Source organism: Vogesella margarita, assembly GCF_028548475.1.
GTDB classification, from domain to species: Bacteria; Pseudomonadota; Gammaproteobacteria; order Burkholderiales; family Chromobacteriaceae; genus Vogesella; species Vogesella margarita.
On sequence record NZ_JAQQLE010000010.1, the window covers coordinates 1 to 57671 of the forward strand.

Annotated in this window: 44 protein-coding genes and 1 riboswitch (1 of these 45 running past the window's edge); of the genes, 25 read left to right on the forward strand and 19 right to left on the reverse strand. The window is 65.8% G+C overall.

The annotated features are described in order from the left end of the window. Positions 1-257: 257 nt before the first annotated feature. From PQU96_RS11270 to PQU96_RS11295, 6 genes are all read right to left on the reverse strand, one after another. Entirely contained in the window at positions 258-2561 is a 2304-nt protein-coding gene (locus tag PQU96_RS11270) for a Tex family protein (RefSeq protein ID WP_272772431.1), read from the reverse strand. A gap of 58 nt (positions 2562-2619) precedes the next feature. Next, positions 2620-2976: a SpoIIAA family protein gene (locus PQU96_RS11275; protein ID WP_272772432.1), complete on the reverse strand. Its 357-nt coding sequence runs from the start codon at positions 2974-2976 to the stop codon at positions 2620-2622. Between the two features lie 49 nt (positions 2977-3025). Continuing rightward, the gene (locus PQU96_RS11280; RefSeq protein WP_272772434.1) at positions 3026-3856 is read right to left on the reverse strand and encodes a DMT family transporter; all 831 of its coding nucleotides are present in this window, start codon (positions 3854-3856) and stop codon (positions 3026-3028) included. Beyond that, complete coding sequence (locus PQU96_RS11285; RefSeq protein ID WP_272772435.1) at positions 3857-4696, reverse strand: DMT family transporter; 840 nt, start codon at positions 4694-4696, stop codon at positions 3857-3859. Further along, positions 4693-5217: a hypothetical protein gene (locus PQU96_RS11290; RefSeq protein WP_272772436.1), complete on the reverse strand. Its 525-nt coding sequence runs from the start codon at positions 5215-5217 to the stop codon at positions 4693-4695. Before PQU96_RS11290 ends, PQU96_RS11285 begins: the two co-directional genes overlap by 4 nt. Positions 5218-5285: 68 nt before the next feature. Beyond that, entirely contained in the window at positions 5286-6395 is a 1110-nt protein-coding gene (locus tag PQU96_RS11295; RefSeq protein WP_272772437.1) for an aromatic ring-hydroxylating oxygenase subunit alpha, read from the reverse strand. A 491-nt stretch (positions 6396-6886) separates the two neighbouring features. Here PQU96_RS11295 and PQU96_RS11300 point away from each other — a divergent pair, with 491 nt between their 5' ends. The 3 genes from PQU96_RS11300 (at position 6887) to PQU96_RS11310 (ending at position 11891) form a co-directional block, all read left to right on the forward strand. Next, the gene (locus PQU96_RS11300; RefSeq protein WP_272772439.1) at positions 6887-8080 is read left to right on the forward strand and encodes an acetate kinase; all 1194 of its coding nucleotides are present in this window, start codon (positions 6887-6889) and stop codon (positions 8078-8080) included. Positions 8081-8090: 10 nt separating this feature from the next. Further along, positions 8091-10178, forward strand: a complete 2088-nt coding sequence (pta, locus tag PQU96_RS11305; protein ID WP_272772441.1) for a phosphate acetyltransferase — start codon at positions 8091-8093, stop codon at positions 10176-10178. Positions 10179-10412: 234 nt separating this feature from the next. Further along, the gene (locus PQU96_RS11310; protein WP_272772443.1) at positions 10413-11891 is read left to right on the forward strand and encodes a methyl-accepting chemotaxis protein; all 1479 of its coding nucleotides are present in this window, start codon (positions 10413-10415) and stop codon (positions 11889-11891) included. A 225-nt stretch (positions 11892-12116) separates the two neighbouring features. Here PQU96_RS11310 and PQU96_RS11315 read toward each other — a convergent pair whose 3' ends face one another. Beyond that, positions 12117-12911 carry a Cof-type HAD-IIB family hydrolase gene (locus tag PQU96_RS11315; protein ID WP_272772444.1) on the reverse strand — a complete coding sequence of 265 codons (795 nt, stop codon included), beginning with the start codon at positions 12909-12911 and terminating at the stop codon, positions 12117-12119. A gap of 166 nt (positions 12912-13077) precedes the next feature. Here PQU96_RS11315 and PQU96_RS11320 point away from each other — a divergent pair, with 166 nt between their 5' ends. The 4 genes from PQU96_RS11320 to PQU96_RS11335 all read left to right on the forward strand — a co-directional run bounded on the left by PQU96_RS11320 (position 13078) and on the right by PQU96_RS11335 (position 19789). After that, positions 13078-13875 (forward strand): DeoR/GlpR family DNA-binding transcription regulator, encoded by a 798-nt coding sequence (locus PQU96_RS11320; protein WP_272772445.1) that lies wholly within the window; start codon positions 13078-13080, stop codon positions 13873-13875. A 69-nt stretch (positions 13876-13944) separates the two neighbouring features. Further along, a complete protein-coding gene (locus PQU96_RS11325; RefSeq protein WP_272772446.1) occupies positions 13945-14313 on the forward strand; it encodes a glutaredoxin family protein in 369 nt (122 codons plus the stop codon). A gap of 247 nt (positions 14314-14560) precedes the next feature. After that, positions 14561-18517 carry an ATP-dependent RNA helicase HrpA gene (gene hrpA / locus PQU96_RS11330; protein ID WP_272772448.1) on the forward strand — a complete coding sequence of 1319 codons (3957 nt, stop codon included), beginning with the start codon at positions 14561-14563 and terminating at the stop codon, positions 18515-18517. 96 nt (positions 18518-18613) lie between these two features. Further along, the gene (locus PQU96_RS11335; protein ID WP_272772449.1) at positions 18614-19789 is read left to right on the forward strand and encodes an HD-GYP domain-containing protein; all 1176 of its coding nucleotides are present in this window, start codon (positions 18614-18616) and stop codon (positions 19787-19789) included. 131 nt (positions 19790-19920) lie between these two features. Here PQU96_RS11335 and ppk2 read toward each other — a convergent pair whose 3' ends face one another. After that, entirely contained in the window at positions 19921-20769 is an 849-nt protein-coding gene (ppk2, locus tag PQU96_RS11340; RefSeq protein ID WP_272772600.1) for a polyphosphate kinase 2, read from the reverse strand. A gap of 357 nt (positions 20770-21126) precedes the next feature. Between ppk2 and PQU96_RS11345 the strand changes: the two genes are divergently transcribed. Both PQU96_RS11345 and ushA read left to right on the forward strand, forming a co-directional pair. Then, positions 21127-22812, forward strand: coding sequence for a glutamine--tRNA ligase/YqeY domain fusion protein (locus PQU96_RS11345; RefSeq protein ID WP_272772451.1), 1686 nt, complete (start codon positions 21127-21129; stop codon positions 22810-22812). Positions 22813-22926: 114 nt separating this feature from the next. Continuing rightward, positions 22927-24561, forward strand: a complete 1635-nt coding sequence (gene ushA / locus PQU96_RS11350) for a bifunctional UDP-sugar hydrolase/5'-nucleotidase UshA (protein WP_272772452.1) — start codon at positions 22927-22929, stop codon at positions 24559-24561. Positions 24562-24797: 236 nt separating this feature from the next. Here ushA and clpB read toward each other — a convergent pair whose 3' ends face one another. Beyond that, positions 24798-27374, reverse strand: a complete 2577-nt coding sequence (gene clpB / locus PQU96_RS11355) for an ATP-dependent chaperone ClpB (RefSeq protein WP_272772453.1) — start codon at positions 27372-27374, stop codon at positions 24798-24800. Between the two features lie 250 nt (positions 27375-27624). Next, a complete protein-coding gene (locus PQU96_RS11360) occupies positions 27625-29658 on the reverse strand; it encodes a methyl-accepting chemotaxis protein (protein ID WP_272772454.1) in 2034 nt (677 codons plus the stop codon). A 271-nt stretch (positions 29659-29929) separates the two neighbouring features. Here PQU96_RS11360 and rsxA point away from each other — a divergent pair, with 271 nt between their 5' ends. The 9 genes from rsxA to dbpA all read left to right on the forward strand — a co-directional run bounded on the left by rsxA (position 29930) and on the right by dbpA (position 38962). Continuing rightward, complete coding sequence (gene rsxA, locus PQU96_RS11365) at positions 29930-30511, forward strand: electron transport complex subunit RsxA (RefSeq protein ID WP_229799544.1); 582 nt, start codon at positions 29930-29932, stop codon at positions 30509-30511. Continuing rightward, entirely contained in the window at positions 30508-31083 is a 576-nt protein-coding gene (gene rsxB / locus PQU96_RS11370; RefSeq protein WP_272772456.1) for an electron transport complex subunit RsxB, read from the forward strand. The genes rsxA and rsxB overlap by 4 nt, the downstream gene beginning before the upstream one ends. After that, on the forward strand, positions 31080-32882 hold the full coding sequence (gene rsxC / locus PQU96_RS11375) for an electron transport complex subunit RsxC (RefSeq protein ID WP_272772457.1): 1803 nt from the start codon (positions 31080-31082) through the stop codon (positions 32880-32882). The genes rsxB and rsxC overlap by 4 nt, the downstream gene beginning before the upstream one ends. Continuing rightward, positions 32879-33880, forward strand: a complete 1002-nt coding sequence (locus tag PQU96_RS11380; protein ID WP_272772458.1) for an RnfABCDGE type electron transport complex subunit D — start codon at positions 32879-32881, stop codon at positions 33878-33880. Before rsxC ends, PQU96_RS11380 begins: the two co-directional genes overlap by 4 nt. Continuing rightward, positions 33880-34509, forward strand: coding sequence for an RnfABCDGE type electron transport complex subunit G (locus tag PQU96_RS11385; protein ID WP_272772460.1), 630 nt, complete (start codon positions 33880-33882; stop codon positions 34507-34509). The genes PQU96_RS11380 and PQU96_RS11385 overlap by 1 nt, the downstream gene beginning before the upstream one ends. After that, complete coding sequence (locus PQU96_RS11390) at positions 34506-35228, forward strand: electron transport complex subunit E (protein ID WP_272772462.1); 723 nt, start codon at positions 34506-34508, stop codon at positions 35226-35228. Before PQU96_RS11385 ends, PQU96_RS11390 begins: the two co-directional genes overlap by 4 nt. Then, the gene (gene nth / locus PQU96_RS11395) at positions 35225-35857 is read left to right on the forward strand and encodes an endonuclease III (RefSeq protein ID WP_272772464.1); all 633 of its coding nucleotides are present in this window, start codon (positions 35225-35227) and stop codon (positions 35855-35857) included. The genes PQU96_RS11390 and nth overlap by 4 nt, the downstream gene beginning before the upstream one ends. Before the next feature lie 71 nt (positions 35858-35928). Next, the gene (locus tag PQU96_RS11400) at positions 35929-37404 is read left to right on the forward strand and encodes a DegQ family serine endoprotease (RefSeq protein WP_272772466.1); all 1476 of its coding nucleotides are present in this window, start codon (positions 35929-35931) and stop codon (positions 37402-37404) included. A gap of 175 nt (positions 37405-37579) precedes the next feature. Then, complete coding sequence (gene dbpA / locus PQU96_RS11405; RefSeq protein ID WP_272772467.1) at positions 37580-38962, forward strand: ATP-dependent RNA helicase DbpA; 1383 nt, start codon at positions 37580-37582, stop codon at positions 38960-38962. Between the two features lie 65 nt (positions 38963-39027). Here dbpA and PQU96_RS11410 read toward each other — a convergent pair whose 3' ends face one another. After that, entirely contained in the window at positions 39028-40617 is a 1590-nt protein-coding gene (locus PQU96_RS11410) for a response regulator (protein ID WP_272772470.1), read from the reverse strand. Between the two features lie 242 nt (positions 40618-40859). Continuing rightward, a complete protein-coding gene (locus tag PQU96_RS11415) occupies positions 40860-41756 on the reverse strand; it encodes a LysR family transcriptional regulator (RefSeq protein WP_272772471.1) in 897 nt (298 codons plus the stop codon). A 96-nt stretch (positions 41757-41852) separates the two neighbouring features. Between PQU96_RS11415 and PQU96_RS11420 the strand changes: the two genes are divergently transcribed. Next, the gene (locus tag PQU96_RS11420) at positions 41853-43106 is read left to right on the forward strand and encodes an MFS transporter (RefSeq protein WP_272772472.1); all 1254 of its coding nucleotides are present in this window, start codon (positions 41853-41855) and stop codon (positions 43104-43106) included. A 3-nt stretch (positions 43107-43109) separates the two neighbouring features. On the opposite strand, the gene PQU96_RS11425 is transcribed toward PQU96_RS11420, so the two are convergent. Next, positions 43110-43745 carry a YitT family protein gene (locus tag PQU96_RS11425; RefSeq protein ID WP_272772474.1) on the reverse strand — a complete coding sequence of 212 codons (636 nt, stop codon included), beginning with the start codon at positions 43743-43745 and terminating at the stop codon, positions 43110-43112. 153 nt (positions 43746-43898) lie between these two features. After that, the gene (locus PQU96_RS11430; protein WP_272772476.1) at positions 43899-44780 is read right to left on the reverse strand and encodes a LysR family transcriptional regulator; all 882 of its coding nucleotides are present in this window, start codon (positions 44778-44780) and stop codon (positions 43899-43901) included. Positions 44781-44896: 116 nt separating this feature from the next. Between PQU96_RS11430 and PQU96_RS11435 the strand changes: the two genes are divergently transcribed. Next, positions 44897-45499 (forward strand): LysE family translocator, encoded by a 603-nt coding sequence (locus tag PQU96_RS11435; RefSeq protein ID WP_272772478.1) that lies wholly within the window; start codon positions 44897-44899, stop codon positions 45497-45499. Positions 45500-45554: 55 nt separating this feature from the next. Here PQU96_RS11435 and mmuM read toward each other — a convergent pair whose 3' ends face one another. From mmuM to PQU96_RS11450, 3 genes are all read right to left on the reverse strand, one after another. After that, a complete protein-coding gene (gene mmuM, locus PQU96_RS11440) occupies positions 45555-46493 on the reverse strand; it encodes a homocysteine S-methyltransferase (RefSeq protein WP_272772479.1) in 939 nt (312 codons plus the stop codon). Positions 46494-46556: 63 nt separating this feature from the next. Continuing rightward, the gene (locus PQU96_RS11445; protein WP_272772480.1) at positions 46557-48428 is read right to left on the reverse strand and encodes a methyl-accepting chemotaxis protein; all 1872 of its coding nucleotides are present in this window, start codon (positions 48426-48428) and stop codon (positions 46557-46559) included. A gap of 205 nt (positions 48429-48633) precedes the next feature. Next, entirely contained in the window at positions 48634-49530 is an 897-nt protein-coding gene (locus PQU96_RS11450; protein WP_272772481.1) for a LysR family transcriptional regulator, read from the reverse strand. 115 nt (positions 49531-49645) lie between these two features. Between PQU96_RS11450 and PQU96_RS11455 the strand changes: the two genes are divergently transcribed. The 3 genes from PQU96_RS11455 to PQU96_RS11465 all read left to right on the forward strand — a co-directional run bounded on the left by PQU96_RS11455 (position 49646) and on the right by PQU96_RS11465 (position 53551). Further along, positions 49646-50290: an NAD(P)-dependent oxidoreductase gene (locus tag PQU96_RS11455; protein WP_272772482.1), complete on the forward strand. Its 645-nt coding sequence runs from the start codon at positions 49646-49648 to the stop codon at positions 50288-50290. Between the two features lie 181 nt (positions 50291-50471). Beyond that, positions 50472-50561: riboswitch (glycine riboswitch) on the forward strand. Between the two features lie 249 nt (positions 50562-50810). Then, positions 50811-52064, forward strand: a complete 1254-nt coding sequence (gene glyA / locus PQU96_RS11460; protein ID WP_272772483.1) for a serine hydroxymethyltransferase — start codon at positions 50811-50813, stop codon at positions 52062-52064. Positions 52065-52150: 86 nt separating this feature from the next. Then, complete coding sequence (locus PQU96_RS11465; protein WP_272772484.1) at positions 52151-53551, forward strand: L-serine ammonia-lyase; 1401 nt, start codon at positions 52151-52153, stop codon at positions 53549-53551. Between the two features lie 96 nt (positions 53552-53647). Here the strand turns inward: PQU96_RS11465 and PQU96_RS11470 are convergent, their stop codons facing one another. Next, positions 53648-54889 (reverse strand): NAD(P)/FAD-dependent oxidoreductase, encoded by a 1242-nt coding sequence (locus PQU96_RS11470; RefSeq protein WP_272772485.1) that lies wholly within the window; start codon positions 54887-54889, stop codon positions 53648-53650. Positions 54890-54993: 104 nt separating this feature from the next. Continuing rightward, complete coding sequence (locus tag PQU96_RS11475; protein ID WP_272772486.1) at positions 54994-55773, reverse strand: transporter substrate-binding domain-containing protein; 780 nt, start codon at positions 55771-55773, stop codon at positions 54994-54996. Between the two features lie 417 nt (positions 55774-56190). Here PQU96_RS11475 and PQU96_RS11480 point away from each other — a divergent pair, with 417 nt between their 5' ends. Together PQU96_RS11480 and PQU96_RS11485 are read left to right on the forward strand one after the other, a co-directional pair. Next, complete coding sequence (locus PQU96_RS11480; RefSeq protein WP_272772488.1) at positions 56191-57159, forward strand: ornithine cyclodeaminase family protein; 969 nt, start codon at positions 56191-56193, stop codon at positions 57157-57159. 113 nt (positions 57160-57272) lie between these two features. Further along, a protein-coding gene (locus PQU96_RS11485) for a helix-turn-helix transcriptional regulator (RefSeq protein ID WP_272772489.1) crosses the window boundary here: on the forward strand, positions 57273-57671 show its 5' portion. 228 nt of this gene lie beyond the right edge of the window; only the first 399 of its 627 coding nucleotides appear in the window; it begins with the start codon at positions 57273-57275; its stop codon lies off the right edge, out of view.

Below are 57671 nucleotides of genomic sequence, written 5' to 3' on the forward strand. Positions count from 1 at the left end.
ACTTACACCTATCGGTTATTCGTTTTGTTAAAGAGCAGTGCTGCGTCGCGTTTCGTTTGCGGCGTCAGCTGAGGAGGCGAACTATAGCGAAGCACGCCCCCTCCGTCAACACCCCGCCATGCACTTTGTGACACAAAATCGGCAAGTCGTTGATTTCACAACCACCCTGCCGTGAAGAAAAATGAAAAAGGTTGGCCGCAATGCTTGCGGCCAACCTTTAGCGATTCCGACAAACCGGAAAACCGGCTTAATCCGGCTTATTTACCGCGCAATTTGGCAAAAGCGGCGGCCATGGCGCCACCGGCATTGTCCTGCGCCGCCGGCTTGGCACCCTGACGACGATTAGTGTCACCACGACCGGCACCACTGCGCACCGCGGTACCGACTTCGTCGTCCAGGCGCATTGTCAGCGCGATCCGCTTGCGCGGCACTTCTACCTCTAGCACCTTGACCTTGACCACATCGCCGGCCTTGACCACCTTGCGCGGGTCGTCGATGAACTTGCTGGACAGCGCCGAGATATGCACCAGACCATCCTGGTGCACGCCGATGTCGACGAAGGCGCCGAAGTTGGCAACGTTGGTGACCACGCCTTCCAGCACCATACCCGGCTGCAGATCCTTGATGTCTTCCACCCCGTCCTGGAAGGTGGCGGTCTTGAATTCCGGACGCGGATCGCGCCCCGGCTTATCCAGCTCCTTCAGGATGTCCATCACCGTCGGCAGGCCGAAGCGCTCGTCGGTGTAGTCGCTGGCACGCAAACTCTTGATGAACACCGAGTCGCCGACAATCTGCTTCACCGCGCGACCGGTCTTGCTGACGATCTGCTCCACCACCGGATAGGCTTCCGGGTGCACGGACGATGCATCCAGCGGGTTGTCGCCATTGCTGATGCGCAGGAAGCCGGCCGCCTGCTCGAAGGTTTTTTCGCCGAGGCGGCTGACCTTGAGCAGCTCGCGACGGGTCTTGAACGCGCCGTTGGCGTCGCGATGGGCAACGATGTTGGCCGCCAGCGTACTGTTGAGGCCGGAGATGCGTGCCAGCAGCGGCACCGACGCCATGTTGACGTCGACACCAACCGCATTCACGCAGTCTTCCACCACCGCGTCCAAGCTCTTCGCCAGCTGGCTCTGGTTGACGTCGTGCTGGTACTGGCCGACACCGATGGACTTCGGATCGATCTTCACCAGTTCGGCCAGCGGGTCCTGCAGGCGGCGGGCGATCGACACCGCGCCACGCAGGGACACATCCAGCTCCGGGAACTCCCTGGCCGCCAGTTCGGAGGCGGAGTACACCGAGGCACCGGCCTCGCTGACCACGATCTTGGTCAGGTTCAGCTGCGGGAAAGCCTTGATTACGTCCTGCGCCAGCTTGTCGGTTTCGCGACTGGCAGTGCCGTTGCCGATGGCAATCAGGTCGACCTTGTGGCGGGTGCATAGTGCCGCCAGGGTGGCGATGGAACGATCCCAGTCGCGACGCGGCTCGTGCGGGTAGATGGTGCTGGTATCCAGCAGCTTGCCGGTGTTGTCCACCACCGCCACTTTCACGCCGGTACGCAGGCCGGGGTCGAGGCCGATGGTGGCGCGCGGGCCTGCCGGTGCCGCCAGCAGCAGGTCGTGCAGGTTGGCCGCAAACACCTTGATTGCCTCGGCGTCGGCGGCGTCCTTCAGCTTCGATACCAGCTCCAGCTCCAGCGACAGGAATATCTTGGCGCGCCAGCACAGGCGCACGCCGTCCAGCAACCACTTGTCGGCGGCGCGGCCGGCATCCTTGATGCCGAACTGCGCGGCGATCAATTCCTCGTAGGCCGAGCGCTGCGTGATCGGGGTCTCGTCCGGCTGGTATTTCAGCGCCACCGACAGGATGCCCTCGTTGCGACCGCGCAAGAGCGCCAGCGCGCGGTGCGATGGCGTGGTTTTCAGCGGCTCGCGATGCGCGAAGTAATCGGCAAACTTGGCGCCTTCCTGTTCCTTGCCGGCGATCACCACCGCCGCCAGCTCGCCCTCGTTCCACAGCTTGTCGCGCAACCGGCCCAGCAGCGCGGCGTCCTCGGCAAAGCGCTCGATCAGGATGGCGCGGGCGCCGTCCAGCGCCGCCTTGGCATCGGCCACACCCTTGTCGGCATCAACATAGCCTGCGGCCAACGCTTCCGGCACTTGCGTCGGGTCGGCGAGCAGGCTGTCGGCCAGTGGCTCCAGCCCGGCCTCGCGCGCGATCTGCGCCTTGGTGCGGCGCTTGGGCTTGTACGGCAGGTACAGGTCTTCCAGCAGGGTCTTGTTGTCGGCGGCGTACAGCGCGGACTCAAGTTGCGAGGTGAGTTTGTCCTGCTCGGCGATGCTTTTCAGGATGGTAGCGCGGCGGTCGTCCAGCTCGCGCAGGTAGGTGAGGCGTTCGGCCAGCTGGCGCAGCTGGGTGTCGTCCAGGCCGCCGGTGACTTCCTTGCGGTAACGGGCGATGAAGGGCACGGTGGCGCCTTCGTCGATGAGGTTGATGGTGGCGGTGACTTGCGCCTCGCGGACGGCGAGTTCCGTCGCGAGGCGGCTGGCGATACTTTTCAACATGCGGCGTTGTTCTTGTCGGAAAACAGAAGCCGCTACTGTAACGGCATACGCCGGAAAATCAAGCGGTGGCCGGATTGTTCAGCCAGTCCTGCGCGTCTTCCACCGTATTGAAGTACTCGGCGGGAACGCGGGTGAGCAGGCCGGACAGGTGCGCCGCCAGGCGAATCCAGGTGTCGTCGGCCACCACGGCAAAACGACCGAATTCGTTCTCGTGGGCGCGCATGAAGCGGACTTCCTCCATCGCCATGTCCAGCGTGAAGTCCTTGATGCCGGACAGGTCCAGCAGCACATCCGGCTTGCCGTGCTCGCCGCTGCGCTTGAGCAGCGCCTCCTCGAACAGCTTGAAATCCCCGAGCGTGAATTCGTTGTAGAGGGCAACGTCCAGACCGTAATCTTGTTCGCGGATGGAAATCATGGTGTAGCTCCTGGCTGAAAAGGGATTAATGGGACTGGCATTCCGAATATTAGCGCCTGCCGGCCAGAATGCCGCTGACAATGATCAAGGCCATCGCCAGCAACTCGCCGGCGCCCAGCCGCTGCTGCCACACCAGCGCCCCGAACAGCGCGGAAAAAACCACCGTCAGGTAGGACAGGTTGGCGACTAGCAGCTTGCGGCCAACCTTGTAGGCGCGGGTCATCGCCAGCTGCGCCACGGTGGCCGTAGCGCCAAGACCCAGCACCCACGGCAGGTTGTCTGCGGTCAGCGGCTGCCACGGCCGGCCCAGCAGCAACAGGCCGCCACCGAGCGTCGAAATCAGCGCAAAGTAGAACACCGTGCGCCACTCCGCCTCGCCCGCCTGCCCCAGTTCGCGCACGTGCAGGTAGGACCAGCCGGCAAGCAGCCCGGAACCCAGCCCCAGCAGCCCGGCCTGCCACGCGGCACCGTCAAAGGTTGGCCGCAACAGCAGCGTCACCCCGACAAAGCCGAGCAGCAGCGCCAGCAGCGCGTGCCGCGACAGTCTTTCTTTCAGCAGCAGCACCGACAGCAACGCCAGGAACATCGGCGAGGTGTAGTTGAGCGTTACCGCCGTCGACAACGGCAGATGGCCGATGGCATAGAAGTAGGCCAGCAGCGAGGTGTAGCCGATCAGACCGCGCTTGAGGTGGCGCCCCAGCTGCGGCGTGGCGAAGCGCTGGCGCCGCAGCAGCGCCACGCCGCCCAGCAGCAGCACCGCGAACAGCGTGCGCCAGAACACCAGCGCCACCGTGTCCAGTGTCGCCGCGCCGAGCTTAACGAACACCCCCATCAGGCCAAAGCTGACCGCAGCCAGCACCATCCACAAGGCGCCGGCCATCTAGCGCCTCGCCGCCAGGATGCCGCTGCCGATGATCAGCGTCATGCCCAGCCAGGACAGCAGGGGCAGCTGCTGCTGGTGCAGGAACAAGCCCATCAGCGCCGAGAACGCCACCGTCAGATAGGCCAGGCTGGACACCACGAACTTGCGTCCTTCCTTGTAGGCCCGCGTCATCGCCAGCTGGCCGGCCAGCCCCATCAGGCCGACGGCAAGCATTTGCGCCAGCTGCACCCCGTTCAGCGCATGGAAGCCGCCATTGAACAGCACCACCAGCAGGCCGAACAGCGACGACAAAAAGAACAGCCAGAACACGGTGACCGACGGCCGTTCGCCCAGTTCGCCCAGCTCGCGCACATGAAACAGCGCCAGCCCGGCGCCAAGGCCGGAACCCAGCCCCATCAGCCCGGCGAACCACTGCCCGGCGTCAAAGGTTGGCCGCAACATGCAGGCGATGCCGACAAAGCCCAGCGACAGCGCGAACCACACCGCCGGCGGCAGCCGTTCGCGGCGCAGCAGCACGCAGCACAGGGCAAAGGACAGCGAAGAGGTGTAATTGAGGGTGACCGCCGCCGCCAGCGGCAGCCGGCTCAGCGCGTAGAACAGCATCGCCATCGACAGGTAGCCGATCAGGCTGCGCCGCACATGGGCGCCCCAGTGCGGGCTGCGCAAGGATTCGCCGCTCCGCCACATCAGCGGCAGCAGCACCAGCAGACCGATGAAGGTGCGATAGAACAGCACCTCGGACGCCGGCAGCGCGCTCGACCCCTGCGCCGCGAACAGGCTCATCAGCGCGAAGCACAACGCCGCTACCACCATCCAGCCGGAACCGAGACGACTCATGCGCCTGCCTCCGTCTTTTTCGCCACCGCGAGGCCGAGGCAGATGTCGGCGAACACGCGCCGGTAACGCGCGTACTCCGCGGCATTCGCACTGCAGTGCGCCTTGATGTAGCGGCCATCGCCCTGCTGCTGCCACACCACCAGCTGCTGGCTGACGATCCACAGCCCGCTCTGCACGTACAGGCCTTCGCGATAGGACAGCACCAGCCGGCCGCGCTGACGGTCGAGGCGCACCACCCGCGCCGGCTCGCGCGTGTCGTCGGCGCGGCGATAGCGTGCCGCCAGCCGGCTCAGCGGATCCTTGCCGCGCAACGGCTGGCGGCTGACCTGCACCTGCACGCCGCCGCGCTCGCGGTCTTCCTGCCGCGGCGGCACGATGCGCAGCATCTCGTCGCTGTGCGGCCGCACCTGCCACGCCGCCGGCATGTTGATGGTGACACCCAGGTAGGGATTGCGATAGGTCGCCGCCATGGCCAACCCGGAGAACAACACGGAAAACAGTACGCTCAATACAAATGGCATGATGGCCCGACAGACAAAAAAAGGCGCGGAAATCCGCGCCCTTTTATTGTGCCGCACAAAACACGGTCTTAGCCAGCCAGATGTTCACCCATCTGCCGACGGTAGAACTCGTGGAAGTGCTGCATGCCGTCTTCGGTCGGCGACTGGTACGGCCCGACTTCGCTCTCGCCGCGCAGCCACAGCGCCTTGCGGCCCTCGTGCATGCGCAGGCAGATCTCGTCGTCCTCGACCGCGGTTTCCATATAAGCCGCCTGCTCCGCCTCGATGAATTCCGGCTCGAACCACAGGATGTCTTCCGGGTAGTAGAACTCGGTGATCACCGTGCACTTTTCCGGGCCGCGCGGGATTACCACGCTGATCACCAGCACGTGTGGATACCACTCCACCATGATGTTCGGGTAGTAGGTCAGCCAGATGGCGCCGAATTCCGGCTGCTGGTCGGCGTAGCGCTTGAGCACCTCGTCGTGCCACTTGCCGTACACCTTGCTGCCGGAGCGGGCCAGAGCGTTCTTCACGCCCACGGTCTGCACGTGGTAGTGGTCGCCCCACTCCCACTTCAGATCGCCGCAATCGACGAAGTTGCCGAGGCCCGGATGGAACGGGTCGACGTGATAGTCCTCGGAATAGACTTCGATGAAGGTCTTCCAGTTGAAGTCGTACTCGGTGGTCAGCGACTTGTGATAACCGTAGTTCTCGAAAGTCATGTGTTTGGCGACGCCGAGCTTTTCCAGGTCGCGGCCAACGTTGCGCTTGGCATCAAACAGCAGGCCCTGCCAGCGGGTCAGCTCGGTCTGGTTCAGGTTCAGGCACGGCGTTTCCGGGAAGTGCGGCGCACCGATCAGCTGGCCGCCGTTGCCATAGGTCCAGCCGTGCAGATTGCACACCATGTGGTTGCCGGTGCCGCGCCCCTTGTAGATCAGCGCCTGGCGGTGGCGGCAGACGTTGGAGATCAGCTTGATGTCGCCGTCGACATTTTTCAGCATCTTGCCGTGGCCGAGCCAGTCCAGCGTGTGATAATCGCCGGCATTCGGCACCATCAGCTCGTGGCCGTAATACTGCGGGGCGTTGGCGAACAGGACTTGTTGTTCCAGCGCGTAGTACGCCGGATCGAAATAGGTAAAGACAGGCAACTGCGCAGCAGAAGCTTTCAGCAACTGGGACGAAGCCAGATCAGACATTATTCCCACACCTCCGTGGAAGAAGATATAAGACCAGCCGAATCTCGCTCTTAACGAGTTTACGGAGTGCTATAAAAAACACTTGCCAGAACACGGACTTCCGTGATCCACCCAAGCGGTCAGGGGCGGGATTGTCGGCTAAATCCCCCCCCGGGGCAAGCACTTTTTGGTCGCACAATTGCGCTGGATCAGGCTTTTTGCAAAAGAAAGCCGCACTTCCGGCATCTGATCAAATTACGTGCCAAAACCCTTTTCTATTCATTGTCTTGTCAAACAGCACGCGCACAATCAGCACGCAAGCGGCATGCTCCTGACTCGGGGAATCCCTGATGGTGCGCCGCATCAAAATAGCGGATAATTGCCTGTTGCCTATCGGAGTCCGCTCCGGCCTGCCTATCGCAGGCGGAGATGACCCGGCACCCGATTCAATAAAAAAGAACGCAACACCGGCAGAGGCTTCCATCAGACGTCTTCATGCTAACGGACCCGACATGACCCATCACACACTTGTCATCAACTGCGGCAGCTCTTCGCTGAAATTTGCGCTGATCGACGCTGCCAGCCAGCAAACGACCGTGACCGGTATCGCCGAAAAACTCGGCCTCGCCGACGCCTGCATCAACTTCAAGCAGGACGGCAAGAAAGTTGAACTGACCCTGGCGCAAGGCGATCACGCCGGCGCCATGAAAGCGATCCTGTCCTACTTCGACGAGCGCGAACTGACCGGCAGCGTGATCGCCATCGGCCACCGCGTGGTGCACGGCGGCGAGACCTTCAAGCAGTCCACCCTGATCGACGACAGCGTGATCGCCGCCATCGAGGACTGCGCCCGCCTCGCGCCGCTGCACAACCCGGCGCACCTCCTGGGCATCCGCACCGCCATGGAATGCTTCCCCGGCCTGCCACAAGTGGCCGTCTTCGACACCGCCTTCCACCAGAGCATGCCCGAACAGGCCTACCTGTACGCGGTGCCGATGGCGCTGTACCGCGAACACGGCGTGCGCCGCTACGGCTTCCACGGCACCAGCCACCGCTACGTCACCGCCGAAGCGGCGGCGATGCTGGGCAAGCCGCTGGCGGAATCCGCCTTCGTCTGCGCTCACCTCGGCAACGGCGCCTCGGTGGCCGCGGTGCTGAACGGCAGGAGCGTCGACACCAGCATGGGCCTGACCCCGCTGGAAGGCCTGGTGATGGGCACCCGCTCCGGCGACATCGACCCGGGCATCTTCGGCTACCTGGCCGCCGAGCTGAACACCGACGTCCAGGGCGTGTCCGACATCCTGAACAAGCAGTCCGGCCTGCTCGGCCTGTCCGAGCTGTCCAGCGACTGCCGCGAGCTGGAAGACGCCGCCGCCACCGGCCACACCGGCGCGCAGATCGCGCTGGAAGTGTTCACCTACCGTCTCGCCAAGCAGATTGCCGCGATGACGGTGGCGCTGGGCCGGCTGGATGCGCTGCTGTTCACTGGCGGCATCGGCGAAAATTCGCCGATGCTGCGCGCCAAGGTGATCAGGCTGCTCGGCTTCCTCGGCCTCGAGCTCGACCCTGCGGCCAACGATGCCGCCTTCCGCGGCAAGGCTGGCCGCATCACCCGCGACGGCAGCACCCCGGCACTGGTCATCAACACCAATGAAGAGCTGATGATCGCGCTGGATACCGCCGCGCTGTGCGAGCCGGCGGTCTGAGGAGGATGCGATGCATACTTTTCTGATTGCCCCGATCGGCGTTGACGCCGGCCTGACCTCGGTCTCGCTGGGCCTGATCCGCGCGCTGGAACAGGACGGCCTCAAGGTCGGCTTCGTGAAACCGATCGCCCAAGGCAGCGACACCAGCGAGCCGGAACGCTCCACCCACTTCGCCCGCGAGCTGTGCCGCCTCAACGCGCCGGAGCCGCTGCCGATGGACCACGCCGAGCACCTACTGAGCCAGGGCCAGCTCGACCAGCTGATGGAAGAGGTGGTGCACCTGTTCCAGCGCGCCTCCGCCGGCGTCGACGTGGTCATCGTCGAAGGCCTGGTGCAGGACCAGCAACGGGTATTCACCACCTACATCAACAGCAAGATCGCGCGCACGCTGCAGGCGGAAGTGATCCTGGTCGGCGCCGCCGACCAGCTGCCCAGCCACACGCTGGCGGAACAGCTGGAGATCACCATCCAGGCCTTCGGCGGCCAGCCGCGACAGGTGGCAGGCTACATCCTCAACCGCCTGCGCCCCGGGCAGGACCCGGCCACGTTGGCCGCAGAGATCACCGAATCCAGCCGCCTGATCCAGAGCCGGCGCATCGCCTGCCTTGGCGGCATCCCGTTCGAGCCGGAGCTGCTGGCACCGCGCACGCTGGACGTGGCCAACTACCTGAAAGCCAAGCTGCTGCACGCCGGCCAGCTGACGCGCCGCCGCGTGCGCAGTATTTCGGTGATGGCGCGCTCGGTGCCGCACATCGTCGAGCTGCTCAAGCCCGGCGCGCTGATCATCACTCCCGGCGACCGCGAGGACATCGTGCTCGCCACCGCGATGGCGACCATGAACGGCGTGCCGCTGGCCGGCCTGTTGCTGACCTGCGACGCCGAGCCGGACCCGCGCGTGGCGCAGCTATGCCACAAGGCATTCACCAGCGGCCTGCCGGTGCTGTCCATCGACACCAACACCCTGGAAACCGCGACCCTGATCTCGACCATGAGCCGCCAAGTGCCGGCCGACGACATGGAACGCATGGAGCGGGTGGTCGATTTCGTCGCCGAGCGCATCAGCACCAGCCAGCTGCGCCAGCGCATCGGCGAACACCACGAGAAGCGGCTGTCGCCGCCGGCCTTCCGCTACCAGCTGATGGAAAAGGCACGCCGTGCCGCCAAGCGCATCGTGCTGCCGGAAGGCAACGAGCCGCGCACGGTGCGCGCCGCCGCCATCTGCCACGAGAAGGGCATCGCACGCTGCGTGCTGCTGGGCGAACGCCAGGAGATCCTGCAGGTGGCCGAGGCGCAGGGCATCACCCTGCCCGCCGGCATCGAGATCGTCGACCCCAACGAGGTGCGCGCACGTTACGTACCGCCGATGGTGGAACTGCGCAAGAGCAAGGGCCTGAACGCGCCGATGGCCGAACAGCAGCTAGAAGACAATGTGGTGATGGGCACCATGATGCTGGCGCTGAACGAGGTCGACGGCCTGGTGTCCGGAGCGGTGCACACCACCGCCAACACCATCCGCCCGGCGCTGCAGCTGATCAAGACCGCGCCGGAGGCCAAGCTGGTTTCCAGCGTGTTCTTCATGCTGATGCCGGACCAGGTCTACGTGTACGGCGACTGCGCGGTGAACCCGGACCCGAGCGCGGAAGAGCTGGCCGATATCGCGATCCAGAGCGCGGACTCCGCCGCCGCCTTCGGCATTCCGCCACGGGTGGCGATGATCTCCTACTCCACCGGCTCCTCTGGCAGCGGCGACGACGTGGAAAAAGTGCGCGAGGCCACCCGCATCGCGCGCGCGAAGCGCCCGGACCTGCTGATCGACGGCCCGATGCAGTACGACGCGGCATCGGTAGAGTCGGTCGGCCGCCAGAAGGCACCGGACAGCCCGGTGGCCGGTCGCGCCACCGTGTTCGTGTTCCCGGACCTCAACACCGGCAACACCACCTACAAGGCGGTGCAGCGCTCCGCCGGCGTGGTGTCGGTGGGGCCGATGCTGCAGGGCCTGCGCAAGCCGGTGAACGACCTGTCGCGCGGCGCACTGGTGGACGACATCGTCTACACCATCGCGCTGACCGCGATCCAGGCCGACCAGTTCAGCCGCTGAACGCCCGTCGCGACACCCGCCCACCCCGCCCGGTCATGCCTGCATGACCGGGCTTTTTCATGGCGGCCAGCCTTGTAAACCCATGACGCAACAAATGAAAGCACGCGTTCGGCACTCGCTTGATGGTTTCAAACAACTGTTTTAGTATCGATCCCGCTTTTATAAAAATCATAACGATAAAACGTGCCCGCGCCGCCACGGCCACAGCGCACGACACAACGCGAGGAAACACAGATGTCTTTGAACAGCATCACCGAGTGGTTCATTCCGGACAGCGTCCGGCAATCCCCGGACACCCTGATCCGGGCCCGTACCGTCATCAGCGTTGGCCTGCTGGCCGGCACCATCGCCCCGCTGTTTGCCCTCTCCTACTTCAAGCTGCACCACCCGGCGATGGGCAGCGGCATCCTCGTCGGCGGCCTGGCGCTATTGCTGGGGCCACTACTGCTCAGGCTCAGCGGCGCGCTACGCCTGGTCGCCGAGTGCATCGTGCTGTCGATGTTCGGCATGGTCAGCTGGATGGTGTACGTCAACGGCGGCATCCTCTCCACCAGCATCATGTGGTTCGCCATCATCCCGTTTGCCGCCATCTTCGTCAGCGGCCGCCGCTCCGGCATCGTGTGGACGCTGCTGAGCTTTGCCATGATCGGGCTGATGTTCGCGCTCAGCGCCGCCGGCGAGATCCCGGCGTCGCCTATCCCGCACAGCGAGTTGCCGGCGCTGCAGGCCAAGTCACTGATCGGCCTGACGCTGGTGATCCTGGCGCTGGGGCTGTCCTACGAACGCGCGAAGTCGCGCTCCTTCGAGAAGCTGGAATCGGCACGCGAGGAGGCCGAACGCGCCACCGCGGCGATGAAGCAGATGATGGCGCAGGTCACCCGCCTGCTCGATGCCGCCGAGAGCGAGAGCCGCGACATCGCCAGCAGCACCCAGCTGATGGCGCGCACCATGTCCGAGCAGCGCCACCGTGCCGACACCATGGTCGCCATCGCGCAGCAGATGGCGGTCACCACCAGCCAGAACACCGAGCAGTCGCTGAGCGCCACCAGCATGGCCGATACCGCCGGCCAGGCGGCCAGCGCCGGCGGCGCCGCGATGGACGCCGCGGTGCAGCAGCTTAACCAGGCCGGCACGGTCATCGCCCGCGCCGCCGAGCGCATGGAAGACCTCGGCCAGCGCAGCACCGAGGTGGGCGGCATCGTGCAGCTGATCCGCGACATCGCCGACCAGACCAATCTGCTGGCGCTGAACGCGGCGATCGAGGCCGCCCGCGCCGGCGAGCTGGGCCGCGGCTTCGCCGTGGTCGCCGACGAGGTTCGCAAGCTGGCCGAGCGCACCCAGGGCGCAACGCTGGACATCGAACAGAAGATCCAGCTGATCGTGAACGGCACCCACCAGGCGATCGACGCGATCCGCGAAGGCAACGCGCAGATGCGCAGCGGCCGCGAGAACACCGTCGACGCGCAACAGCGGCTGTCCGGCATCATCGGCGACACCCACGCGCTGGTCGGCCTGCTGCGTCAGGTGTCACAGGCGGGGCAGAGCCAGAACGACGGCTTTGCCCGGTTTGCCGGCGACATCAGCGCCGTCGGCGACGCCACCCGCAGCCTGTCCGGCGAAACCGACACCATCGCCCACGCCACGGTGCGGCTGGACCAGCTGATGGCGGAGCTGGGCGACAGTGTGCGCCAGTTCCGCGGCATCGCCGCCTGAGAACCTGTTCAATGTCTGCTGTGACTGATTTCAACGGGGCGATACCGAGTTGAAAACGCCTTTGGCATACTTGTTTATATCCAGCTCAACTCCGCTTCCTCAGCCGTTTTCGCCTTGTCTTGCTCTAGCTCGCGAGACCTTGAACAGGTTCTGACAACGCCCGCCAAAACAAAAGCCGCCCGGGGAAACCGGGCGGCTCTGTCATTCAGTGTTCGATTACCGCGCTCAGACGGCGTGCACGGCGAAGCGGCTCTCCAGCAGTGCCGCCACCGCCGACTCGGCGTGGTGGCCGATGTGCCGCCCGTGCGGCACCTGTTGCCGCAGATGCTGGCTGGCATTGGCCATCAGGTGCGGGTGGCCGACCAGCTGCAGCATCTCGACGTCGTTCATCGCGTCGCCAAATGCCGCGCAATCCTCTGCCGCGATGTCCATGCCGGCCAGCAGCCGCTGCAGCGCCAGGCCCTTGCTCACGCCCGGCGCCATCACTTCCAGATAGCAATCCTGCGAATAGGTCAGCGCCAGCTGGCCATCGAAGCGGTAGCGGATGTCCTGCTCCACCAGCCGCAGCTGCGCCGGATCGCCGCAATAGATGATCTTGGCCACGTCGCGGCCGTGGTAGTCGGCGAGGCTGGCGTGCACCTCGGCGCGGTCGAGATAGCCGTTGAGCGAGCCGGTGTAGCGGCAGGCCAGTTTGCGGTCGTCCAGGTACAGCGCCAGCTCCACGTCGCGCACCAGTGCCGGCTGCACCAGCTTTTGCACCAGCGCCGGCGCCAGGTTGGCCGCAGCCAGCGGCGTGCCATCCGCCGCGTGCACCCGCGCGCCGTTTGAGCTGATCACGCTGACCGGCAACTCGATACCGTCCAGCAGGAACTGCACGTCACGGTAGTGGCGGCCGGTGGCGATGATCAGCCGGCAGCCGGCGGCGTGGGCGCGCTGCAGGGCGGCGACGCTGCGCGGGGTGATGCGGGATTCGGCATCCAGCAAGGTGCCGTCAAGATCGGTAGCAATGGCGCGGAACATGGCAGTCTCCAAAAAATGGCAACAACAGGCATGATTGTGCACCTTCACGAACAAAAACGCAAACAATCGTGCAACAATCGGCAGAAATAGCGCCTGGAATCGCGCAGGATTTGACCGAGACTGCACACTACTGCACGATGTTGCCTGTTTTCACCGAGGCCGCCCCATGAGCACCGAAGCACGCAAAGAACGTCCACCGGCGATCGCCCTGCCCAGCGACCGCCACCAGTACATCCGCCAGCGGCTGCAACAGGAAGGCCGCGTACTGGCCGCCGAGCTCGCGCAGACGCTGGGCGTGTCCGAGGACTCCATCCGCCGCGACCTGCGCGAACTGGCCGCCACCGGCATCTGCCAGCGCGTGTACGGCGGCGCCATCGCGATGACGCCCAACACCGGCAGCTTTATCGAACGCAGCCACGAAAACGTGGCGCGCAAGGCAAGGTTGGCCGCAACGGCGGTGCGCCTGCTGCAGCCGGGACAGTTCGTGTTCCTCGACGCCGGCACCACCAATCTGGAAATCGCGCGCGCGCTGCCGGACATGCCGCTGACGGTGGCCACCAACTCGATCCCGATCGCCGCGGCGCTGTTCGGCCGCAGCCAGTTCGAGGTGCTGGTGATCGGCGGGCGCATGGATCACCGCGTCGGCGGCACGCTGGGCAGCATCCCGACGCTGGCGGTGCAGGACATGCGCCCCGACCTGTGCTTCCTCGGCACCTGCTCGGTGGACATCGAACTGGGCGTCGGCACCACCCTCGCCGAGGAAGCGGCGTTCAAGCGCGTGCTGGTCGGCCAGTGCAACCAGATCGTGCTCGCCGTCACCAACGAGAAGCTCGGCACCGCGTCGCCGTTCGCGGTGGCCGGCATGCGCGACATCGGCCGGCTGGTGATCGAGGCCGACGCCGAGCCGCACAAGCTGGCCAGCCTGCAGCACAGCGGCGTGCCGCTGCTGATCGCCGACCAGTAGCCGGCAAGCGCTGGCCGCCGGCGGGCGCAGCCGCTACACTGGCGGCCAATTTTCCCACCGGATTTCACCATGCTGATCAAAGCCCTGCGCCTCGTGCTAGGCAACACCATCGTTGCCGCCGATTACCTCACCCGCCCGCGCAAGCTGCGCCGCGATGCCGCCAACCAGCAGCGCGTCGACGCCGCCGCGGCCAAACTGGCGCTGTACCAGTTCCGCGCCTGCCCGTTCTGCGTCAAGACCCGCCGCGTGTTGCATCGTCTCAACGTGCCGGTGGCGCTGCGCGACGCGAAAAACAATGCCGCGCACCGCGACGAGCTGCTGCAAGGCGGCGGCAAGATCCAGGTGCCGTGCCTGCGTATCGAGCAGGATGGCAAGGTGCAGTGGCTGTACGAATCGAAAGCCATCCGCGGCTATCTGGAACAGCACTTCGCCGCCTGAGAACCTGTTCAAAGTCTCGCGCGCTCACGTGAGACAAGGCGAAAACGGCTGAGGAAGCGGCATTGAGCTGGATATAAACAGGCATGCCGAAGCCGTTTTCAACGCCGTATCGCCCCATTGAAATCAGTCGCAGCAGACATTGAACCGGTTCTGACGCCCGGGCGGGCCGACACGGCCCGCCCGTCTCGCCCCCATGCCACTCTGCTATACTGTCGCCCTTTTGCAGCCCGCTCTTTAGAAGCCACGCATGACCACCACCGCCACCCCCGCCGCCCTGAAAGCCGCCCTGTCCACCTGCCTGCTGCGCGACCGCCCGCCGCTGAAACGCAAGCTGCAGGACGCCGAGCAGCGCCTGCGCAAGAACCAGCCGTCTGACAAGCTGCTGCAGGACATCGCCGCGCAGATCGCCCGCTCCGCCGGTCGCGCCGCCGCGCGCGCCGAACACCGGCCGCGGCCAACGTTTGACGACGCGCTGCCGGTCAACCAGAAGCTGGACGACATCAAGGCGGCGATTGCGGCCAACCAGGTGGTGATCATCTGCGGCGAGACCGGCTCCGGCAAGACCACGCAGCTGCCGAAGATCTGCCTGGAGCTGGGACGCGGTGTGTACGGCCTGATCGGCCACACCCAGCCGCGCAGGTTGGCCGCACGCTCGGTGGCAACCCGTATCGCGCAGGAGTTGGGATCGGAGCTGGGCACCCACGTCGGTTTCAAGGTGCGCTTCAACGACAAGCAGTCCGAGCGCAACGTGATCAAGCTGATGACCGACGGCATCCTGCTGGCGGAAACGCAGACCGACCGTTACCTGGAAGCCTACGACACCATCATCATCGACGAGGCGCACGAACGCAGCCTCAACATCGACTTCCTGCTTGGCTACCTGAAGCAGCTGCTGCCGCGCCGGCCGGACCTGAAGGTGATCATCACCTCGGCCACCATCGACGCCGACCGCTTCGCCCGCCACTTCGACGGCGCGCCGGTGCTGGAAGTCTCCGGCCGCACCTACCCGGTGGAAGTGCGCTACCGGCCGCTGAAACAGCGCGACGAGGACGAGCGCGAGGTGGAGATGGAAGACGCCATCGTCGACGCCGTCGACGAAATCTCGCGCCACGGCTCTGGCGACATCCTGGTGTTCCTGCCGGGCGAGCGCGAAATCCGCGACACCGCCGACAAGCTGCGCCGCAGCGGCATCCGCCACTACGAGATCCTGCCGCTGTTCGCGCGCCTCAGTAACGAGGACCAGCAGAAGATTTTCAAGCCGTCCGGCGGACGCCGCATCGTGCTGGCCACCAACGTGGCCGAGACCTCGCTCACCGTGCCGGGCATCAAGTACGTGATTGACACCGGCCTTGCCCGCATCAAGCGCTACAGCCCGCGCGCCAAGGTCGAGCAATTACAAGTAGAGAAAATCTCGCAGGCCGCCGCGCGCCAGCGTGCCGGCCGATGCGGCCGTATCGAGGCCGGCGTCTGCGTGCGGCTGTACGCCGAGGACGACTTCAACGCCCGTCCAGCGTTTACCGATCCGGAGATCGTGCGCTCCAGCCTGGCGGCGGTGATCCTGCGCATGGCTGCGCTGCGCCTGGGCAAGGTCGACGAATTCCCGTTCATCGAGCCGCCGTCCAGCCGCCTGATCGCCGACGGCTATCAGGTGTTGCAGGAGCTGGGCGCGGTGGACGAGCAGCTGCAGCTGACGCCGGTCGGCACCGAGCTCGCGCGCATTCCGGTCGACCCCAAGGTTGGCCGCATGCTGCTGGCCGGGCGCGAGCACCACTGCGTGCGCGAGGTGCTGATCATCGCCGCCGGGCTGTCGATCCAGGACCCGCGCGAGCGGCCGTTCGAGGCGCGCGAGGCCGCCGACCGCGCGCAGGCGCGCTTCAATGACGAGAAGTCCGATTTCCTGTCTTACCTGCACCTGTGGGACTTCTTCAGCAACGCGCTGGCCAACAAGCAGAGCAACCGCCAGCTGGTGAACCTGTGCCACGAGCACTTCCTGTCCCACATCCGCCTGCGCGAGTGGCGCGAGTTGCACGCGCAGCTGGCCGATATCGCCAGCGAGCTGAACCTGATCGAGAAAGACAAGGCGCACGCGCCGGCGGCTGCGGCCAACCCCGAGACCACGCCGAAGAAACGCGCTCAGGCCGATCTGGTGGCCTACGAGAAGCTGCACAAGGCGCTGCTGACCGGCCTGATCGGCAACATCGGCATGAAGTCGCAGGAGAGCGACGACTACACCGGCGCGCGCGGCGGCAGCTTCCTGGTCTTCCCCGGTACCGGCCTGAAGAAGGTGCGCCCGAAGTGGATCGTCACCGCCGAGCTGGTGGAAACCACCAAGCTATACGGCCGCTGTGTGGCACGCATCGAGCCTGAGTGGGTGGAGGCCGTCGCGCCGCACCTGGTCAAGCTGCACCACTTCGAGCCGCACTGGGAAAAGTCGCGCGGCGAGGTGGTGGCCAGCGAGCGCGTGACGCTGTTCGGCCTGACGCTGATCCCGCGCCGCCCGGTCAGCTACGGCCGCATCGCGCCGGAGGAGGCGCGCGAGCTGTTCATCCGCGGCGCACTGGTGGCGATGGAGTACGTGAGCAACGCGCCGTTCTTCCAGCGCAACCAGCAGCTGATCCGCGAGGTGGAACAGCTGGAGCACAAGGCGCGGCGCCAGGACGTGCTGGTGGACGAGGACGCGCTGTACGCATTCTACGCCGAGCGTCTTGGGCCAGGCGTGGTGGATGCCGCCAGCTTCGAGGCCTGGCGCAAGGAAGCGGAACAGCAGAATCCGAAGATCCTGTTCCTGACCCGCGACGAGCTGATGCGCCACGCCGCCGAGCACGTGTCGGAAAACCAGTTCCCCGAGTGGCGCGAGCTGGCCGAGAGCCGCTGCCGCCTGCGCTACCGTTTCGAGCCGAACCATCCGCTCGACGGCGTCACCATCGACCTGCCGCTGGCGGTGCTCAACACCCTGCAACCGGCCGAGTTCGAGTGGCTGGTGCCGGGCATGATCCGCGAAAAGCTGCAGGCGATGATCAAGGCGCTGCCCAAACAGATTCGCCGCTGCTGCGTACCGGTGCCGGATTTCGTGACCCAGTTCCTGCTGAGCAATCCGGACACCCAGCAGCCGATCGCACCGCAGCTGGCGCACTTCATCCTGCGCCACACCGGCGGGCTGAAGGTCGATCCGCTGGCGTTCAGCCAGGCCGAATTGCCGCCGCACCTGCTGTTCAACTTCCGCATCGTCGACGACGGCAAGCAGGAAATCGGCATGGGCCGCGACCTGCTCGCGCTGCAGAAGCAGTTCGGCCAGGCGGCGCAGCTGACCTTCCGCGACACCAGCGCCGAATTCGAGCGCGACAAGGTCGAGGCGTGGGACTTCGGCGAGCTGCCGCAGGCGATCCAGTTTGCGCGCGGCCGCCAGCAGCTGACCGGCTTCCCGGCGCTGACCATCGAGACTGATGACAAGGGCGAACGGGTGGCGATCCGCCTGTTCGACACCGAGACTGCGGCCAACCTTGAGCACCGCCGCGGCGTGGTGCGCCTGCTGCAGTACCAGTTGAAGGAGCACATGAAGCAGCTGAACAAGGGCCTGCCGGGCATGACCCAGCTGGGCCTGCAGCTGCGCAATGTGTGCAATGTCGACGAGCTGCTGCAGGACGCCATCGCCGCCATCTGCGACCGCGCCTTCATCGGCGACGACGAGGTCCCGCGCACCGAGAAGGCGTTCAACGAGCAGAAGGCGCGCGCCCGCACCCGGCTGCCGGCGGTGACGCAGGCGGTCACCGGCTACCTGAACCAGATCGCCGCCGAATACCAGGCGCTGCTGCCCAAGCTGCAGAAGCACCGCCTCGGCCATGAGCTGACGCAACAGCTGGACCGCCTGGTGTACAAGGGCTTCCTCACCGCCACGCCGTGGCAGCAACTGCCGCATCTGCCGCGCTATATGAAAGCGATGAGCCTACGCATGGAAAAACAGCCGGCCAACGCGCAGCGCGACGGCCAGCGCGGCGCCGAAATCCGCGACCTGTGGCAAAAATGGGAAGCGCGCATGGCGGAAGAGAACGAGCGCGGCGGCGCCAGCGAGGCGCTACAGCAGTATCGCTGGCATATTGAGGAGCTTCGCGTCGGCCTGTTCGCCCAAGAGCTGAAGACGCCGTACCCGGTATCGGTGAAACGGTTGCTAAAGCTATGGGACGAGCTGCCGAAAAACCTGCGTTGATCGCCGCCGCACACGCACGCCGCGGCAGCGCCCGGAACCACGGCATTTGCCGCCACACACACTGATGCATCATCACAGGGGTCGGATTCGCAGCTTATGAGTGAAACAACCACTACCAGATTGAGTGCCAGCCACGTCATCGTCGGCCAGGAATTGCAGATGGACGTGTACCACAAGAGCGGCGTGCTGCTGGTCAAGCGCGGCCACTACGTGCTGACCGAGGAGCAGAAGCAGCGGCTGCTGGCCAACGGCGAAATCAGCAAGGACGCCAAGATGGCCGCCGCCGAGCGCGAGCTGCGCGAACGCCGCGAAAAGCAGCAGGAGCAGCAGCGCAAGGAGCGCGAGAGCCGCGGCCGCAACCCGCTGGTGGAGATGGACAGCCTGGCGCACAAGATGCGCGGCCTGCTCAACCACTACTTCCACGTCAGCGAGTTCGAGTCGCAAATCGGCCAGGTCGCGCAGCGTCTGGCCACGCTGGCCGGGCAACAGCCGGACGGCCTGATCGCCTCCTGCCTGCTGGTGCCGTTCCAGGACTACGGCAGCACCCACAGCCTGCACACCGCCGCCATCCTCGCGGTGCTGGGGCGCCGCCTGAAGCTGCCGGCCGACGAGATGCAGGTGCTGCTGTGCGCGGCGCTGACCATGAACATCTCAGCCACCGGGCTGCACAGCGAGCTGACCAAGCAACAGTCGGGGCTCAGCAACGAACAGCAGCAGCAGATGTACGGCCACCCGCTGCTGTCCTCCGCACTGCTGCGCGACCTGGGCGTGGAAAACGAGCGCTGGCACCTGCTGGTGCAGCAGCACCACGAGGAGTGGAACGGCGCCGGCTACCCCTACGGCCTGAAGAAGGAAGAGATCGACCCCGGTGCGCACCTGATCCGCCTCACCGACGTGCTGACCTCGCTGCTGATCAGCCAGGCGCACCGCGCCGGGCGGCTGCCATCCATCGCGCTGGCACGCCTGTACAAGGGCGAATTCAGCGAGTTCGATTCGCGCTTTGTCGCGCTGCTGATCAAGGAACTGGGCATCTACCCGCCGGGCAGCTTCGTGCGCCTGGCCAACCAGGAGATCGCCATCGTCACCCACCGCGCCGCCGACGGCAACAACACCCAGCCGCGCGTCGCCAGCGTGCGCGCCGCCAACGGCGAGGTGTACGGCGAGCCGATGCCGCGCAACACCAGCCTTGCCGACTACGCCATCAGCCAGCCGGTGTCGCCGCAGGAAGCAGGCGTGCGACCCGCCTTCCTGCTGAAACTGTGGAACAATTAAAGCGCTGAACCGGCACCAGGCGCCCCCGCCCGGCCGCAAACGACAAAAGGTTGGCCGCAACACGCTTGCGGCCAACCTTTCGCTTTTTCACTGCGGCAACGGCGCCCTGCCCGGCGCGCCGCCGCGACCGCTCAGAAGCGGTCCAGCTCCTTCTCCGACGCCTCGAACACGCTGCCGGCGGCGCCGACGATCTTGTCGTCGGGACGGATGATGGCCAGGTTCTTGTCCGGGTACGGCAGATGCCACAGGAAGTGGCGCAGACAGTTGAGGCGGGCGCGTTTCTTGTCGTCGGACTTGATCACCGCCCACGGCGCGTCGCCGGTATCGGTGTGGAAGAACATCGCCTTCTTCGCCTCGGTGTAGTCGTCCCACTTGTCCAGCGACTGGATGTCGATCGGCGACAGTTTCCAGTGCTTCAGCGGATCGTCGCGACGGGAGATGAAGCGGCGCAGCTGCTCCTCGCGGCTGACCGAGAACCAGAACTTGAACAGGTGGATGCCGCTGTTGACCAGCATGCGCTCCAGCTGCGGCGTCTGGCGCATGAATTCCAGGTATTCCTGCGGCGTGCAGAAGCCCATCACCCGCTCGACGCCGGCGCGGTTGTACCAGCTGCGGTCGAACAGCACCATCTCGCCGGCGGTGGGCAGGTGCTGGATGTAACGCTGGAAGTACCACTGGCCGCGTTCCTGCTCGGTCGGCTTCTCCAGCGCCACCACCCGCGCGCCGCGCGGATTGAGGTGCTCCATGAAGCGCTTGATGGTGCCGCCCTTGCCGGCAGCGTCGCGGCCTTCGAACAGCACCACGATCTTCTGCCCGGTTTCCTTGACCCAGTTCTGCACCTTCAACAGCTCGACCTGCAGCGCGGCCTTCTGCCGCTCGTAGTCGTCGCGCTTGAGACGGCTGCGGTACGGATAGTCCGCCGGCAACGGCGCACTGGTGCTGTCCTCGGTACTGCCGTGCGGCGCGTGCGCCACCTGCAGCGCCACCGGCGCATGACTGATGGCCTCGATTTCACGTGCCGCCGCCTCGCGCGCCTTGGCCACCGCGCTGCGGCGCCGCGCCGGCGCCGGCTGCTTCGGTTCGGCGGCTGCGCTGGCGGTTTCGTTGCCGGCGTCGGTGCCGGTTTCGTTGTTCAATGCTGGTTCCTTGCTGTTTTCGTCATTCATGGTGCGGCTCTTTACGGTGGGGTGACAGAAACATGCTACGCCCCCGCTATTGTCAGCGTCATGGACTGGCTGGCGTGCAGTTGATGCGGATCAAATAGCGCAGCACTGCGCGGCAACAGGCGAATCGGGTACAATCGCAGGATCAGATTATTGCCGACCGAATTCATCACCATGTCCGTAGAAAACAACGCGCCCGTCATCAGCAACTTCATCCGCGCCATCATCGATGAAGACCTTGCCTCCGGCAAACACAGCAGCATCGTTACCCGCTTCCCGCCCGAACCCAACGGCTACCTGCACATCGGCCACGCCAAGTCGATCTGCCTGAACTTCGGCCTGGCCGAGGACTACCAGGGCAAGTGCAACCTGCGCATGGACGACACCAACCCGGAGAAGGAATCCGACGAGTACGTGCAGTCCATCAAGGACAGCGTGGCCTGGCTGGGCTTCCAGTGGGACGGCAACGTGCGCTACGCGTCCGACTACTTCCAGCAGCTGTACGACTACGCGATCGAGCTGATCAAGAGCGGCCACGCCTTCGTCTGCGATCTCAACGCCGACGAGATGCGCGAATACCGCGGCAGCCTGACCGAGCCGGGCAAGAACAGCCCGTACCGCGAGCGCAGCGTGGAAGAGAACCTCGACCTGTTCACACGCATGAAGAACGGCGAATTCGCCGACGGCAGCAAGACGCTGCGCCTGAAGATCGACATGACTTCCGGCAACGTGAACCTGCGCGACCCGGTGATCTACCGCATCCGCCGCGCGCACCATCACCGCACCGGCGACGCGTGGTGCATCTACCCGATGTACGACTACACCCACTGCATCTCGGACGCGATCGAGGGCATCACCCACAGCTTGTGCACGCTGGAGTTCGAAGACCACCGTCCGCTGTACGACTGGGTGCTGGACAACATCAGCATCGGCTGCCACCCTCGCCAGTACGAATTCTCGCGCCTGGAGCTGCTGTACGCGCTGACTTCCAAGCGCAAGCTGAACGCGCTGGTCACCGAAGGCAAGGTCAGCGGCTGGGACGACCCGCGCATGCCGACCATCGAAGGCATGCGCCGCCGCGGCTACAGCCCGGCCGGCATCCGCCTGTTCTCGCAGCGCATCGGCGTGTCGCGCGGTGAAAATATCATCGATCTGGCCATCCTCGAAGGCGCGGTACGCGAGACGCTGGAAAGCGAAGCCCCGCGCGTGATGGCGGTGCTGGATCCGATCAAGGTCACCCTCACCAACTTCCAGGACGGCGTCACCGCCAGCCGCAGCGCGCCGTACCACCCGCACCATCCGGAGTTCGGCGAGCGCGACGTGCCGATCGCCCGCGAGATCTACATCGAGCGCGAAGACTTTGCCGAAGTGCCGCCGCCGAAGTGGCAGCGCCTGACCGCCGGCGGTGAAGTGCGCCTGCGCTACAGCTACGTGATCAAGTGCGACGAGGTAATCAAGGACGCGGACGGCAAGGTAATCGAGCTGAAGTGCTCCATCGACCACGACACGCTGGGCCAGAACCCGGTTGGCCGCAAGGTGAAGGGCGTGATCCACTGGATCTCCGCCAGCCACGCGGTGGAAGCCGAGGTACGCCTGTACGATCGCCTGTTCAACGAGCCGCGGCCGGACGCGGTGCGCGGCGAGGACGGCGAATACGTCGACTTCATGCAGTTCCTGAACCCGGACTCGCTGCAGACCATCACCGGCTTTGTCGAGCCAGTGGTGCGCGACGCGGCACCGGAAACCCGCTACCAGTTCGAGCGCATCGGCTACTTCGTCACCGATCGCAAAGAGCACCAGCCGGGCAACAAGATCGTGTTTAACCGCACCGTCGGCCTGAAAGACAACTGGGCGAAATAATCACACGGGATGGCATGATCCCCGCAGATACGCTAAGTTAATGATGTAAAGCATGGCAGGACTCGATGTCCTGCCATTTTTTCGTCATCACGCGTTTACTGAGGGGTTAACGAGATGAAGGCACGCATCACCACCATCAGCCTGTCGCTGCTGGCACTAGGCATCGGCGGCTGCAGCAGCCTGGGCGGCTACCAGCCGGATAAGCCCTACCGCATCACCATCCTGCACACCAACGATCACCATGGCCGTTTCTGGAAAAACGGCGACGGCGAATACGGCCTGGCCGCGCGCAAGACGCTGATCGACGGCATCCGCGCCGAGGTCCAGGCCCAGGGCGGCTACAGCCTGCTGCTGGACGGCGGCGACGTGAACACCGGGGTGCCGGAATCCGACCTGCAGGACGCCGAGCCGGACTTCAAGGGCATGAACCGGCTGGGCTACGACGCGATGGCGGTCGGCAACCACGAGTTCGACAAGCCGCTGGCGGTGCTGCAGAAACAGCAGCGCTGGATAGACTTCCCGATGCTTGCGGCCAACGTTTACAAGGACGGACAGCGCCTGTTCCGGCCCTACCAGATCTTCAACCTCGGCGGCGTCAAGGTAGCGGTGATGGGCCTGACCACCGACGACACCTGGAAGCTGGTCAGCCCCGACAACGTGAAGGGCGTGGAATTCCGTCAGCCGGCCACCGAAGCCGCGGCGCTGATGCCGGAGCTGAAGGCGCGCGCCAACATCGTGATCGCCGCCACCCACATGGGCCACTACCCTGACGGCAACTACGGCGTGAATGCCGCGGGCGACGTGGAGATGGCGCGCGCGGTGAAGGGCTTCGACCTCATCGTCGGCGGCCACAGCCAGAACCCGGTGTGCATGCAGGCCGAGAACGTGCGCAACGACGCCTACGTCCCCGGCCAGCCCTGCGCGCCGGATCGCCAGAACGGCGCCTGGATCGTGCAGGCGCACGAATGGGGCAAATACGTTGGCCGCGCCGATTTCGAATACCGCAACGGCGAGCTGAGGCTGCTCTCGTACCGGCTGCTGCCGGTGAACCTGAAACAGACGGTCAAGCGCGCCGACGGCAGCAGCCAGAAGGTGCCGTACACCGCCGAGATCGCCGAGGACTCGGCGCTGCTGGGCTTCCTCAAGCCGTATCAGGACAAGGGCCAGGCGGCGCTGGGCGTGGAAGTGGGCAGCAGCGACGGCAAGCTCAACGGTGACCGCAGCGAGGTGCGCAAACAGCCGACCAGCCTCGGCGTGTTCGCCGCGATGGCGATGATGGACAAGGCCCGCGCCGACTTTGCGGTGGTCAATTCCGGCGGCATCCGTGACTCGCTGACGGCGGGCAAGATCAGCTACAAGGACGTGCTGAAGGTGTTCCCGTTCGGCAGCACCCTCACCTTCATCGACTTCAGCGGCAAGGAAGCGCTGGACTACCTCGCCGCCGCCGCGAAAATGAGCGCCGGCGCCGGTGCCTTCGCGCAATTTGCCGGCGTGCAGCTGCTGATCGAGAACGGCGAAGTGAAGCAGGCCCGCATCGGCGGCCAGCCTATCGACCCGGCCAGGACCTACCGCATGGCGATCAACAGCTTCATGGCCGCCGGCGGCGACGGCTACCCGCGCCTCGCCGGCAAGCCCGGCTTTGTCGACACCGGTTTTGTCGATGCCGACATGCTGAAGGCCTACATCGGCGCGCAAACCCCGATCCGAAGCAGCAATTTCGAGCCGGGCGATAGCGTGATCCGCCGCTAAGAGCCGGTTCACAAGCGACTACGCAAAAAAGGTTGGCCGCAAGCCAGACAGGCTTGCGGCCAACCTTTTTCAACGATGTATCAGGCCGTCGGCTTAGAGCGTATTCACGATCTCGCGAGCTAGGGCGAGACAAGGCGAAAACGGCTGAGGAAGCGGAATTGACATGGGGTCAATGAGCATTCCGAAGTCGTTTTTAACGCCGTATCGCCGAAGCGCAGCAGATCGTGAGCAGGCTCTCAGTCGAACACCAGCTGCCCACCGCGCACATCCACCAGCACCGTCGCTTTCGGCAGGTAGTGCCCGGCCAGGATCGCCTTCGCCAGCGGGTTTTCGATCTCGCTCTGGATCGCCCGTTTCAGCGGCCGCGCACCGTATACCGGGTCGAAACCGGCGTCTGCGATCAGGCTCAGCGCGTCCTCGCTCACCTGCAGGTTCAGCTCCAGCTTGGCCAGACGCTGCTCCAGCCGTTTCAGCTGGATTCGAGCGATGGACTTGATCTGCGCTTCCGCCAGTGCATGGAACACCACCAGCTCGTCGATACGGTTGACGAACTCCGGACGGAAGTGCGATTTCACCTCGGCCAGTACTGCCAGTTTCACCACCTGGTAGTCGTCGCTGGCCATGGCCTGGATGTGCTGGCTGCCCATATTGGACGTCATTACGATCACCGTGTTCTTGAAGTCCACGGTACGGCCCTGGCCGTCGGTCAGGCGGCCGTCATCCAGCACCTGCAGCAGCACGTTGAACACGTCCGGGTGCGCCTTTTCCACTTCGTCGAGCAGGATCACGCTGTAAGGCTTGCGGCGCACCTGTTCGGTGAGCATGCCGCCCTCCTCGTAACCGACGTAGCCCGGCGGCGCACCGATCAGGCGGGCAACGGAGTGCTTCTCCATGTACTCGGACATGTCGACGCGGATCAGGTGCTCCTCGCTGTCGAACAGGAAGCCGGCCAGCGCCTTGCACAGCTCGGTCTTGCCGACACCGGTGGGGCCGAGGAACAGGAAGGAACCGTACGGGCGGTTCGGGTCGGCAAGGCCGGAGCGCGAACGGCGGATGGCGTCGGCCACCACGGTCACCGCCTCGTCCTGGCCCACCACGCGCTGGTGCAGCACCTCTTCCATGTGCAGCAGCTTCTCGCGCTCACCGGTCAGCATCTTGGACACCGGAATGCCGGTCATGCGCGAGATCACCTCGGCGATTTCCTCGGCGCCGACCTGGGTGCGCAGCAGGCGGTTCGGCTTGTTATCGCCGCTGGCGGCGGCCTCGGCGTCCTTCAGCCGGCCCTCCAGTTGCGGCAGCTTGCCATACTGCAGTTCGGCCAGTTTCTGCCAGTCGCCCTTGCGCTTGAGTTCGTCCATTTCCACCTTCAGGCGCTCGATCTCTTCCTTGATCGACTGGCTGCCCTGCTGGCTGGCTTTCTCGGCCTTCCAGATTTCTTCCAGGTCGGCGTACTCGCGCGACAGCTCGCCGATTTCTTCCTCGATCAGCTGCAGGCGTTTTTTCGACGCCTCGTCGGTCTCGCGCTTCACTGCCTCGCGCTCGATCTTCAGCTGGATCAGACGGCGGTCGAGCTTGTCCATCTCCTCCGGCTTGGAGTCCAGCTCCATCTTGATCTTGGACGCGGCCTCGTCGATCAGGTCGATGGCCTTGTCCGGCAGGAAGCGGTCGGTAATGTAGCGGTGGCTCAGCTCGGCGGCGGCGACGATGGCCGGGTCGGTGATGTCCACGCCGTGGTGGATTTCATACTTTTCCTGCAGGCCGCGCAGGATGGCGATGGTGTCCTCCACCGTCGGCTCGTCCACCAGCACCTTCTGGAAGCGACGCTCCAGCGCGGCGTCCTTCTCGATATATTTCCGGTATTCATCGAGCGTGGTGGCACCCAGGCAGTGCAGCTCGCCGCGCGCCAGCGCCGGCTTCAGCATGTTGCCGGCGTCCATCGCGCCCTCGGCCTTGCCGGCACCGACCATGGTGTGGATCTCGTCGATGAACAGGATGATGCTGCCCTCGTCCTTGGCGATGTCGTTCAGCACCGCCTTCAGGCGCTCCTCGAACTCGCCGCGGAACTTGGCACCGGCGATCAGGCCGGCCATGTCCAGCACCAGCAGTTTCTTGTGCTTCAGGCTCTCCGGCACCTCGCCGTTGACGATGCGCTGCGCGAGACCCTCGACGATGGCGGTCTTGCCCACGCCCGGCTCGCCGATCAGCACCGGGTTGTTCTTGGTACGGCGCTGCAGCACCTGGATGGCACGGCGAATCTCGTCGTCACGGCCGATCACCGGGTCCAGCTTGCCCTGCCGCGCGCGCTCGGTCAGGTCCAGCGTGTACTTTTTCAGCGCCTCGCGCTGCTCTTCGGCATCGGCACTGTTGACCGCGTCGCCGCCGCGCACCGCCTCCACCGCCGCGTGGATGGCCGCGCTGTTGCCGCCGTGCTGTTTCAGCAGACGGCCGGTCTCGCCCTTGTCCTCGGCCAGCACCAGCAGGAACAGCTCGCTGGCGATGAACTGGTCGCCGCGCTTCATCGCCGCCTTGTCGGCGAGGTTCAGCAGATTGGTCAGGTCGCGCGACACGGTGACCTCGCCACCGGTGCCGGACACCTTGGGCAGGCGAGCCACCGCATCGCGCAGGCTGCCTTTCAGCGCGCTGACATTGACGCCGGCTCGCGCCAGCAGGCTGACGATGCCGCTGTCGGCGTCGTCCAGCATCGCCAGCAGCAGGTGCTGCGGCTCGATATAGGCATTGTCGCTCGCCAGTGCCAGGCTCTGGGAATCGCCCAGCGCCTGCTGGAATTTGGTGGTGAGTTTGTCGAAACGCATCACAGGCTCCTTGCTTGCAGTTTGATGATGACAAACTTGGGCATCACGCATGGCTTTTCAAGCGGCACCCGCAGCGTTTTTGTCCGGGATCAAGCGGCGCCGCGATCACGCCACCGCAATACGGGCCAGCTTGTACCACCATAGCCCAAATGACGGCGGCAGCCGGCAAAAGCAGCAGGCCCGTGTCCACCTCACGGCAGAACACTGGCCTGGCGCGTTGCGGCCAACGTTGGCCGCAAGCGATCCGGTATCAGGTACGGAACACGCTGACCTCGTCGCGCAGCGCATCGGCAAGGCCGGTCATGTGCTGCGCCGTCTCGGACGAACGCTGCGCCGCCTCGCTGCCGACCTGCGCCTGCGACGCCACTGTCGCCACCTGCGCCGCGATCTCCTCCACGCTCTGCCGCTGCTCGCCGAGCTGCTCATGGATGCGCGACACCACCGCCATCGTCTCGCGCGAAGCGTCCAGAATGCTGTCGATCGCGTGGCGGGCCTCGCCGGTGATCGCCGCGCCGTTGGCCGCCAGCGTCACCGACTGGCGCATTGCGTCCACCGCCGCCAGCGTCGCCTGCTGCATGGCGCCGATCATGCCGCCGATTTCCTGCGTCGACTGGCTGGTGCGCTCCGCCAGCTTGCGCACCTCGTCGGCGACCACGGCAAAACCGCGGCCGGATTCGCCGGCGCGCGCCGCCTCGATCGCGGCATTCAGCGCCAGCAAGTTGGTCTGGTCGGCGATGTCGCGGATCACCGCGATGATGCTGGTGATCTGGCTGGCGCTGCCTTCCAGGCTGTGCAGGCTGCCTTCGGCGGCACCGAGGGTGTTGGCGATGCGGTTGACCTCGTCCACCGCCGCCACCAGACTCTGACTGCCCTGGCTCGCGGCGTCGCTGGAGGCGCGCGCGGCGCGGCTGGCCTCGCCGGCGACGTGTTCGATGCGGTGCACGCCGTCATTCAGCTGGCGGGCGTGATTGTCCATCACGCCGGCGCTGTCGCGCTGTTCGCCGGCGGCCACGGCAGCGGTTTCTGCCTTGCCGGCCAGTTCGTGCGCGGCGGCTTCCAGTTCTTCGGCGTGGGCGCGGGTGCGGTTCAGCGACTGGCGGAAGCTCTCCAGCAGGTTGTTGAGTGCGCCGGCCACCTCGCCGATTTCGTCGCGGCGCGGGATGTCGAGACGGCGGGTCAGGTCGCTGCTGTCGCGCACCTCGCCGACGGCCTTGACCAGCAGCCGCACCGGACGGGCCACCAGCCGGCCGGTGAGCAGCCACAGCGACAATGACAGCAGCACCAGCAGCAGCAGGCAGCCGCCGATCAGGCCCTGCAGCAGGACGTTGTTGTCGCGTTGCAGCTCGGCGGTCAGCTCGTCGCTGACGATCACCCAGCCCCAGGCGTCAAAGCGCTGCCAGGTCAGCATGTGTTCGGCCGGCTTGCCGTTGTCGTCCAGCTTGCGCACGGTGCGGCTGCCGCTGGCCTGGTTCAGCATCGCGGCAAGGTAAGGTTGGCCGCCGGCATCGACGTCCTTGTCAATGGTGCGGCCGGTCAGTTTCGGGTGCAGCACGAAGCGGCCGAATTCGCTGCTGTTCTTGTCGGCGCCGATGATGACGATATGGCCGGACTCGCCCAGCTTGACCTTGGACAGGCGCGCCAGCAGGCCGCCGACACCCTCGCTGGCGCTGAGCGCCACCGAGGTGGCGCCGATCACCTGATCCTGCTCGTTCTTCAGCGGGCTGTAGCTGACCACGTACTCCTTGTCGAACATCACCACCTTGCCCTGGAACGGCATGCCGCGGCTCAGACGCTCGTACACCGGACTGTTGCGCTCCAGCTTGCTGCCGACCGCGCGGCGACCGTCGGCGGTCAGCAGCGAAGTCGACACCCGGTAGAAGTCATCTCCGTCCTTGACCAGCACCGAAGCCGGGTTGCCGCTGCGCACCGCGAACTCGCCGGCGAGATCGTGATTATTGTTGAGCAGCACCCCGCCCACTTTCAGCGCCGGCAGCAGCTGGCCGCCGGTATCGACCTTTTCTTCCGGCACCACGGCAAAGGCGCCGCCGAAACTGGCGACGAACATGCGCTCGAACTGCTGCGCGGAGATTTTCAGTGCGTCGTCGAAGCCGGCCGCCATATTGGCCGACTGGTGGATCAGCTGCTGCTGCACCGCCTGGGTGCGCTCGACCAGCAGCTTTTGCGAGAACAGATAGGCCGGCACCATCAGGGCGGCCACCAACAGTGACATCAGGGCGACCTGGGCCCAGACCAGACGGGTGCCGATGCTGATCGCACGCTTCATCCTTAGCTTCCTTATCGTTTTTTTTATTCCGGTATTTCACCGTTACGCCGCTGGCGGCAGGGTCGCGCAGCAGCGGCGAAAAACGGCCGCCCGGCTTACGGGCGGTCACTTTGGCAACTGTATACAAGTACACAATGACACAGTCGTGCCGGCGCGGACAAGCAAGATCTGCTCCACCGTGGCGAAACTGCCAGCCGCTTTACCCAGATCAAGGTTGAAGCGGCACCGGCGAACACGGATAATCCGCGGATAACGCTTACCGGGTCCCGGAATGGATTTGCAACACTACTTTTTGCTGCTGGTCAGCACCGTGCTCGTCAACAACGTGGTGCTGGTGCGCATGCTCGGGCTGTGCCCGTTCATGGGGGTGTCCAGAAAGCTGGAAGCCGCCATCGGCATGGGTGCCGCCACCGCTTTCGTGCTGACGCTGGCCTCCGGCAGCAGCCACCTGATCAACCTGCTGCTGGTCGCGCTCGATCTTGAATACCTGCGCACCCTGTCCTTCATCGTGGTGATCGCCGCCATCGTGCAGTTCACCGAGATGGTGATCCACAAGACCAGCCCGGTGCTGTACCAGTCGCTGGGCATCTACCTGCCGCTGATCACCACCAACTGCGCGGTTCTGGGCGTGCCGCTGCTCAACGTGCAGGCGCAGCACAGCTTTGCCGAGGCACTGGTGTTCGGCCTCGGCTCCGCGCTCGGCTTCTCGCTGATCCTGATCCTGTTCGGCGCCATGCGCGAACGGCTGGAAGGCGCCGACGTGCCGTTGCCGTTTCGCGGCACCGCGATCGCGCTGGTGACCGCTGGGCTGATGAGCCTCGCCTTCATGGGTTTCGGGGGGCTGGTGCAATGAGCGAACTGCTGATCGCGGTGGCGCTGATGCTGCTGCTGGCACTGCTGCTGGGCGCCATTCTCGGCTACGCCTCGGTGCGTTTCCGCGTCAAGGCCGACCCGCTGGTGGACAAGATCGACGCCATCCTGCCGCAGACGCAATGCGGCCAGTGCAGCCATCCCGGCTGTCGCCCCTACGCCGAGGCGCTGGCCGCCGGCAACGACGACATCAACAAGTGCCCGCCCGGCGGCGAGGACGGCATCCGCAAGCTGGCCGAGCTGCTCGGCGTCGAATTCAAGCCGTTCGGCGAGGGCGCGCCGCAGCCGAAAGCGAAGGCGGTGGCGCTGATCGACGAGGCCACCTGCATCGGCTGTACCCTGTGCATCCAGGCCTGTCCGGTGGACGCCATCCTCGGCGCCGCCAAGCAGATGCACACCGTGATTGCCAGCGAATGCACCGGCTGCGAGCTGTGCCTGGCACCCTGTCCGGTCGACTGCATCCGCATGATTCCGCCGGGCAGCGAGCTGACCAACTGGAAGTGGCGCTACCCCACCATCCCGATCAGGAACGTCGGCAGCGGGGTTACGCGATGATGCCGCTGTTCGATTTTCCCGGCGGCATCCACCCGCCGGAAAACAAGGCTCAATCCAGCGCCGCGCCGATCCGCCAGGCACCGCTGCCGCCGCAGCTGCACGTCGCGCTGCGCCAGAGCATGGGCAATGCCGCGCGCCCCTGCGTCGCCGTCGGCGACCGCGTCGCCAAGGGCCAGCTGATCGCCAGCGCCGACGGCTGCCTGTCGGCCGCGGTGCACGCGCCGACTTCCGGCGTGATCAGCGCCATCGCGCCACAGCCGTTTGCTCACCCGTCCGGCCTGCCGGAGCTGGCCATCACCCTCGACAGCGACGGCGAGGAGCGCTGGATTGATCGCCAGCCGCTGCACGACTGGCCGCAGCGCAGCGGTGCCGAAATCCGCGACTTCCTGGCGCAGATGGGCATCGTCGGTCTCGGCGGCGCGGTGTTCCCCAGCCACCTGAAGCTCGGCGTCAGCCCGCTGGAAACGCTGGTTATCAACGGCGCCGAGTGCGAGCCCTACATCAGCTGCGACGACCGCCTGATGCGCGAGCGCGCCGACGCCATCTGCGACGGCATCGCCGTCACCCGCCATGCGCTGCAGGCGCGCGAGGTGCTGATCGGCATCGAGGACAACAAGCCGCAGGCCATCGCCGCGATGCAGGCCGCCGCCGCCGTGCACGGCTTCGGCGTGGTGGCAGTGCCGACCAAATACCCCAGCGGCGGTGCCAAGCAGCTGATCCGCCTTCTGACCGGCAAGGCCATCCCGCACGGCGTGCGCGCCACCGAACACGGCGTGCAGTGCTTCAACGTCGCCACCGTCTACGCCATCGGCCGCGCGGTGCTGCACGGCGAGCCGCTGATCAGCCGCATCGTCACCCTCACCGGCGCGGTGGACGCTGCGGCCAACGTCGAGGCGCTGATCGGCACCCCGCTGGCCAGCCTGCTGGCGCTGGCGCGGCCGCACCGCGACAGCCACGAGGTGGTGATGGGCGGGCCGCTGATGGGCTTCACCCTGCCCGACCTTGCCGCCGGGCTGACCAAGGCCGGCAACTGTCTGCTCGTCAAGTCGCCGGCGCTGTTCCCGCCACGGCCGCCGGCGCAGCCCTGCATCCGCTGCGGCGACTGCGCCAGCGCCTGCCCGGTGTCGCTGCAGCCGATGGACCTGTTCTGGTTCGCCAAGGCGAAGAACTTCGACAAGGCGCAACAGTGGCAGCTGTTCGACTGCATCGAGTGCGGCGCCTGCAGCTACGTCTGCCCCAGCCAGATCCCGCTAGTCGACTACTACCGTTTCGCCAAGAGCGAGATCTGGGCCGCCGAGCGCGACAAGAACGCGGCCAACCTCGCGCGGCAGCGCCACGAGTTCCGCCAGTTCCGCCTGCAGCGCGACAAGGCAGAAAAGGCGCAACGCCTCGCCGACAAGGCGGCCCAGGCCGCCGCACGCCAGGCTGCCAGTCACAGCGCTGCGGCCAACCTTGCGCCCGATGTCGTGCCCGGCGTCGACCCAAAACAGGCCGCCATCGCCGCCGCCATGGCACGCGCCGCCGCGCAGCGCGAAGCGGCACCACTACCGGAGCAGCACAGCAGCGGTCTGAATGACGCCAAGCAGGCGGCGATTGCCGCCGCGATGGCCCGTGCCGCCGCACGCAAGAGCGCCGACGACGAAGCCAAGGCCGCCAATGGCCAGCCATCTTCCCCGCCACTGCAGAGCAGCGGGCTCGATGACGCCAAGCAGGCAGCCATCGCCGCCGCGATGGCCCGTGCCGCCGCACGCAAGGCCGCCGCCGATCAAGCCAGGGCCAACCAACAACCCGACTCATGACCGCTATCCACTCGACCCATATCGCCAAACCGGCCACCGTGTCCACGGTGATGCTGAAAGTCCTCGCCGCGCTGCTGCCCGGCATCGCCTTGTCCGTCTACTGCAACGGCATCGGCATCCTGCTGCAGCTGCTGCTGGCCAGCCTCACCGCGCTGGCGGCGGAGGCCGCCATGCTGCGCCTGCGCGGCGTGGCGGTGCTGCCGGCGCTGAAGGACCTGTCCGCCATCGTCACCGCGTGGTTGCTGGCGCTGTCGCTGCCGGCGCTGGGCAGCTGGTGGATGATCGTGGTCGCCACCCTGTTCGCCATCATCGTCGCCAAGCAGCTGTACGGCGGCCTCGGCAACAATCCGTTCAACCCGGCGATGGCAGGCTTCGCATTGATGGTGGTGTCGTTCCCGGCGCAGATGGCGCAATGGGGCAGCCCGCAGCTGCCGCTGGACACCGCCGCGCAGTGGCAATGGATCTTCCTGCACACGCTGGCGCCAGGCGCCGTGCCGGACGCGATCAGCAGCGCCACGCCGCTGGACGTGATCAAGACCGGGTTGCGCCAGGGCCAGGCGCTGGCCGGCTTGCTGCCATCGTCGGCGGCGCAGGGGCTGGTCGCGCTGGGCTGGCTGGCCGGCGGCCTGTGGCTGTGGCAGCAGAAGCTGATCCCGTGGCAGACGCCGCTGGCGATGCTGGCCGGGTTGCTGACACTGGCGCTGCCGCTGTGGCTGTGGCAGCCGGCACAGTACGCGTCGCCGCTGCTGCACCTGCTGCAGGGCGGCACCCTGCTGGCGGCGGCCTTCATCGTTACCGATCCGGTATCCGGCTCCACCACCCCCAGGGGGCGGCTGATCTTCGGCTTCAGCGTCGGGCTGCTGACCTACGTCATCCGCGTGTTCGGCAACTTCCCGGACGGCATCGCCTTCGCCGTGCTGCTGATGAACATGACGGCGCCGCTGTTGGACCAGTACACGCGACCCGCCGTGTTCGGTCATCGCAAGGGGCGTTCCTGATGCGCCGCCCATGGCAACAGGCGCAACGCAGCGCGCTGATCCTGGCCGGCTTCGCCACCACCGCCACGCTGCTGCTGGGCGGCACCTGGCTGGCCACACACCGCACCGTCGCCGCCAACGAACTCGCCGCGCAGAGTGCGCTGCTGGCGCAAACGCTGCCCGCGGCCAGCTTCGACAACGTGTTGCCCGCCAGCCGCCAGCCGCTGCCACCGGCCATCCAGCAGGCCTTTGGCAGCCGCGAGGCTCTGGCGTATTACACCGCACGCCACCAGGGCCGCGTCAGCGGCCTGGTGTTTGAGAACGTGGCGCCGGACGGCTACAGCGGCCGCATCCGCCTGCTGATCGGCCTGTTGCCGGATGGCAGCGTGTACGCGGTACGGGTGGTCAAGCACCAGGAAACGCCCGGCCTTGGCGATTACATCGACATCGCGCGCAGCGAATGGGCGCGCCAGTTCGGCGGCAAGGGTGCGGCCAACCTGCCGTCGTGGCGCGTGCGCAAGGACGGCGGCGAATTCGACTACGTCAGCGGCGCCACCATTTCCGCCCGCGCCGTCACCGCCGCGGTTGGCCGCACCGTGGCCACCTTCCATCGCTACCGCGCCATCTTGCTCCCCCGGAATACGCCATGACCACACCCGCAAGCGCCAGCCGCTGGCGCGACATCTGCCACAACGCGCTGTGGAAACAGAACCCCGGCCTCGTGCAGCTGCTGGGGCTGTGCCCGGTGCTGGCCATCAGCAACACCGCCGTCAACGCGCTGGCGCTGGGGCTGGCCACCACGCTGGTGACCACCCTCTCCGGCAGCGCGGTGGCCGCCGCGCGGCAGTGGATTCCCAACGACATCCGCAACCCGGTGTTCATCATCATCATCGCCACGCTGGTGACCTGCGTCGATCTGGCGATGAATGCCTGGCTGCACGGCCTGTACCTGGTGCTCGGCATTTTCATTCCGCTGATCACCACCAACTGCATCGTGCTGGCGCGGGCCGAGGCGTTTGCCTCGCGCAACAGCGTGCGCGCGGCGGCACTGGACGGCCTGATGATGGGACTGGGGCTGACGCTGGTGCTGCTGCTGCTGGGCGGCCTGCGCGAAATACTGGGCAAGGGCACGCTGTTCGATGGCGCGCACCTGCTGCTGGGCGAGGCCGGCCACGCACTGGTGCTGCATCTGGTGCCGGCCGAGGCCCACTACCAGTTCCTGCTGGCGATGCTGCCGCCTGGCGGCTTCATCGGCCTTGCGCTGCTGATTGCCGCCAAGAACTGGCTGGACGAACGCGCCCGTCAGCGCGCCACCCGGAACGCCAGCCAACCCGCACCCACGACTTCACGCGTAGCGAGTACCGAATGAACAAAGCCATCCGCGCCGAGATCTTTGCCCGCCTGCAGGCGCAGAACCCGCACCCCACCACCGAGCTGGAGTACGACACGCCGTTCCAGCTCCTGATTGCCGTGCTGCTGTCGGCGCAGGCCACCGACGTCGGCGTCAACAAGGCCACCCGGCTGCTGTTTCCGGTGGCGCCGACACCGGACAAGATGCTGGCACTGGGCGTGGAAGGGCTGGAGGAGTACATCAAGACCATCGGCCTGTACCGCACCAAGGCGAAGAACACCATCGCCACCTGCCGCATCCTGCTGGAACAGCACGGTGGCGAGGTGCCGCAGCAGCGCGAGGCGCTGGAGGCGCTGCCCGGGGTTGGCCGCAAGACCGCCAACGTGGTGCTCAACACCGCCTTCGGCCAGCCGACCATCGCGGTGGACACTCACATCTTCCGCGTGGCCAACCGCACCCGCCTTGCCCCCGGCAAGGACGTGCGCGAGGTGGAGGACAAGCTGGTGCGGCTGATCCCGGCCGAGTACCGGCTCGACGCCCACCACTGGCTGATTCTGCACGGCCGCTACGTGTGCAAGGCGCGCAAGCCGGAGTGCGATCGCTGCATCATCGCGGACCTCTGCGAATATCCGGCAAAACCGTTATGATAGTTTTCACCCAGTTGAAGTTTTGCCGCAAAACCTCATCTGCAAAGTACACCATTAAAAGGAAAAGCCAGGTGAACCCGTACCAGAGGCTGGTCATTGTGGCCGGCATCGCCGCTGCCCTGGGTGGCTGCGGCAAAATCGAAGGCCTGTTCAAAGACGAAAAGCCGGTTTCCACCGTCGCCATTCCGGCGCAAAACGGCCAGGTCGCCATGCTGTTGCCCGACTTCACCCTGCTGGTGGAGCGTGAAGGCCCGTCCGTGGTCAACATCCAGGCCAGCCGTGCCGACAGCACTCCGCGCCAGAGCGAACTGCCGATTCCGGTACCGGAAGACGATCCGCTGTACGAATTTTTCCGCCGCTTCATGCCGCCGAACGCGCAGCAGGATCCGGCACCGGCGCAGGACAGCGTGTCCTTCGGCTCCGGCTTCGTATTCAGCCAGGACGGCTACATCCTCACCAATGCTCACGTGGTCAGCGGCAGCAACCAGATCAAGGTGATGCTCACTGACAAGCGTGAAATGCGCGCGCGCCTGATCGGCCTCGACAAGCGCACCGACGTGGCGGTGCTGAAGATCGACGCGGCCAACCTGCCCACCGTCAAGATCGGCACCCCGGACGCGCTGAAAGTCGGCGAATGGGTCGCCGCCATCGGCGCACCGTTCGGCTTCGAGAACACCGTCACCGCCGGCATCGTGTCGGCCAAGGGCCGCAGCCTGCCGGACGAGAGCTACGTACCCTTCATCCAGACCGACGTGGCGATCAACCCCGGCAACTCCGGCGGCCCGCTGTTCAACCTGAAGGGCGAAGTGGTCGGCATCAACTCGCAAATCTACAGCCGCTCCGGCGGCTTCATGGGCATCTCGTTCGCGATCCCGATCGACCTCGCGATGAAGGTGGCCGACCAGCTGAAGACCAGCGGCAAGGTCAGCCGCGGCCAGCTGGGCGTGCACATCCAGGAAGTCTCGAAAGAGCTGGCACAGTCCTTCGGCCTCGACCGGCCGCGCGGTGCACTGGTGGTGCGCGTCGAGCCGCAAGGCCCGGCCAGCAAGGCCGGCCTGCTGGTCGGCGACATCATCCTGCGCCTGAACGGCCAGCTGGTGGAAAACTCGCGCGACCTGCCGCGCATGGTCGGCGACCAGCCGCCGGGCGCCACCATCAAGCTGGGCGTGTGGCGCAAGGGCAGCGAACGCAATATCGACGCCACCCTGATCGAGCTGCCGGGCGAACAGCTGGCCACACCACAGGGCAACAACAGCCCGGCGCTGCCGCAGAGCTACCGTTTCGACCAGCTGGGGCTGACCCTGTCCGAGCTGAGCGCGGACGACAAGGAGGCGCTGGGCGTGCGCGGCGGGCTGGTGATCCAGCAGGCGCAGGGCGTGTCGGCGCAAGCCGGGCTACAGAACGGCGACGTGATCATCGGCCTGAACCAGACGGAGATCAGCAATATCCGCAGCTTCGAGCGCGCGCTGCAAAGCGCCAAGGGCAATATCGCGCTGCTGGTACGCCGCCAGGACAGTACGCTGTACGTGCCGCTGCGCCTGAACTGACGCTTGCGGCCAACCTTGTACCCGTCGTGAACCACCCCGCTGCGGCGGGGTGGTTCGCATTCGGCGCCGCGTGCAGCAGGACACCTGTTTACCATCCGCTGCCGCCGAAAGGTTGGCCGCAGCCGCCCTTGCTGCTACACTCCGCCCCTTGCTGATTAATCAACGCCAAGTCATTGTGAACAAAGCCAAATTCTCCTCGCTCCCCCTGCCGCAAAACCTGCTCTCCAATCTGGACAGCCTCGGCTACCACAGCATGACGCCGATCCAGGCCGAAAGCCTGCCCGCCATCCTCGATGGCCGTGACGTGATCGCGCAAGCCAAGACCGGCAGCGGCAAGACGGCGGCGTTCGCACTGGGCCTGATCAACAGCCTGAATCCGCGCTGGTTCGGCGTGCAGGCACTGGTACTGTGCCCGACGCGCGAGCTGGCCGACCAGGTGGCGCAGGAAATCCGCCGCCTGGCGCGCGCCATCGACAATATCAAGGTCATCACCCTGTGCGGCGGCACGCCGATGGCGCCGCAACGCGCGTCGCTGGAGCACGGCGCCCATATCGTGGTTGGCACCCCGGGCCGCCTGCAGGACCACCTGTTCCGCGAATCGCTGAACCTCAGCGGCGTGCAGACGCTGGTGCTGGACGAGGCCGACCGCATGGTGGACATGGGCTTCATCGAGGAAATCGTCGGCATCGTGCGCGCCTGCCCGCGCCAGCGCCAGACCATGATGTTCTCCGCCACCTACCCGGACAATATCCGCAAGCTGGCCGAGCAGTTCATGAAGAACCCGCTGCAGGTGAAGGTGGAATCGCTGCACGACGACAGCAAGATCGAGCAGTGGTTTTACGAGATCGACCCGGACCAGCGCCTGGACGTGGTGGCGCGCGCGCTGCAGAGCGTGCGGCCAACCTCGGCGCTGGCGTTCTGCAACACCAAGCAGCGCTGCAAGGAGCTGGTGGCCGAGCTGGAACAGGCAGGCTTCTCCGCGCTGGCGCTGTACGGCGAGCTGGAACAGCGTGACCGCGACCAGATCCTGGCGCGCTTTGCCAACAAGAGCACCACAGTGCTGGTGGCCACCGACGTCGCCGCCCGCGGCCTGGACATCAAGGATCTGGATCTGGTGATCAACGTCGACGTGGCGCACGATCCGGAAATCCACATCCACCGCATCGGCCGTACCGGCCGCGGCGACAAGCACGGCCTCGCGCTGACCCTGGTCAGCCCCAGCGATGCGCGCCGTGCCTCGGCGGTAGAGGAATACCAGAAGTCGCCGCTGATCTGGGGCGAAGTCAGCGAACTGAAGCCGGCCCCCGGCGGCCCGCTGCTGCCACCGATGCTGACGCTGGAAATCGGTGGCGGCAAGCGCGACAAGCTGCGCCCGGGCGACATCCTCGGCGCGCTGACCGGCGAAGGCGGCGTGGCCGGCAACCAGGTCGGCAAGATCATGGTGTTCGAGTTCTGCACCTTCGTCGCGCTGGATCGCGGCATCGCCGAGCAGGCGATGGCGCGGCTGTCGGCGGGCAAGATCAAGGCCAAGAGCTACAAGATGCGCTTCGTCAGCTAAGGCGCGACCAGCCCATGCAAAAGCCCGGATCACCGATCCGGGCTTTTTCGTGACCTGCCGCCGGCTCAGCCTTCTGACAGGATCTCGCGCTTGGACAGGATGGCGTTGAAGCCCTGCACCCGTTCGTGATCCTGCGGCAGCCATTTCATCAGCTGCAACACCTTGTCCAGGCTCTCCGGCGCGCTGTCCTGCAGCAGCAGCGAACAGGCGTTCATGCCGAGGCGGTCGTTGCGCGTCTGCGTGGCCACGCCGTACAGCATCAGTGCCGCCTGCTGTTTCTGGCCGTTCTTCGCCATCGCCACCGCCTGATCGTTGGCTGTCTGCAGCGTGGCATGCGCCGCCTCGATCGCCGCGATCATCGCCTGATTGTCGCGTGACAGCGCGGTCATCAGCGTGACGTCCTGGTGGTTCTTCACGAAGCGCAACGCCAGTTGCTGCAGCCATTCGCCGGCGCTGTTACCTTCGATGTCGTGCGGCAGGCGCGCCACCGCCTCGATGAAACGGGTCGCGTCACGCCAGCCGGTCTGCGGCTGCAGCAGCAGCGCCGCCGCCTGCCGCAGCAGCGCCACGGCGTCGGTATAGCGCTTGCGCCCCAGCGTCGACAACGCGCGGCAGACCAGCAGCAGGAACTGGTCGGCCTCGCCCTTGAGCATGCCGCCAAGCTCTTGCGACAGACGATCCATCTTTTCCAGCTGCTCGCCCTCGCTATAGGCCTGCAGCAGATCGACCATCACCCCGGGGCCGAAGGCGCTGTTGTTGCGCCCGATCAGCACCGCCTTTTCCAGATAGTTGGCCGCTTTCAGCGGATCACCGACATTCAGCGCCGTTTCGCCACAGGCGCACAGGCGGTGGAAGTTGCGCGGCGACAGCACCACCGCCTTTTCCAGGATGGACAATGCTTCCTGGAACTGGCCGGCATGGGACAGGTTCTGTGCCAGCGCGTCGTAGGCGTCGGTGTAGCTGGGCGCCTCGGCGATGATCTCGTTGAGGATGACCGTGCTCTGCTCGATGTCGTCCTGTTCCTTCAGGATGCGCACCATGCCCATCTTCGCCCACGGAATCGCCTTCATCGCCAGGATTTTCTCGTAAACCTGCCGCGCATCGCTGAACTGGTCGTTGAGCATGTAGGTTTCAGCCATCAGCCGCAGCACGTCCATCACCTGTACATTGTTTTCGGCGATGCTCTCCAGCTGGCGCAGGATCAGCAGCGCCTGCGGCACCTCGCCGGCCAGCAGCTTGAGGTGGGCCGGGCGCAGGAACAGCTTGCGCTGCAGCGCGAGGCGCAGGCGCTCGAACAGGGTCTGGCTGGAAAACGGCTTCAGGATGTAGTCGTCCGGCGCCACCTCGGCGGCGGCAACCACACGTTCGTACTTGCGCTCGCCGGTGATCATGATCCACACCGAGGTCAGCGGATAGGCATTGCTGCGACGCAGCATCTCCAGCAGCTCCTGCCCGCTCATGCCCTCGCCCAGGTTGTAGTCGCACAGCACGACGTCGAACTGCTTGCGCCGTATCCGCTGCAGACCATCGGCGGCATTAACCGCCGCCTCGGAGCGGGTGATGCCGACCTGGGCCAGCATCGCGCGCAGCGACTGCCGCACGGTATGCGAGTCCTCAATAATCAGCACCGTGGTGCTTTCATCGAACGCGTTCACACGCTCTCCTTGTTTTTTCTTATTGGCCGGTGATGGTGAGGCTGGCTGCGGTCTGCGCGACAGCCTCCATCGCGGCAAGACGCCTTTACCACCATAGCCCCGAACACCACCAGCAACCAGCTTGAGCCGCAGCAAGAACCCGGTTTTTCAGGCCGGGGCCCATTCTTGCAGCGGCCCGCCTGCGACACGGACAGACTGGCGACGATTATCCGGCGCCTTATACGCGGCCTTCCGGCGCGACCTCACGACACGGCGGCCAACCCCGAGAGGATGCTGTTAAAGGCGGCCACTAGCGGTGAGGCCTCGTCGGCGCGAGTTGCTACCGCCAGTGACAAATAAGCGCGATCATCTGTAAGTGGAATGTAACACACCCCGTCCAGCTGCACGCAGGCCAGCGGCGACGGCAGGATGGCGATACCCAGCCCGGCGGCGACCAGCGCGATCTGCGTCATCGCTTCACCAGAGGTCTGGGCGATGCGCGGCTGGAATCCGGCAGCCTGCGCCAGCTGCCGGATCAGCGCCGGCAGACCGGTGGACGCCCCCGGCGGATAGACGATGAAGCCCTCGTCGCACAGCTCGGCAAACGCCAGCCGGGTGCGCGCCGCCAGCGGATGGTCGCGGCGGAGCACCACGCACAGCCGGTCGCGACGCAGCTCGCGACGGGAAACGCCGGGCACCACCTCGTCGCCGTTGTAGCGCACGAAGCCGACATCCAGCCGCTGCTGCTGCAACGCGAGGTACTGATCGCCGGTAAACATCTCCTCCAGCTTGAGGCTGACCGCCGGATAGCGTTCGCGATAGTGGCGCAGACTGTCCGGCAGCATGCCGGCCAGCGGCATCGACGAGGTAAACGCGATGCGCAGCTCGCCGACCTCGCCGCGGCCGGCCCGACGCGCCTCCTCGGCGGCGGCCTCGGCATCGGCCAGCAGGCGCCGCGCCCGCAGCAGCAGGCGTTCGCCGGCCGTGGTCAGCAGCACCCGCCGTTTGCTGCGCTGGAACAGCTGTACCCCCAGCTCCGCCTCCAGCGCCTGGATTTGCTGGCTGAGCGGCGGCTGACCGATGTGCAGCCGCTCTGCGGCACGGGTGAAGTGCAGCTCCTCGGCCACGGTGACGAAATAACGCAGATGACGCAGCTCCATTAATCGCTTTCAGATATGAATTACCACTGAAATATATATTGGACTGTATTTCTGGCCAAGCCTAGCATCGGCTTGTCTCCTACGCGGTGCCTTGTCATGACCAGCTATTGCGCCTCCCTGCCGTCCCCCTGCCCCATCCCGCCGGCCACGCCCGCCGGCGGCAAACTGGTCGCCGGCTCCGCCGCCTACCGTCGCACCGGCTGGGCGCTGTTCTGCGCCGGCTTCGCCACCTTCGCAATGCTCTACGGCGTGCAGCCGCTGCTGCCGCTGTTCTCTGCCGAATTCGGCACCGGCGCCGCCCGCGCCAGTACCGTGCTCTCCGCCGGCACGCTGTCGATGGCGCTGATGCTGATCCCGGCCAGCCTGCTGGCCGACCGCCTCGGGCGCAAGCCGCTGATGGTGGCCGCCCTGCTGGTCGGGGCGCTGCTGACCTTGGCCGCAACGCTGACGCAGGGCTTTGGCGCGCTGGTCTGGTCGCGCGCGGCCTTCGGCATGGTGCTGGCCGGCCTGCCGGCGGTGGCGATGGCCTACCTGAGCGAGGAGGTGGAAGCCAGCTCGCTGGGCAAGGCGCTGGGGCTGTACATCGCCGGCAATGCGCTGGGCGGCATGAGCGGCCGCTATCTGGCGGCGCTGCTGGCCGATGTCGCGGGCTGGCGCCTGGCGCTGGCGGCACTCGGTGGCCTCGGCCTGCTGGCGGCGGCACTGGTGTGGAGGCAGCTGCCGGCCTCGCGCCACTTCCAGCCTTCTCGCGGCAATCTCGCACAGCTGTGGCACAACGGCAGCCGTCACTTTGCCGATGCCGGCCTGCCGTGGCTGTTCCTGTCCGCCTTTTTGCTGATGGGCTGCTTCGTTAGCCTGTACAACTACCTTGGCTACCGCCTGCTGCAGGCACCGTTCAGCCTCAGCCAGAGCCAGATCGGCCTGGTGTTCCTGCTGTACGTGGTGGGGATCTGGTCGTCGGCGTGGGTCGGCACCCTCGCCGACCGCCTCGGACGGCGCAACGTGCTGTGGCTGATGATCGTGGTGATGGCGGCCGGTCTGCTGCTGACACTGCCGCAGCAGCTGTGGCTGGTGGTCGCCGGCGTCGCGCTGTTCACCTTCGGCTTTTTCGGCGCGCACTCGGTGGCCAGCAGCTGGGTCGGGCGCCGCGCGCTGCAGGCACGGGCGCTGGCGTCGGCCTGTTACCTGACCGCCTACTACGCCGGCTCCAGCGTGATGGGCACCTTTTCCGGCGTGCTGTGGGAGTCGCACCACTGGCCGGGCGTGGCGGCCTGCCTTGGCCTGTTGCTGCTGGCGGCACTGGCCATCGCACTGCGCCTGCGCCGGCTGCCGCCGCTTCCGGGCGCCTGAGCCTCACATCGCGATATAGCGGTCCGGCCGGTGATTGAAGCCGATCACCATGTTCAGCGCCAGCGCGCCGAGGATGGAGCCGAGCAAGGCCGGCAGGCTGACCATGAACAGCGACGCCAGCAGGATCAGCAGGTCGACGCCCAGCTGCAGTTTGCCGGCACGGATGCCGTGGCGGTCCTGCAGGTACAGCGCCAGGATGTTGATGCCGCCCAGGCTCGCCTTGTGGCGGAACAGCGCGATAAAGCCCATGCCCATCATCAGGCCGCCGACCACGCCGCTGTAGAACGGGTCCAGCGGCCCGAAATGGGCAAACTGCGCGTGCAACCCGGAAAACAGCGACAGCAGGCTGACCGCGACAAAGGTCTTGATGGTGAACGCCCAGCCCATGCGCTTCAGCGCCAGCCAGTAGAACGGCACATTGATCAGCGAGAACACCACTCCGAACGGGATGCCGCTCTGGTAGTGGATCAGGAAGGCGATGCCGGCGGTGCTGCCGGTGAGCAGGCCGGCCTGCTTGAACATCGCAACGCCAAAGGCCACCAGCAGCGTGCCGACCAGGATCGCCAGAATGTCTTCCAGCAGGGTATGGGAAACGTCGTTGGTTTCGGAATCCAACAGGGTGTGGCCGGCGCTTGTCATCTCGAATCATTCCGCAGTGCAATATGTCAGCTGCGGATTGTAGCCAGCCGTGCGCCAAAAACAATAAATCCAGATCAAAAAACCCGTGAATGACAAGTTTTTGCATTAATTCAAGAATATCAAGCAATCCTGCGCAATATAATTTTCAGACCGTCACGCGCCGACTATCCTGTTTGCATGCAAGACCAGCGTCTGCTGCATGCTGTCCGCCAGCCACGCCGCAAACGCCTGCTGCCGCGCATCCTGCGCCAGTGGCTGCAGCGACAGCAGCACGTAGTGGCTGCCGTCGGCGACAAAACCGGCCGGCGCCTGCAGCGTCTGCGCCGCCAGATCGTCGGCCACCATGAACAGCGACGCCATCGCCACCCCCAGCCCGGCCAGTGCCGCCTGCAGGCTGAGGTAGAAGTGCTCGAACTCGCGGCTGCCAGCCAGCACCATCGCCGCCGCCGGCTGCAAGCGCTGCCACTCCGGCCACGCCTGTGGCCGTGAACGGGTGTGCAGCCGCACCGCGGCCGCCTGTTCACGACAGACCGGCCCGACATGCTCTGCGGCCAACCTTTGCACGCAGTAGTGCGCCGGCAGGGCGAAGTCATCGCGCCGGATCGCCAGCTCGACATGGCCGCTCTCCAGCCGCACCGCGCCGCCGGCGGCGCTGAGGTGGACCTCGATATCCGGATGCAGCGCATGGAACTGCGGCAGGCGCGGAATCAGCCAGCGCATCGCCAGCGTCGGCTCGCACGACACCGCGAGTGGCGGCGTGGCGGTGGGCTGCAGTTGCGTCACCGCCTGCTGCAGGGTGTACAGCGCCTCGCCGCAGGCGGCAAACAGCCGGGTGCCGGCGGCGCTGAGGAAGACCGCGCGGTTGCGGCGCTCGAACAGCGCCACGCCCAGCTGCTCTTCCAGCAGGCGGATCTGGCGGCTGACCGCGCCGTGCGTCACGCATAGCTCATCGGCCGCGCGCACGAAGCTGCCGTGGCGGGCAGCGGCCTCGAACACGCGCAAGGCGTTCAGCGACGGTAGTGCGGCAAAGCTCATCGGTTAGTTTTTCTCACGTAAATCAGGCAAAAACCATCGTTATTCATTTTCAGGACAAAGCGTGACAATGACGGTCATCCGTTTACCCTTCACCAAACTCACCGAAAGTATACGCAATGACCGAACTGTTTGCCGTGATGACCATTACCCTGCTCGCCGTGATCAGCCCCGGCGCCGACTTCGCCATGATCAGCCGCAACAGCCTGCTGTACGGCAAACGCGCCGGCCTCGCCGCCGCGCTCGGCATCGGCCTCGGCGTGCAGGTACACGTGATGTACACCCTGCTCGGCGCCAGCCTGTTGCAGGAGACGCCGCTGTTGCTGCAACTGCTGCGCGTGCTGGGCGCCGGCTATCTGGTGTACGTCGGCTGGAGCACCTTCCGCAGTGCCGCCGTCAACGAGGCCGCGGCGCTAGACAGCCACGGCCGCGCGCTGCGCAACGGCTTTCTGACCAACGCGCTCAACCCCAAGACCATGCTGTTCGTGATCAGTACCTATACCCAGGTCGTAGCCAGCAGCACGCCACTACCGGTACTACTCGGCTACGGCCTGTTCATGTCGCTGGCACATGTGCTGTGGTTTTCGCTGGTGGCGGTACTGCTGGCGCAGGACGGCTTGAGCCAGCGCCTGCTTGGCGTGCAGCTGTGGCTCAACCGCGGCATCGGCCTGCTGCTGATGGCGCTGGGCAGTCTGCTCGCCGCCGGCCCGCTGCTGCAATAAGCACTATGAAAAACGGCGACCAAGAGGTCGCCGTGGATGATGCCGCCGTGCCGATTTAGCCGCGCAGCCAGCCAGCCAGCGCGCGGATGTCGTCCGGCGAGGTGCGGCAGCAACCGCCGATGCAGCTGGCGCCGGCCAGACGCCACTGTCGCGCCGCCTCGGCAAAGGCCAGCGGATCGCTGCTGCCGTGCCAGGTCTTGGTCACCGCATCGTAGGCTTCGCCGGAGTTGGGATAGGTCAGCAGCCGCTTGCCGGTGCTTGCGGCCAACGTTTGCAGCAGCGGCACAATATGGCGCGGCGCGGTGCAGTTGACGCCCACCGCCACGATCTGCGGATAGGCTTCCAGCTCGGCTACCGCCGCCAGCAAGGGCGTACCGTCGCTCAGGTTGGCACCATCGCGGCAGGAGAAACTGATCCATGCCGTCGCCTGCGGGAAGTCCTGCTGCAGTACGCGCGCGATGGCACGCGCTTCTACCGCGCAGGGAATGGTCTCGCACGCCAGCAGATCCGGCGCGGCGGCCAGCAAGGCGGCAATGCGCGGGCGATGGAAGTCCATCAGCTCGGTCTCGCTGCGGCCGTAATCGCCACGGTATTCGGAACCGTCGGCCAGCATCGCGCCGTACGGTCCCACCGAGGCTGCCACCAGCGGCCTCTGGCGACCGGCATGGTTGGCCGCATCGGCCCAGAATTCGTCGCGCGCCTGCTGTGCCAGCTGCACCGAGCGCTGCATCAGCTCCGCGGCGGCGGCTTCGTCCAGGCCGCGCTTGGCAAAGCCGCTAAACGACGCCTGGTAGCTGGCGGTGGTGGCGACGTCGGCTCCGGCGGCGAAGTAGTCGAAATGCACCTGACGGATCAGCTCCGGCTGCTCGATCAGCACCCGCGCCGACCACAGCGCGTCATTCAGGTCACAACCGCGACGCTCCAGCTCGGACGCCATCGCGCCGTCCAGCACGACCGGGGCATCCTGGAAACGGGCAAAAGGATTGGCAAACATAGAACAGACTCCACAAAAAGAAAAACCCCGGCACAGGCCGGGGCTTGCTGCATGCAAGATGTATCACAGACGGAATTGCGACACCAGTGCCTTCAGCTGATCGCCGCGGCTGGCCAGTACCTGGATCGTCGCCAGCGCTTCCTGCAGGCTGCTGTCGGTCTGCTGCGCCATCGAGTTGACACGCTCGGCGCTGCGCGCCATTTCGTTGGTGGCGATGCCCTGCTCGGCGGTGGAGGAAGTGATCTCGCCCATGCGGGTGGAGATCTCTTCGGCGTTGCCCTTGATCAGCTCCACCTTGCTGGCCGCTTCGCGCGACAGGGTGACACCGGTTTCCACCTTCGCGTTGGTGGCGTCGGCATGGTCGATCGCCTCGCCGGTCTTCTGGATCACGGTATCGATCAGCTCGGCGATCTGCACCGTGGCGCTGGCGGTACGTTCGGCCAGCTTGCGCACCTCGTCGGCCACCACCGCGAAACCGCGGCCCTGCTCGCCGGCACGCGCCGCCTCGATCGCCGCATTCAGCGCCAGCATATTGGTCTGGTCGGCGATGTCGCGGATCACGCCGACGATGCCCTTGATCTGCTCGGACTGGCCGGACAGGTTGGACATCACACCCTGCAGCGACGATACCGCGCCAACGATGGATTCCACCTCGCGCGCCACTTCCGCCATCGCACGGTGCGAATCCAGCGAGTTGTCACGCGAGCGCGACACCAGCACCTCGGTTTCGCCGACGTGGTCGGCAATGTGGTTGATGCTGACGGTGATCTGTTCGATGGTGGCGGCGGTCGACGACAGCTCGGACGACTGCACGCGCGAATCCTGGGCGATCTGCTCCGCCACGCGGTTCAGGTCGGCGGCGTCGCGGGCCAGCGACTCGGACTCGTCACGCACGGTGAGGAACATCTCGCGCAGCTTGGCCACGAACTGGTTGAAGGCTTCAGCAATCTGGCCCACTTCGTCGCGGTTGCCGACCGGCAGCGTCTTGGTCAGGTCGCCGTGGCCGCTGGCCACTTCACGCATCGCATTGCGCAGCACCGACAGGCCGGACAGCATGCGCGCCACACCAACGTAGGCGAAGATGCCGGATACCACCAGCGCAACCACCAGCAGGCCAACCATCACCATCAGCAGCTGCGTTACCGGTGCCATTGCCGCAGCAACCGGCACCATCACACCGAGGAACCAGCCAGTCTTGCCTACCGGATACAGCGCGGTCAGGGTGTTTGTACCGTTGATCGACACATCCACGATCTGGCCATCCTTGCTCACCGCGTTCATGTCGTAGCCAGTCACCACCTCGCCGATCTTCTTCAGGCCGGAATCCTTGGCCGGATGCGCAATCACGGTGCCGTCGCCGGTTACCAGGAAGGCGTAGCCGTCACCCGGCAGCTTGGCGGCAACCACCTCGTCCACCACGCGCTGCAGTGTCACGTCACCACCGGCCACGGCCACCAGCTGGCCGCCATCCTTGCGCGCCTGCGCGAAGGTGATGATCGGGCGCTTGGTGGCGGCGTCGATATAAGGCGGCGACGCGATCGGGCCGTCGGCATCCTTGGCGGCCAGATACCAAGGTCGGCCGGTCGGGTCGTAGCCTTCCGGCACTTTGGCGGCACCGGTGAATTGGGTCATGGTCTTGTCTGGCTGACCGATGTACATGTCGTCAAAGCCGCCGGCGTCATGCGCCTGGTCCAGCACCGGCTGCAATTCGCCGGTACCGAAGCGCGGCAGCGCGGCAGCGACGATCTTCTGGCGGGTAGACACCCACTCGGCCACAAAGCTCGCCTTGCTGTTGGCGGCCTGGTTGATTTCGTTACGGATCGCACTGGACAGAGCGTCGCTCATCTTCCAGTACGCGACGGCACAGAACATGACAGCCAGTACCGTCAGTACCAGCAGCACGAAGGCCATCAGGCGAGTACGCAATGACATCATGATGTGTATTCCCCACTGAATTTTGTTAGTTATGGTGCGGCATAGTACTACTAAGCCCAGCTGTGGTTATTTGTTTATATTCACAAAGCCATTTCATGGCATTTCGTTAACAGCGAAATTTTGTATTCTGCGTACAATCCGCATTAATTGGCATTTTTATATAACTTAACTGAAAAAATACGGCAACAAATCACCCTTGCCAATGTCAAAGATGGCGTTCGCCACCCAAGGCCGCCTGCAATATCGACATAGCATGTCGCACTTTGGCAGGTTGCCCCTCCCGCCGTGGCGTTACCAGCCACAACGGCAGCTCCGGCAGGCTCCACTCGCCAAGCACCGGCTGCAGCAGACCGGAGGCCAGCTCCTTGCGCACTTCCGGTTCCGGCTGCAAGGACAACCCCAGCCCTTCCAGCACAAAGGCGCGTGCCGACAGGATATTGTTGCTGCTGATGCGCGGCGGCACCGACAACGTCACCGTTTCCGCACCGCGCGTCAACTGCAGCCGGCTCAAGCCCTCGTGCGACGCCACCCCAACCCAGTCGTGCTGCAGCAGCTCGACCGGACTGTGCGGCAGGCCATGTTTTGCAACATAGACCGGTGACGCGCAAATGACAAAACGCCAGTCCGCCAGATGGCGCGCCACCAGCGACGAGTCCTTCAGCTTGCCGGCCCGGATCGCGAGATCGATCTGCAGCTCCAGCAGGTCCACCATCTCGTCGTGAAAGAACAACTGCAGGCTGAGACCGGGGTTGGCCGCCAACAGCGGCGCCAGCGCGCCGCTGAGCACCCCGCCGGCCAGGCCGCTGGGCGCGGAGATGCGCAGCTCGCCCACCGGTGCGTCGCGCAGCGCTGACAGCTGCTGCTCAGCCTGCCGCGCCGCCGCCAGCATCGCCGCACAGCCCTGGTAAAACAGCTGCCCGGCCTCGGTCAGCGTCAGCTTGCGCGTGGTGCGCTGTAGCAGGGTGACGCCGTGGCGCTGCTCCAGCCGCCGCAGATGCTGGCTGACCGCCGACGGCGTGATGCCCAGGCTCTGCGCTGCCGCGTTCATCGAGCCTTTCTCGATCACCCGGGCAAACACCGCCATGCTGCGCAATTCGTCCATATTCATTATTTCAAATTAACAATCAATCCATTTTACGACGGATTATCGGAATGCGAACTTGCAATTACACTGCCTTCATCAATCACCGCCCGTCAGCGGGCAGCAAGGAGCACTCATGAAAATCGCACTGATCGGCGCCAGCGGCTTTGTCGGCTCGGCCATCCTGAAAGAAGTGCTGTCGCGCAATGTCGCCGTCACCGCCATCGCCAGCCGCCCCGAGCGCATCGCCGCTGCGGCCAACCTTGAGGTGGTCGCCGCCGATGCCTACGACGCCGACGCGGTGGCTCGTGCGGTGGCCAGCCACGACGTGGTGATCAGCGCCTTCAATCCCGGCTGGGACAAGGCCGACATCCGCGCGCTGTTCCTCGCCGGTCACCAGGCCATCGTCGCCGGGGTCAAGGCCGCCGGCGTGCCGCGCTTCATCGAGATCGGCGGCGCCGGCAGCCTGTTCGTCGCCCCCGGCGTGCAGCTGATCGACACCCCGCACTTCCCGGCGGAATACAAGGAAGGCGCCGAGGGCGCACGCCAGGCGCTGAACCTGCTGCAACAGGAAACGCAGCTGGACTGGGTGTTCGTGTCGCCGCCGGCGCTGCTGTCGCCGGGCGCGCGCAGCGGCCAGTACCGTCTCGGCGGCAACGAGCTGCTGATGGCCGGCGAAGCACCGGCCGGCATCAGCGACGCCGATCTCGCCGTGGCGGTGACGGACGAGGCGCTGCAGCCGCAGCACCACCGCCAGCGCTTTACCGTTGCCAGCGTCTGATTCACGCCGCGACCGCACACCTTATATAAGTATGCGGTTTTGCAGTGCAAACCCTGCCGAACGCCCGACCCGACTGGATCGGCGCGTTCGCGGCGGGGTTTTTTGTTGCAACAGCACATTGAATACTGTCGTCGATGCGTTGACAGCCGCGCGCCGCTTCACTAGATTGCGACCAGCCAATCAAGCCGCTGCAGGAGAGACTGTCATTCGCTGACAGCGCCGAAGGGGAATCGCCCCGGAAACTCTCAGGCAAAAGAACTGCAGCGACGTCTGGCACTCTGGAGAGTAGATCAGCCGCAAGGCCGGATCTCGCCGAAGGAAGCATGGCCCGGTGGATACACCGTGCGCCGCAATCTCTCAGGCAAAGGGACAGAGGGGGCATCGTCCGGCAGACGCCGGGCGGGCGCCATTGTCCTTTGAGCCGCACATCCATGCGTCAACGCCCTGCCCGACCCTGCCGCCACTACCAGCGCGGTTGCGGCCAACCTTTGCCGTTCGCGCCAAGAAAAAGGAATGCACGATGTTTACCAAAGAGATGGAGATTGCCGGTTTCGACGACGCACTGTGGGCCGCGATGCAGGCCGAGGCACAACGCCAGGAAGACCACATCGAGCTGATCGCCTCCGAGAACTACACCAGCCCGCGCGTGATGCAGGCGCAAGGCAGCCAATTGACCAACAAATACGCCGAGGGCTATCCCGGCAAGCGCTACTACGGCGGCTGCGAGCACGTCGATGTCGCCGAACAGCTGGCCATCGACCGCGCCAAAGAGCTGTTCGGCGCCGACTACGCCAACGTGCAACCGCACTCCGGCAGCCAGGCCAACGCCGCGGTATACATGGCGCTGCTGCAGCCGGGCGACACCGTGCTGGGCATGAGCCTGGCGCACGGCGGCCACCTCACCCACGGCGCCAAGGTCAACTTCTCCGGCAAGATCTACAACGCGGTGCAGTACGGCATCAACGTGGACACCGGCGAGATCGACTACGACGAAGTGCAAAGGTTGGCCGCAGAACACCGGCCGAAGATGCTGGTCGCCGGCTTCTCCGCCTACTCGCTGGTGGTGGACTGGAAGCGCATGCGCGAGATCGCCGACAGCGTCGGTGCGTATTTCTTTGTCGACATGGCGCACGTCGCCGGCCTGGTGGCCGCCGGCCTGTACCCGAACCCGGTGCCGCACGCGCACGTGGTCACCACCACCACCCACAAGACGCTGCGCGGCCCGCGCGGCGGCCTGATCCTGGCGCAGGCCAATCCGGAGCTGGAAAAGAAACTGCAGTCGCTGGTCTTCCCCGGCATCCAGGGCGGCCCGCTGATGCATGTGATCGCCGCCAAGGCGGTGGCCTTCCTCGAAGCGCTGCAGCCGGAATTCGTCGATTACCAGAAACAGGTGCTGGCCAACGCCCGCGCCATGGTGGCAGTATTCCAGCAGCGCGGCTACACCGTGGTGTCCGGCAAGACCGATGACCACCTGTTCCTGTTGAGCCTGATCGACAAGGGCCTCACCGGCAAGGCCGCCGACGCCGCACTGGGCGCCGCCTGCATCACCGTCAACAAGAACGCGGTACCGAACGACCCGCAAAGCCCGTTCGTCACCAGCGGCATCCGCATCGGCAGCCCGGCCATCACCAGCCGCGGCTTCAAGGAAGCGGAAGCCGGCCAGGTGGCGCACTGGGTGTGCGACATCCTCGACGACATCGACAACCCCGATGTCGCCGCCCGCGTGAAACGCCAGGTGGCGGAGCTGTGCGCCGCCTTCCCGGTTTACCGCTAAGCAGCAGCGGGCGCCGTCATTCCGACGGCGCCCGACTATAGTTAAAACAGAACCTGCCCCGCAGGCACCACCTCAAGAGAAGCAACATGGCAATCAGTGTTTTTGATTTGTTCAAGATCGGCATCGGCCCTTCCAGCTCCCACACCGTCGGCCCGATGCGCGCGGCGCGACAATTCGTCGCCCGGCTGGAAAAGGATGGCCTGCTGGCGCAGACCGCCGCGGTCAAGTCCGAAATGTTCGGTTCTCTCGGTGCCACCGGCAAAGGCCACGGCAGCGACGTGGCGGTGCTGCTCGGGCTGCAGGGCGAACACCCGGATCTGGTCGATACCGACGCCGTCGACGGCATGCTGGCCGCCATCCGCAACAACAAGCGCATCGCGCTGCTGGGCACGCACGAGATCGACTTCATCGAGTCCGAACACCTGATCCTGCACAAGCGCAAGGCGCTGCCCTACCACCCTAACGGCATGATCTTCGAGGCGTTTGCCGCCGACGGCAGCAGCCTGTCCAAGCGCGCCTACTACTCGGTGGGCGGTGGCTTCGTGGTCGACGAGGCGGCGATCGACGCAGGCTTCGTGCCGCCCGGCGTCACCGAGCTGAAGCACCCGTTCAAGAGCGGCGCCGAGCTGCTGGCACTGTGCCAGCGCCACGGCAAGAGCATCAGCCAGATCATGCTGGAGAACGAGCTGGCGTGGCGCAGCGAGGAAGAAGTGCGCGCCGGCCTGCTCAACATCTGGCACGTGATGCAGGGCTGCGTGAAGCGCGGCTGCGAGCGCGAAGGCATCCTGCCCGGCGGCATGAAGGTCAAGCGCCGCGCCGCCGACATGCACCGCAAGCTGCTGTCGTCGCCGGAAGCGGCGCTGCGCGACCCGCTGACGGTACTGGACTGGGTCAACCTGTACGCACTGGCGGTGAACGAGGAAAACGCCGCCGGCGGCCGCGTGGTGACCGCGCCGACCAACGGCGCCGCCGGCATCATCCCGGCGGTCCTGCACTACTACGCGCGCTTCATCCCCGGCGCCAGTGACGACGGCATCGTGCGCTTCCTGCTCACCGCCGGCGCCATCGGCATCCTGTTCAAGCTCAACGCCTCCATTTCCGGTGCCGAAGTCGGCTGCCAGGGCGAAGTCGGCTCCGCCTGTTCGATGGCGGCCGGCGGCCTGGCCGAAGTGCTGGGCGGTACGCCGGAGCAGGTGGAAAACGCCGCCGAGATCGGCATGGAACACAACCTGGGGCTGACCTGCGATCCGGTCGGCGGCCTGGTGCAGGTGCCGTGCATCGAGCGCAACGCAATGGCGTCGATCAAGGCCATCAACGCGGCGCGCATGTCGCTGCGCGGCGACGGCCAGCACTTCGTGTCGCTGGATCGCGTGATCAAGACCATGCGCGATACCGGCCGCGACATGAGCACCAAGTACAAGGAAACCGCACGCGGCGGGCTGGCGATCAACGTGATCGAGGTACCGGTCAACATCGTCGAGTGCTGAGTCAGCCTGTCACAGGATCTGCGGCCAACCTTGCACGTTGGCAGCAATGACAAAGCCCGCCTTATCGGCGGGCTTTTTGCATTCACGCGTCCGGTGCTACAGGAAGCGCGCCGGCGCGTACGGCGCCGGATCGGTGAACGGCGTCTCGCCGCAGATCACCTGCGCCAGCAGTTGGCCGCACACCGGCCCCAGCGTCAGGCCGTGGTGGGCGTGGCCGAAGTTGAACCACAAGCCCTTGTGGCGCGGCGCGGCGCCCAGCGCCGGGCGCATGTCCGGCAGGCACGGGCGGCTGCCCAGCCACGGCGTGGCGTCCAGCCGCTCGCCCAGCGGAAACAGCCCGCGTGCCAGCGCCTCGGCCTGCTCCAGCTGCGCGTAGTTGGGCGCGGCGTCGCGTCGCGCCAGCTCCACGCCGGTGGCGATGCGCAGGCCGCGCTGCATCGGCGCCACCACGAAGCCGCCTTCCACGTCGGCCACGGTGTAGTTCAGCCCCGGCCCCAGCGGCTGGTAGTGCATGTGGTAGCCGCGCTTGGTCTGCAGCGGGATGCGGTAGCCCAGCGGCTGGAAGATGTCGTCGGACCACGGCCCCATCGCCACCACCACCTGCGCCGCGCGCAGCGTGCCCTGCTTCGTACCGATCTGCCAGCCGCTGCCATCCGGGACCAGCGACGTGGCCTCCTGCTGCAGGAGCACCCCGCCCAGGCTTTCGAAATAGGCCGCATAGCCGCGGGTCAGCGCGCCGGGATCGCTGATGCGCTGCGGGTCGCGCCAGTGCACCGCGCCGGCAAAGCCCTCGCCAAGGCCCGGCTCGGCGGCGCGCAGCTGGGCCGCATCCAGGATCTGCAGTTGCAGGCCGTGTTCGGCGGCGATGCGGCGCGCGTTGGCGGCCTCGGCGGCAAAACCGGCCTCGGTGCGGTAGGCCTCGTACAGACCGTCGTCGCTGCACAGCCCGCGCATATTGGCCGCAGCGATCAGCGTGTCGTGTTCGTCCAGGCTGCGGCTGATCAGCGGCAGCATGTCGTGTGCAGCGGCGGCGAGGCGATGCGGCGCGGAGGCGCGGAAGTAGCGCCACAACCACGGCGCGCTCTGCAGCAGGCTGGACGGCTGGTAGCGCACGTCGGCGCTGCGGTTGCGGCCGATGCGCAGCACGCTGGCGATATTGCGCGGGAAGCCGTACGGCACCACGGCGGCGCGTTCCAGCAGGCCGGCGTTGCCGTGGCTGGTTTCCTCGCCGGGCGCGCGGCGGTCGAGCAGCGCCACGCGCAAGCCGCGCTGCTGCAGGGCGATGGCAGAAGAAACGCCGATCATGCCGGCGCCGAGGACGATGATGTCGAAATCCATGTTTGGCTTCTTTCAGATGCAGTTGCCATGGGCGCTGCGACCAGCGGCCATGACAACGGGATCTGCAAGGTTGGCCGCAGCCTGCGGCCAACCTTGCACGCCGCTTACTTGGCGATGATGTCGCGGTGGAAGTACTTCTGCGACAGCTTGCTGAGGGTGCCGTCCTGCTTCAGGCTGGCAATCGCCTTGTCCAGCTCGGCCTTGCGCGGGTCGCCCTTGCGCAGCCCCATGCCGGTGCCCTCACCCAGGGTGGCGAAGTCGCTGATCACGCCGCCGGCAAAGTCAAAGTCCTTGCCCTGCGGCTTGCTGAGGAAGCCTTCCATCGCAGTCTGCGCTTCCTGCACGCCGGCATCCAGACGGCCGGAGGCGAGATCAAGGAAGATCTGCGCCTGGTCGCGGTAGGCGACCACCTTCACGCCATTCTTCTCCCAGTGCTTGCGCACGAAATCTTCTTGGGTGGCGCCCTGCAGCACGCCGACGGTCTTGCCCTTCAGGCTGGCCACGGTCGGCGTCAGCTTGCTGTCGCGGCGCGCCACCATCTGGATCGGCACGATGTAGATCGGGGTGGTGAAGTCGATGGACTCGCGGCGCTTGGCGGTGATGTTCATCGCCGAGTTGATGACGTCGAACTTCTTCGCCTTCAGGCCGGGGATCAGGCCCTCGAACGAGGTTTCCACCCAACTGCACTTGGCGGCCATGCGCTCGCACACCGCCTTGCCGACATCGATGTCGAAGCCGACCAGCTGGCCGTCGGCCTGCTTGCTCTCGAACGGCGGGTAGAACGGCTCCAGCCCCATGCGCAGCGGCGCACCCTGCGCCATGACGGTGCCGGCGAGGCAGGCCAGCAGGGGGAAAACGGCAGTGCGAACGCGTTTGCTGATCATGAATAGTCTCCTTTGTTCCGTAGCGGGTAATGTCCCGTCCCGTTGTGCATGGTCTGGCCATGCCGCCTGCGTGGTTGGACAGCCGGCTGGCTGCGCTCACGTCTTGCTTGGGCTCGGTCACAAGATAGACAATATTTCCATTTTGGACAATTAATTTATAAAAAATCCGACCACCACCGGTACGGCACGGTAGTCACAGCCGGACAGGCCATGACAAAGACATGACTCGTAAAGCCATTTACCTGTGCAATAACAGACACTTGTACACCATACGCCGGGTGCAAAATACGGCAAGACGCGGCAAAAATGGTCACTGCACAATTTGTAGACTTTTTTTCCACAATAGAATTTAATACAACAAACAAGCCGCCAGCCGCAGCCCGGCCGCGCCCGACCACACCAATACGAGAGCCCAGCATGAACCCCATCGACCATCACGCCGCCCCCCTGCTCCTCACCCAGCAACAGGTGCGCGACTACCTGCCGGCGCTGCCGGTGCGCGCCGCGCTGAGCGCGCTGTTCCAGGCGCTGGCGAACGAGCGCGCGGTGCAGCCGGCGCAGACGCTAACCCTGTTCCCGCAAGGCGCCGGCGACGTCATCACCTATCAGGGCGTGCTGGCCGATGCCGGCGTGTTCGGCGCCAAGCTGTCGCCCTACATCGTCACCGACGGCCGCCCCATCATCAGCGCCTGGACCAGCCTGATGTCGATGCACACCGGCCAGCCGCTGCTGTTCTGCGATTCCGGCCTGCTGACGGCCGAGCGCACCGCCGGCACCAGCGCGCTGGCCATCGAGCTGCTGGCGCGGCAGGACAGCCGCCAGCTGACGCTGATCGGCTGCGGCGCGCTGGGCCAGGCGCACCTGCGCCACGTGCTGCCGCTGCGCGACTGGCAGCGCATCCGCGTGTACGCGCCGGACCTTGCCGCCAAGCCGGAGCTGCAGCAGCAACTGCAGGCGCTGGATGCGCGCATCGAGATCAGCGTCAGCGTCGACGCCGCCTGCGACAACGCCGACGTGATCATGCTGTGCACCTCCTCTGCCAGCCCGGTACTGGATCCGGCCACGCTGAGCAAACCGGCGCTGATCACCTCGATCAGCACCAACGCCGTCAACGCGCACGAGGTGCCCCCGGCCAGCCTCGCCGCGATGGACGTGTACTGCGACCACAAGCACAGCACGCCGGACAGCGCCGGCGAGATGGTACTCGCCAGCCAGGAGGGTAGTTGGCAGCGCGAGCGCATCGTCGGCGATCTGGCCGATCTGGTCAGCCAGCGCTGCGCGTTGCCGGATTACCAGCGCCCGGTGTTCTTCCGCTCCATCGGCATGGGCTTGCAGGACATCGCCATCGCCTGCGCACTACTGCAACAGGCGCAGGCCGCGCGATGAGTCCGCCCCGGGACGGCGCGGACGCTCTAGCGGCGGCCGGCGGGCGCGAGGCTTGTGCCCTGCCCGCCGCATCAGGCACTATCGCTGTCCCTGCCGTTGCGCCCGAACCGACCATGACGCCCAGCCCCACGCCGCAGCAACTGCTGCTGTCGCGCTACAGCCACCTCGCCGACAGCATCGCCAAGCTGTTCTTTCCCTACGCCGAGGTGGTGATCCACGACCTGGACAGCCAGCGCGTGCTCTACCTCGCCAACAACCTGTCGCGGCGCGAAATCGGCGACGAGGCGGCGCTGGAAGAAATCGAGCGCACCATCGCCGAACGCTATGTCGGGCCGTACGAGAAGGTGAACTGGGACGGTCGCAAGATGCGCTGCGTCAGCTCGGTGCTGTTCGACGACGCAGGCTCCGCACTGGGGGTGATGTGCATCAACTTCAACATCGCGGTGTTCGAGGACATGCACGGCATGCTGGGCATGCTGCTGAAGGGCGCTGGCCTCGTGGAACAGCCGGCG

What these genes read in the sequence shown, in the direction of transcription:
- rsxA (WP_229799544.1), top strand. Translation starts at nt 29,930, where the DNA reads ATGGATTTGCAACACTACTTTTTGCTGCTGGTCAGCACCGTGCTCGTC.
- PQU96_RS11280 (WP_272772434.1), bottom strand. Translation starts at nt 3,856, where the DNA reads ATGGCCGGCGCCTTGTGGATGGTGCTGGCTGCGGTCAGCTTTGGCCTG.
- PQU96_RS11300 (WP_272772439.1), top strand. Translation starts at nt 6,887, where the DNA reads ATGACCCATCACACACTTGTCATCAACTGCGGCAGCTCTTCGCTGAAA.
- PQU96_RS11360 (WP_272772454.1), bottom strand. Translation starts at nt 29,658, where the DNA reads ATGAAGCGTGCGATCAGCATCGGCACCCGTCTGGTCTGGGCCCAGGTC.
- PQU96_RS11455 (WP_272772482.1), top strand. Translation starts at nt 49,646, where the DNA reads ATGAAAATCGCACTGATCGGCGCCAGCGGCTTTGTCGGCTCGGCCATC.
- rsxC (WP_272772457.1), top strand. Translation starts at nt 31,080, where the DNA reads ATGATGCCGCTGTTCGATTTTCCCGGCGGCATCCACCCGCCGGAAAAC.
- PQU96_RS11420 (WP_272772472.1), top strand. Translation starts at nt 41,853, where the DNA reads ATGACCAGCTATTGCGCCTCCCTGCCGTCCCCCTGCCCCATCCCGCCG.
- PQU96_RS11435 (WP_272772478.1), top strand. Translation starts at nt 44,897, where the DNA reads ATGACCGAACTGTTTGCCGTGATGACCATTACCCTGCTCGCCGTGATC.
- PQU96_RS11465 (WP_272772484.1), top strand. Translation starts at nt 52,151, where the DNA reads ATGGCAATCAGTGTTTTTGATTTGTTCAAGATCGGCATCGGCCCTTCC.
- PQU96_RS11335 (WP_272772449.1), top strand. Translation starts at nt 18,614, where the DNA reads ATGAGTGAAACAACCACTACCAGATTGAGTGCCAGCCACGTCATCGTC.
- nth (WP_272772464.1), top strand. Translation starts at nt 35,225, where the DNA reads ATGAACAAAGCCATCCGCGCCGAGATCTTTGCCCGCCTGCAGGCGCAG.
- pta (WP_272772441.1), top strand. Translation starts at nt 8,091, where the DNA reads ATGCATACTTTTCTGATTGCCCCGATCGGCGTTGACGCCGGCCTGACC.
- PQU96_RS11320 (WP_272772445.1), top strand. Translation starts at nt 13,078, where the DNA reads ATGAGCACCGAAGCACGCAAAGAACGTCCACCGGCGATCGCCCTGCCC.
- PQU96_RS11480 (WP_272772488.1), top strand. Translation starts at nt 56,191, where the DNA reads ATGAACCCCATCGACCATCACGCCGCCCCCCTGCTCCTCACCCAGCAA.
- clpB (WP_272772453.1), bottom strand. Translation starts at nt 27,374, where the DNA reads ATGCGTTTCGACAAACTCACCACCAAATTCCAGCAGGCGCTGGGCGAT.
- PQU96_RS11290 (WP_272772436.1), bottom strand. Translation starts at nt 5,217, where the DNA reads ATGCCATTTGTATTGAGCGTACTGTTTTCCGTGTTGTTCTCCGGGTTG.
- PQU96_RS11315 (WP_272772444.1), bottom strand. Translation starts at nt 12,911, where the DNA reads ATGTTCCGCGCCATTGCTACCGATCTTGACGGCACCTTGCTGGATGCC.
- PQU96_RS11450 (WP_272772481.1), bottom strand. Translation starts at nt 49,530, where the DNA reads ATGGACGAATTGCGCAGCATGGCGGTGTTTGCCCGGGTGATCGAGAAA.
- PQU96_RS11390 (WP_272772462.1), top strand. Translation starts at nt 34,506, where the DNA reads ATGACCACACCCGCAAGCGCCAGCCGCTGGCGCGACATCTGCCACAAC.
- PQU96_RS11310 (WP_272772443.1), top strand. Translation starts at nt 10,413, where the DNA reads ATGTCTTTGAACAGCATCACCGAGTGGTTCATTCCGGACAGCGTCCGG.
- PQU96_RS11430 (WP_272772476.1), bottom strand. Translation starts at nt 44,780, where the DNA reads ATGAGCTTTGCCGCACTACCGTCGCTGAACGCCTTGCGCGTGTTCGAG.
- hrpA (WP_272772448.1), top strand. Translation starts at nt 14,561, where the DNA reads ATGACCACCACCGCCACCCCCGCCGCCCTGAAAGCCGCCCTGTCCACC.
- PQU96_RS11325 (WP_272772446.1), top strand. Translation starts at nt 13,945, where the DNA reads ATGCTGATCAAAGCCCTGCGCCTCGTGCTAGGCAACACCATCGTTGCC.
- PQU96_RS11270 (WP_272772431.1), bottom strand. Translation starts at nt 2,561, where the DNA reads ATGTTGAAAAGTATCGCCAGCCGCCTCGCGACGGAACTCGCCGTCCGC.
- PQU96_RS11475 (WP_272772486.1), bottom strand. Translation starts at nt 55,773, where the DNA reads ATGATCAGCAAACGCGTTCGCACTGCCGTTTTCCCCCTGCTGGCCTGC.
- PQU96_RS11470 (WP_272772485.1), bottom strand. Translation starts at nt 54,889, where the DNA reads ATGGATTTCGACATCATCGTCCTCGGCGCCGGCATGATCGGCGTTTCT.
- PQU96_RS11295 (WP_272772437.1), bottom strand. Translation starts at nt 6,395, where the DNA reads ATGTCTGATCTGGCTTCGTCCCAGTTGCTGAAAGCTTCTGCTGCGCAG.
- PQU96_RS11285 (WP_272772435.1), bottom strand. Translation starts at nt 4,696, where the DNA reads ATGAGTCGTCTCGGTTCCGGCTGGATGGTGGTAGCGGCGTTGTGCTTC.
- PQU96_RS11345 (WP_272772451.1), top strand. Translation starts at nt 21,127, where the DNA reads ATGTCCGTAGAAAACAACGCGCCCGTCATCAGCAACTTCATCCGCGCC.
- glyA (WP_272772483.1), top strand. Translation starts at nt 50,811, where the DNA reads ATGTTTACCAAAGAGATGGAGATTGCCGGTTTCGACGACGCACTGTGG.
- mmuM (WP_272772479.1), bottom strand. Translation starts at nt 46,493, where the DNA reads ATGTTTGCCAATCCTTTTGCCCGTTTCCAGGATGCCCCGGTCGTGCTG.
- PQU96_RS11445 (WP_272772480.1), bottom strand. Translation starts at nt 48,428, where the DNA reads ATGATGTCATTGCGTACTCGCCTGATGGCCTTCGTGCTGCTGGTACTG.
- PQU96_RS11415 (WP_272772471.1), bottom strand. Translation starts at nt 41,756, where the DNA reads ATGGAGCTGCGTCATCTGCGTTATTTCGTCACCGTGGCCGAGGAGCTG.
- rsxB (WP_272772456.1), top strand. Translation starts at nt 30,508, where the DNA reads ATGAGCGAACTGCTGATCGCGGTGGCGCTGATGCTGCTGCTGGCACTG.
- ushA (WP_272772452.1), top strand. Translation starts at nt 22,927, where the DNA reads ATGAAGGCACGCATCACCACCATCAGCCTGTCGCTGCTGGCACTAGGC.
- PQU96_RS11385 (WP_272772460.1), top strand. Translation starts at nt 33,880, where the DNA reads ATGCGCCGCCCATGGCAACAGGCGCAACGCAGCGCGCTGATCCTGGCC.
- PQU96_RS11380 (WP_272772458.1), top strand. Translation starts at nt 32,879, where the DNA reads ATGACCGCTATCCACTCGACCCATATCGCCAAACCGGCCACCGTGTCC.
- PQU96_RS11425 (WP_272772474.1), bottom strand. Translation starts at nt 43,745, where the DNA reads ATGACAAGCGCCGGCCACACCCTGTTGGATTCCGAAACCAACGACGTT.
- PQU96_RS11275 (WP_272772432.1), bottom strand. Translation starts at nt 2,976, where the DNA reads ATGATTTCCATCCGCGAACAAGATTACGGTCTGGACGTTGCCCTCTAC.